Annotated in this window: 34 protein-coding genes and 1 riboswitch; of the genes, 12 read left to right on the forward strand and 22 right to left on the reverse strand. The window is 59.1% G+C overall.

Translation table 11 applies throughout. The features are described from left to right. Window positions 1–115: 115 nt before the first annotated feature. Window positions 116–1,147, forward strand: a complete 1,032-nt coding sequence (rsgA, locus tag VCA57_RS13810) for a small ribosomal subunit biogenesis GTPase RsgA (protein ID WP_411185612.1) — start codon at window positions 116–118, stop codon at window positions 1,145–1,147. A gap of 113 nt (window positions 1,148–1,260) precedes the next feature. On the opposite strand, the gene motB is transcribed toward rsgA, so the two are convergent. Together motB and motA are read right to left on the reverse strand one after the other, a co-directional pair. Beyond that, window positions 1,261–2,298, reverse strand: a complete 1,038-nt coding sequence (motB, locus tag VCA57_RS13815) for a flagellar motor protein MotB (RefSeq protein ID WP_411185613.1) — start codon at window positions 2,296–2,298, stop codon at window positions 1,261–1,263. Between the two features lie 8 nt (window positions 2,299–2,306). Then, window positions 2,307–3,158 (reverse strand): flagellar motor stator protein MotA, encoded by an 852-nt coding sequence (gene motA / locus VCA57_RS13820; protein WP_411185614.1) that lies wholly within the window; start codon window positions 3,156–3,158, stop codon window positions 2,307–2,309. A gap of 119 nt (window positions 3,159–3,277) precedes the next feature. Between motA and VCA57_RS13825 the strand changes: the two genes are divergently transcribed. The 5 genes from VCA57_RS13825 to VCA57_RS13845 all read left to right on the forward strand — a co-directional run bounded on the left by VCA57_RS13825 (window position 3,278) and on the right by VCA57_RS13845 (window position 10,716). Then, a complete protein-coding gene (locus tag VCA57_RS13825) occupies window positions 3,278–4,792 on the forward strand; it encodes an HDOD domain-containing protein (protein WP_411185616.1) in 1,515 nt (504 codons plus the stop codon). Window positions 4,793–4,837: 45 nt separating this feature from the next. Then, window positions 4,838–5,653, forward strand: coding sequence for a rhodanese-like domain-containing protein (locus VCA57_RS13830; protein ID WP_411185617.1), 816 nt, complete (start codon window positions 4,838–4,840; stop codon window positions 5,651–5,653). Between the two features lie 38 nt (window positions 5,654–5,691). Next, on the forward strand, window positions 5,692–6,552 hold the full coding sequence (asd, locus tag VCA57_RS13835) for an archaetidylserine decarboxylase (protein ID WP_411185618.1): 861 nt from the start codon (window positions 5,692–5,694) through the stop codon (window positions 6,550–6,552). Window positions 6,553–6,776: 224 nt separating this feature from the next. Next, window positions 6,777–8,582, forward strand: a complete 1,806-nt coding sequence (locus tag VCA57_RS13840) for a molecular chaperone (protein WP_411185620.1) — start codon at window positions 6,777–6,779, stop codon at window positions 8,580–8,582. A gap of 64 nt (window positions 8,583–8,646) precedes the next feature. After that, entirely contained in the window at window positions 8,647–10,716 is a 2,070-nt protein-coding gene (locus tag VCA57_RS13845; RefSeq protein WP_411185621.1) for an EAL domain-containing protein, read from the forward strand. Between the two features lie 77 nt (window positions 10,717–10,793). On the opposite strand, the gene serB is transcribed toward VCA57_RS13845, so the two are convergent. After that, window positions 10,794–12,008 (reverse strand): phosphoserine phosphatase SerB, encoded by a 1,215-nt coding sequence (serB, locus tag VCA57_RS13850; RefSeq protein ID WP_411185622.1) that lies wholly within the window; start codon window positions 12,006–12,008, stop codon window positions 10,794–10,796. Window positions 12,009–12,182: 174 nt separating this feature from the next. Between serB and VCA57_RS13855 the strand changes: the two genes are divergently transcribed. Beyond that, window positions 12,183–13,718: an AhpA/YtjB family protein gene (locus VCA57_RS13855; protein ID WP_411185623.1), complete on the forward strand. Its 1,536-nt coding sequence runs from the start codon at window positions 12,183–12,185 to the stop codon at window positions 13,716–13,718. 189 nt (window positions 13,719–13,907) lie between these two features. Here the strand turns inward: VCA57_RS13855 and VCA57_RS13860 are convergent, their stop codons facing one another. The 11 genes from VCA57_RS13860 to thiC form a co-directional block, all read right to left on the reverse strand. Beyond that, a complete protein-coding gene (locus VCA57_RS13860) occupies window positions 13,908–14,612 on the reverse strand; it encodes a membrane integrity-associated transporter subunit PqiC (protein ID WP_411185624.1) in 705 nt (234 codons plus the stop codon). 140 nt (window positions 14,613–14,752) lie between these two features. Next, window positions 14,753–17,011 (reverse strand): DNA topoisomerase IV subunit A, encoded by a 2,259-nt coding sequence (gene parC / locus VCA57_RS13865; RefSeq protein ID WP_411185625.1) that lies wholly within the window; start codon window positions 17,009–17,011, stop codon window positions 14,753–14,755. Window positions 17,012–17,018: 7 nt separating this feature from the next. Beyond that, on the reverse strand, window positions 17,019–17,573 hold the full coding sequence (locus tag VCA57_RS13870; RefSeq protein ID WP_411185626.1) for a TIGR02281 family clan AA aspartic protease: 555 nt from the start codon (window positions 17,571–17,573) through the stop codon (window positions 17,019–17,021). Then, window positions 17,570–18,550, reverse strand: coding sequence for an esterase-like activity of phytase family protein (locus VCA57_RS13875; protein ID WP_411185627.1), 981 nt, complete (start codon window positions 18,548–18,550; stop codon window positions 17,570–17,572). Before VCA57_RS13875 ends, VCA57_RS13870 begins: the two co-directional genes overlap by 4 nt. Next, window positions 18,550–20,454: a DNA topoisomerase IV subunit B gene (gene parE, locus VCA57_RS13880; protein ID WP_411185628.1), complete on the reverse strand. Its 1,905-nt coding sequence runs from the start codon at window positions 20,452–20,454 to the stop codon at window positions 18,550–18,552. The genes VCA57_RS13875 and parE overlap by 1 nt, the downstream gene beginning before the upstream one ends. A gap of 15 nt (window positions 20,455–20,469) precedes the next feature. Then, window positions 20,470–21,081: a YqiA/YcfP family alpha/beta fold hydrolase gene (locus VCA57_RS13885; RefSeq protein ID WP_411185629.1), complete on the reverse strand. Its 612-nt coding sequence runs from the start codon at window positions 21,079–21,081 to the stop codon at window positions 20,470–20,472. A gap of 66 nt (window positions 21,082–21,147) precedes the next feature. Continuing rightward, a complete protein-coding gene (gene cpdA, locus VCA57_RS13890; protein WP_411185630.1) occupies window positions 21,148–21,969 on the reverse strand; it encodes a 3',5'-cyclic-AMP phosphodiesterase in 822 nt (273 codons plus the stop codon). A 200-nt stretch (window positions 21,970–22,169) separates the two neighbouring features. Then, complete coding sequence (locus tag VCA57_RS13895; RefSeq protein WP_411185631.1) at window positions 22,170–22,637, reverse strand: DUF1249 domain-containing protein; 468 nt, start codon at window positions 22,635–22,637, stop codon at window positions 22,170–22,172. Then, window positions 22,628–23,230, reverse strand: coding sequence for an NUDIX domain-containing protein (locus VCA57_RS13900; RefSeq protein WP_411185632.1), 603 nt, complete (start codon window positions 23,228–23,230; stop codon window positions 22,628–22,630). The genes VCA57_RS13895 and VCA57_RS13900 overlap by 10 nt, the downstream gene beginning before the upstream one ends. A gap of 167 nt (window positions 23,231–23,397) precedes the next feature. Then, window positions 23,398–24,687 carry a putative hydroxymethylpyrimidine transporter CytX gene (gene cytX / locus VCA57_RS13905; RefSeq protein ID WP_411185633.1) on the reverse strand — a complete coding sequence of 430 codons (1,290 nt, stop codon included), beginning with the start codon at window positions 24,685–24,687 and terminating at the stop codon, window positions 23,398–23,400. Between the two features lie 76 nt (window positions 24,688–24,763). Beyond that, on the reverse strand, window positions 24,764–26,674 hold the full coding sequence (thiC, locus tag VCA57_RS13910) for a phosphomethylpyrimidine synthase ThiC (RefSeq protein ID WP_411185634.1): 1,911 nt from the start codon (window positions 26,672–26,674) through the stop codon (window positions 24,764–24,766). 92 nt (window positions 26,675–26,766) lie between these two features. Continuing rightward, window positions 26,767–26,873: riboswitch (TPP riboswitch) on the reverse strand. Window positions 26,874–27,089: 216 nt separating this feature from the next. Here thiC and VCA57_RS13915 point away from each other — a divergent pair. Continuing rightward, complete coding sequence (locus VCA57_RS13915) at window positions 27,090–28,529, forward strand: TolC family outer membrane protein (protein ID WP_411185635.1); 1,440 nt, start codon at window positions 27,090–27,092, stop codon at window positions 28,527–28,529. A gap of 72 nt (window positions 28,530–28,601) precedes the next feature. Here VCA57_RS13915 and waaA read toward each other — a convergent pair whose 3' ends face one another. Beyond that, window positions 28,602–29,888: a lipid IV(A) 3-deoxy-D-manno-octulosonic acid transferase gene (waaA, locus tag VCA57_RS13920; protein ID WP_411185636.1), complete on the reverse strand. Its 1,287-nt coding sequence runs from the start codon at window positions 29,886–29,888 to the stop codon at window positions 28,602–28,604. Between the two features lie 48 nt (window positions 29,889–29,936). Then, a complete protein-coding gene (locus VCA57_RS13925; protein WP_411185637.1) occupies window positions 29,937–30,821 on the reverse strand; it encodes a LysR family transcriptional regulator in 885 nt (294 codons plus the stop codon). A gap of 88 nt (window positions 30,822–30,909) precedes the next feature. Here VCA57_RS13925 and VCA57_RS13930 point away from each other — a divergent pair, with 88 nt between their 5' ends. From VCA57_RS13930 to VCA57_RS13945, 4 genes are all read left to right on the forward strand, one after another. After that, complete coding sequence (locus VCA57_RS13930; protein ID WP_411185638.1) at window positions 30,910–31,242, forward strand: DMT family transporter; 333 nt, start codon at window positions 30,910–30,912, stop codon at window positions 31,240–31,242. Window positions 31,243–31,558: 316 nt separating this feature from the next. Next, entirely contained in the window at window positions 31,559–32,731 is a 1,173-nt protein-coding gene (locus tag VCA57_RS13935; protein ID WP_411185639.1) for an NAD(P)/FAD-dependent oxidoreductase, read from the forward strand. Further along, window positions 32,731–33,546, forward strand: coding sequence for an aldo/keto reductase (locus VCA57_RS13940; RefSeq protein WP_411185640.1), 816 nt, complete (start codon window positions 32,731–32,733; stop codon window positions 33,544–33,546). Before VCA57_RS13935 ends, VCA57_RS13940 begins: the two co-directional genes overlap by 1 nt. A gap of 63 nt (window positions 33,547–33,609) precedes the next feature. After that, window positions 33,610–34,512: a metal ABC transporter ATPase gene (locus VCA57_RS13945; RefSeq protein ID WP_411185641.1), complete on the forward strand. Its 903-nt coding sequence runs from the start codon at window positions 33,610–33,612 to the stop codon at window positions 34,510–34,512. A 65-nt stretch (window positions 34,513–34,577) separates the two neighbouring features. On the opposite strand, the gene VCA57_RS13950 is transcribed toward VCA57_RS13945, so the two are convergent. From VCA57_RS13950 to msbA, 6 genes are all read right to left on the reverse strand, one after another. Further along, window positions 34,578–35,786, reverse strand: coding sequence for an acyl-CoA dehydrogenase family protein (locus VCA57_RS13950; protein WP_411185642.1), 1,209 nt, complete (start codon window positions 35,784–35,786; stop codon window positions 34,578–34,580). Window positions 35,787–35,799: 13 nt separating this feature from the next. Further along, window positions 35,800–37,083 carry an acyl-CoA dehydrogenase family protein gene (locus tag VCA57_RS13955; RefSeq protein WP_411185643.1) on the reverse strand — a complete coding sequence of 428 codons (1,284 nt, stop codon included), beginning with the start codon at window positions 37,081–37,083 and terminating at the stop codon, window positions 35,800–35,802. A gap of 110 nt (window positions 37,084–37,193) precedes the next feature. Beyond that, window positions 37,194–38,615: a bifunctional D-glycero-beta-D-manno-heptose-7-phosphate kinase/D-glycero-beta-D-manno-heptose 1-phosphate adenylyltransferase HldE gene (hldE, locus tag VCA57_RS13960; RefSeq protein WP_411185644.1), complete on the reverse strand. Its 1,422-nt coding sequence runs from the start codon at window positions 38,613–38,615 to the stop codon at window positions 37,194–37,196. A gap of 65 nt (window positions 38,616–38,680) precedes the next feature. Next, entirely contained in the window at window positions 38,681–40,081 is a 1,401-nt protein-coding gene (locus VCA57_RS13965; RefSeq protein ID WP_411185645.1) for a PIG-L deacetylase family protein, read from the reverse strand. Between the two features lie 2 nt (window positions 40,082–40,083). Continuing rightward, complete coding sequence (locus tag VCA57_RS13970) at window positions 40,084–40,980, reverse strand: GNAT family N-acetyltransferase (RefSeq protein ID WP_411185646.1); 897 nt, start codon at window positions 40,978–40,980, stop codon at window positions 40,084–40,086. Continuing rightward, window positions 40,980–42,800 (reverse strand): lipid A export permease/ATP-binding protein MsbA, encoded by a 1,821-nt coding sequence (gene msbA / locus VCA57_RS13975; protein WP_411185647.1) that lies wholly within the window; start codon window positions 42,798–42,800, stop codon window positions 40,980–40,982. Before msbA ends, VCA57_RS13970 begins: the two co-directional genes overlap by 1 nt. Window positions 42,801–43,158 lie beyond the last annotated feature (358 nt).

The following is a 43,158-nucleotide window of genomic DNA, read 5'->3' on the forward strand; positions in this document are numbered from 1 at the left end:
CCCCCTCAACAGCCCGACCGATAATGCGCCGCAGTTTAGCCGTGCCAGCAGTTCAATAGGCAGCCCGTGCTAGACTCGCGGCCGTTTATTGCGTAATTCAACTCTCGGAAGCCCCATGGCCAAACGCCAACTCAACCGCCGGCAAAACTGGCGTATCGAAAAAATCCAGGGCGAGCGCGCCGCCCGCGCCGCTAAACGCGAATCGCAGGCGGTACAGATCCTCGAAGGTGGCGACCTGGGCCCGGAACAAACCGGCCTGGTGATAGCCCACTTTGGCGTGCAGATCGAAGTTGAAGCACTGGATGGCGAACTGGCTGGCCAGGTATTCCGCTGCCACCTACGCGCCAACCTGCCGACCATGGTGACTGGCGACCAAGTGGTATGGCGCGCCGGCAACCAAGGCATTGGGGTAATCGTCGCGCAACTACCGCGCAGCACCGAACTCTGTCGACCGGATACTCGCGGCCTACTGAAGCCAGTAGCGGCCAACGTCGACCTGATCGTGATTGTCTTTGCCCCGCTGCCCGAACCCCATGCCAACCTGATCGACCGTTATTTGGTAGCCGCCGAGCACGCCGGCATCCGCCCGCTGCTGCTGCTGAACAAGACCGACCTGCTGGATGAGCAGAATGCCGTGGCACTCAACCGCATGCTCGGCGTTTACCGCGAGCTCGGTTATCCGCTGCTGGAAGTGTCTGCCCACGGCGGCGACGGCATGCAACAACTGCAACGGCAACTCGATGGCCATGTCAGCGTGTTTGTCGGCCAGTCCGGGGTAGGCAAATCGTCGCTGGTCAACAGCCTGCTACCGGAAGTTGACACCCGCGTCGGGCCGCTCTCCGAGCTGACCGGCAAAGGCACCCATACCACCACCACTGCGCGCCTGTTCCATTTCCCTGGCGGCGGCGAGCTGATCGACTCCCCAGGGATCCGTGAGTTCGGCCTGGTACACGTCAGTCGTAATGATGTCGAAGCCGGCTTTATCGAGTTTCACGACCTGATCGGCCAATGCCGCTTCCGCGACTGCAAACACGACCGTGAGCCGGGCTGTGCGCTGCTCAAAGCATTGGAAGATGGCCGCCTGCATCCGCAGCGCATGGCCAGTTACCGACATATCCTGGCCAGCCTGCCAGAGGCCGAGTACTGAAAAATCGCCGGGAGCGGTTTTTAACGTCGCGCCGCGACGGCCCTCAGGGTGGCCGCCAGGGATGGCAGGCCATAAAGATAAAAAGGCCGCAACAAGTGCGGCCTTTTTACATCTCACTCACGCGGCTGATCGAACTTCAGCACACCGTCTTCAAAGATATTCAGCCGCTCACGCAGCTGCCCATCAGGCAACGGGTCACCCGGTGCGGGGGCAGCAGGTGCAGCACTGGCCGGCGCAGCGCCAGCCTCGGCCGGAGGCGCGTCTGCTGCGGAATCGCTCTGCCCGCCCTCAATGGCACGCTGAGCCTTCTTGGTCAGTACCACGATGTCGATGCGCCGGTTAACCGGATTCAGCGGATTCTCGCGATCAAACAGTGCCGAGGACGCATAACCCACGACCCGCGCCACCTGCCCATCATCGTAACCACCGGCAACCAACACGCGCCGTGCGGCGTTGGCACGGTCAGCAGACAACTCCCAATTGCCATAACCACCACGCCCGACAAAAGGTGCGGCATCGGTATGACCACTGACGCTGATCTTGTTCGGCACCGCCGCAATGGTGTCGGTCATGGCCAGAAGAATATCCTCGAAATAAGGCTGCAAACGTGCGCTACCCGAGGCGAACATCGGCCGATTGGCAGCATCCATGATTTGGATACGCAGTCCGTCCTGGGTGATCTCGAAGAGAATCTGATCCTTGAAGTTTTGTAGCTGCGGATTTTCCTCGACCTTGTTCTGCAACTCTTGCAGCAACAACTCTAGGCGTTCGCGCTCAACCTCTTCGGCAACTGACTCTGCCTGCTGTTTATCTATCTCCCCCTGCGCCCCATCGGCAGGCTGAACATCATCAGCCGGAGCTTGCTCTTGCTGCTGATCGGGGTTGAGCGTCTTATCAGGGGCCGGCGTAGGCGTACCGCCTAGGTCAATCACATAGGGGCTGGCACTTTCAGAGAAGCCCACAGGGTCCTGAAAATAACCGGAAATGAGTTTTTTCTGTTCGGGCGTAGCTGTTGTCATCAGCCACATCACCATAAAAAACGCCATCATCGCCGTAGCGAAGTCAGCAAAGGCGATTTTCCAGGCGCCACCATGGTGGCCAGCGGCAATTTTCTTGACGCGCTTGACGATAATCGGCTGATTATTCTCCATGCTGCGCTTTAACTCCCACGCATGGCCTGTTCAAGCTCACTGAAGCTTGGCCGATGGGCGGGGTAAAGCACCTTGCGCGAGAATTCCACAGCTAGAGACGGCGGCATACCGGAGGCGGAGGCAACAAGACCTGCTTTGATGGCCTCGTAAACATTCACCTCTTCTTTCGCATCATGACCGAGCGAGGCCGCCAATGGGCCAAAGAACCCGTAGGACGCCAAGATCCCCAAAAAAGTACCAACCAGTGCGGTGCCCACTTTCTCACCGATTTCGGCGTTATCCGCCTCGGCAAGAATCGACATGGTAATAACGATCCCCAATACCGCCGCCACAATACCCATGGCTGGCAAGCCGTCAGCAATCCCGGCGACCGCATGACCGGGATGTTCAAGCTCCTCTTTGAGACTGGAAATTTCCATGTCAAACAACCCCTCCAGCTCATGGGGAGCCATGTTGCCAGAGGACATAATGCGCAGGTAATCGCAGATAAATGAGGTCATCCGCTGATCTTTGAGAATGCCAGGGTACTTGCTAAAAATCGGGCTAGCAGCGGGATCTTCAACATCAGCCTCAATGGCCATCATGCCTTCACGACGACTCTTGTTAAGAATCTCGTAAAGCAGCTTAAGCACGTCCAGATAATAGTGATGGGTAAAGCGCGAGCCAAACATGCTCAACGACTTCTTGAACACAGTCATGAAGGTACTGCCAGGGTTGGCCTGCAAGAACGCCCCTAGCGAAGCCCCGCCAATGGTCAAGACCTCATAGGGGTGGACCAACGCCATAAATTTGCCGCCAGAGAGGATAAATCCCCCGATAACGCCGGCGAACACAACAATAATGCCAATGATCTTTGCCATAGAAAGAGACTTGCCAGAGAGGTTAGAAAGAGGCCGTGCAAAACAACCCTTCTATTTATCGGAACTTTTGCGCGAGACTATAGCCAGTTAAGGTCAAAAGCCAGCTTGTCTCAACCCGAATGCATAAGCCCGCCAACTATCCGCGTACTCTAAAAGACTGGCTCAAGCAGCTGGACAGCCAGCTATTGCCTGCCTCTAGCGAAAGCCTGCAACCGCTGCGCAGGGCGTTGGCTGACAGCAACCGCTCCCGGCGTGAGCTGGCCGATCTCATGCAGAGCTGCCCAGCGCTCGCCCTCAGCGTGTTACGCGAAGCCAACAGCAAGAGCAGCGGACTCAGTGAGCAGACTGATAGCCTCGAAGCCGCCATCAGTCGCCTCGGCTTGAGCCGCACGGAAGCGCTACTCAATCGTCTACCTGCGCAGCCAGAACAAGAACTGCCTAAACCCTTCAGGCAAATATTGCTAATTAGCCAACACGCCAGCCAGCAAGCCAATGGCCTGTTCGCAAGTCGCCTGGCACGTCTCTGGCAGGAAGTGCACTGGGGCAGCCTGCTATTTCTTGCCCCGGTCTGGACCTTGCTAGCAGCTTATCCCGAATTATTCGTAGCCTGGGAACAGCGGGTTCTCGTTAAAGGCGAGCCGGCAAGTAAAGTGGAACAGGACCTTCTTGGTGTACCACTACTGAAACTGTGCCTGGCACTGAGTGAAAGCTGGCGATTACCCGAGTGGATAACCCAAGGCTATCGCCTACTGGTAAACGACCGCCGGCTACTGATTAAGGCGCTACATATTGCCCACAACAACGAACACCCACTGCAGCAGCAACAATGCCTGGACGCCGACAGCAACCTGCGGCGCTGGCTGACCCAACCGGCCAACAGCATTTTGCTGGCAAATTGCCTGGCAATTTCCGCCCACTACGCCTGGAACAGCCCGCATAGCCTACGCTGGCAAAAGCTCACAGGATTATTCCTGCAGCTACCCCTCGATGCCCTGCAACAACAACTGCACCAGCACGCCGTGAGTAGCGCCCGCCAAATGCTCCGCACAGACCTCTGGCACCCGGCCGAAGCCCTGATCTGGCCATGGCAAGCACGCCACTTGCAGGCCGCAGCCGAGCTGCCCAAACCAGTGGTTTTGAGTGAGTGGCGTCAACAGTGCGCGCAACTTCTGGCTCAGCCCAGCGCCTTTAGCAACGTACTGCAGTTAACCGCCTGCGCCAACCATGCTCTAGAAGCATGCGGCATGCAGCGCGTGCTGATTTTACTGGCTGATCGCAACCACACCCGCCTGATGACCCAACAGCAGACAGGCTTGGACAAGTCCGCCGCCAGCCTCAGCCTCGACCCGCAGCAGAGCCAGGTGCTACGCCGCCTGCTCAGCGCACCGGCACAACTGCGCCTGACCCCAAGCAACATTGCGCAGTTTTCCGCCATGCTGCCGGGTACGCTGAAAAGTCTGTTCCCTAGCGAACACCTGCTGATTCGCTCGATCGCCAGCAACAACCGTGTCGTTATGCTGATCTTCGCCGACCAGGGCGGCCAAACGCTGAGTGATGTCAGCGTGCAAGGCTTCGGTAAAACCGTGCAATGCATTGAGCGTGCGCTGGCCAGCTTTGCCACCCGTGGGCGGTAGGCTTTCCGCTACAATCCCCCCCTTTCCGGTAAAAAGAGGCCCGGCATGACCGCCTTCGCTGAGTTGCCCTTGCTGATCGAACCGTCCCAATTGGCTAATCGCCTGGATTCCCCAGAACTGATTTTGGTCGACCTGACCAGCCCGGCACGCTATGCCGCTGGGCACATCCCCGGCGCGCGATTTGTCGACCCCAAGCGCACGCAACTGGGCCAACCGCCCGCCCCGGGACTGCTCCCCGAGTGCGCACAGCTAGAGCAATTGTTTAGCGAGCTTGGCCATAACCCGAATGCTGTCTACGTGGTGTATGACGACGAAGGCGGCGGCTGGGCCGGGCGGTTTATCTGGCTGCTAGATGTGATTGGCCACTCGCGCTACCACTACCTAGATGGCGGCCTGCATGCTTGGCTGGCCGAGGAACTCGAACTCAGCACTGCCGCGCCGGAGATCCGCACCGCCAAGGTTTCGCTAAACCTGCAAGATACCCCAACCGCCAGCCGCGAATACCTGCAAAGCCGCCTCGGTGCAGCCGACTTGGCCGTTTGGGATGCTCGCTCGCCAAGTGAGTTCAACGGCGAGAAGGCGCTGGCACAAAAGGCCGGCCATGTACCGGGAGCAATCAATTTTGAATGGACCGCGGGCATGGACCCGACGCGCGCGCTGCGCATCCGCCTGGACCTGCAGACCCAGCTCAATAGCCTCGGCATTACTGCCGACAAAGAAATCATCACCCACTGCCAGACCCACCACCGCTCAGGCTTTACCTACCTGGCAGCCAAGATCCTCGGCTACCCGCGGGTAAAAGCCTACGCCGGCTCCTGGGGCGAGTGGGGCAACCACCCTGACACACCGGTCGAGCGCTGAGTATCCGCCAGACCACCTGCCACTTTTAAGGAAGCCCAATGAAAGATCGCCTGTTTATCCTCAGCCAGTACTTGCTGCCGCACCACCTGCTATCGCGCCTAATCGGCTGTGCCGCCGAATGCCGGGCTGGCTGGTTCAAGAATAGCCTGATCGGCTGGTTCGCCAAGCAATACCGGGTGAATATGAACGAAGCCCAGGTCGAAGACCTGACTGCTTTCGCTCACTTCAATGACTTCTTCACGCGCGCCCTGAAAGATGACGCACGCCCCCTCGATAGCACGCCAGGTGCAGTCCTCTGCCCAGCAGATGGCGCAGTCAGCCAGCTCGGCAAGATCGAACAAGGCCGGGTATTCCAAGCCAAGGGCCACAGTTTCAGCGTGATCGAACTACTGGGGGGTGACAGCGAGCGTGCAGCTGCATTCATGGGCGGCGATTTTGCCACCATCTACCTGTCACCGAAGGACTACCACCGCGTACACATGCCCCTGGCCGGCACCCTGAGAGAAATGGTCTACGTGCCAGGACGCCTGTTCTCAGTCAACCAAACCACGGCAGAGAATGTGCCGGAACTATTTGCCCGCAATGAGCGCGTAGTCTGCCTGTTCGACACCGAGCGCGGGCCAATGGCGGTAGTACTGGTCGGCGCCATGATCGTAGCCTCGATCGAAACCGTCTGGGCCGGCCTGGTGACCCCGCCAAAACGCACGTTAAAAACCTTCAAGTACGACGACGCAGCACGTGCCCCGATCAGCCTGGAAAAAGGCGCAGAACTGGGTCGCTTCAAGCTGGGCTCTACCGCCATCGTGCTGTTTGCTCCTGAGCAGGTGCAGTGGGCTACAGAGCTGACCGCCAATAGCCCGGTACGCATGGGTCAAGCAATCGGTAAACCTAATGCGTGAATAACATCAGCGGCACTTTAAGCACGAGCCTAAAAGTGCCGCTAAGTATCGACTCAAGGAACCTCTGTACGTAATAAGTCGTCACACGCCAAAGCCTTACTCCTGGTTAGTTTGCCGCTTCATCCTGGCACTCATGCCAAGGCCATAGCTGCGAGGCCTGCAAGATACTGCTAGAGTCGAAACATACTGCCTACCTTGCACCTGTGCTGGAGCCGCCGATTTAGATGGATAAACAGAATTCTCACTTGCTGCTGCGCGTCACCACGCCAGACAAGCAAAGCCTGTCATTCTGCGAAGCCACCCCCCGCGATTTGAAAAAATGGGTGGACGGCCTACCCAAAGCCAATATCGGTGAAACAGCACGCCAGCTTTACCAAGCACTGGTCGAACTCAACCAACTGCTCACGCCCTCGGAAAACCGCCTGCAGCTGCTAGAAATACTGCGCCCGGAGATTTTTTTCGTCTGCAAACAGCTGGAAAAACACTTCCTAAACCAGGCCATCGTTCTAGACGAGCGTCCGCGTAAAGTCGCCAACCTTTGTCAGGCCCTGCAAAACCATCTGGCAATTGGCTACAAGCTGATAGTCGCGCGCTTATCTACACAGGCCAGCCGCGAACGCAACCAGCTCCTCGCCGTAGCCCTGCAACGCGCGACACACAGCCTCTGCGGCCCACTGATCCGTGCTAGCCAGCTCTACTGCCCAGTGCCCGAAGGACTCTGGCTGGAGTTGCACCAGCTTTACCAAATTGCCCGCGCCCGCGACCTGCACAAGGTGCTTGTGCGCGACACCCAAGCCCGCCACACCCAAGGCCTGAGCACCGAGCAAAGTTACTTGGTAGCATTGCTACTCGGCTGCGCCCGCTGCAACCAGATGCGCCAAAGTGCAATCGCACGCCTGGCCGAAGTGCTTGAGCCCTGGAGCACGCTTACAACCTTACAAGCCGGTGATGAGCCCTCCAGCCTGTTCGCCGTAGCCCCCAAGATGGATGGCCCGCCGCGCTACATCTCGCTGTTCCAGCAAAGCGAATTACGTAATGCTGTCGGCATCGACCCAAGCCTGCTGGTTGATGCGATCAAAGAGCACCTGCTACTCCCGGCAGAGAGCCAGTCCCAGTCACGACTATTGGTGCCAGAAGGTTTCAGCCAAGACATGCTCCAACACCTATCGGCAGCCTGGGGCGATATCGCGGAACGCACCTTTCAGCGCAGCCAAGGTAAAGGCGCACTTACACTGTGTATCGGCATGAGTTCGCTGCACTACCACCTGGCCGACAAGCGCCCATTCAATGAAGTGCTGCAGCTTCCCGCCACGACGAACACCGCGGTATTCAAACCAGACACCGGCGCACCTGATGTATGGTCGAACGCATTCGACGTGAAAAAAAACAACCAATGGGAAAACGGCCTGCCTTTCGAGGAGATTCAATACAGCGCCCCAACCCAAGGAGCTGTAACAGCCGAACCTAGCACGACAGACAACTACCCGACCTACGAAGTAGCGATCGTTAACATCAGCCCTGGCGGCTATTGCCTGTCATGGCCAAAAGAGGTGCCCAGCCAACTGCAAGCAGGTGAGTTACTCGGCGTGCAAGGCCTGCCTAAACAGGGCTGGAGCGTTGCAGTGGTGCGCTGGATTCGCCAGGTTCGCGGCGGCGGCACCCAAATGGGCATAGAACTGATCGCGCCACATGCACAAGCCTGCGGCCTGCAACTGGTGCGTAAATCGGAACAAAGCAGTCAATACCTCCGCGCCCTGCTACTGCCAGAAATCAGTGCTATTTCCCGGCCTGCCAGCCTGATAACCGCCCGGCTACCCTTCCAAGAAGGTAACAAGGTCAGCATCAACCTCAATGGCAGCGAGCACCGCGCTGTGCTCAGCCGGCGACAAGCCAACACCGGCAGTTTCAACCAGTTTGAGTACCGCAGTGTTGAGCAGGCAGCAAGCAGTCATGGGGAACGCGTCACAGCGCCGAAAGGCCGCACACCGAGCGGGGAGGAAGACTTTGACTCCCTCTGGAAGTCGCTGTAGATTGCCGTCGCACGTCCTTTTGTCGCCTTTTCGCGCCCGTTCGGCGCAGACCTGATACCACACAATGGCCATTGAAAAAAAAACCATACGGCTACTGATTCTTGAAGACTCGCAGAACGAGGCCGAGCGCCTAGTCAGCTTGTTCCGCAACGCTGGCAGAGCGACTCGTGTGCATCGCCTAACCTCCAGCGACGACCTCAACGAGGCGCTGCAGCAAAGCTGGGATCTGCTGATCTGCGCACCGAGCAGCGAACAACTGACAACCAGCGAAGCGATTGGCGCGATCCGCCGCCAAGCCAAAGATATTCCGGTTATTCAACTACTCAGCGACAACGACTCCGACAGCGTCACCGAAGCGCTTATGCTCGGCGCCCAAGATGCCCTGCCGCAAGGTGAGGACGAACGTTTAGTATTGGTGGCCAAGCGCGAGCTGGCCAACCTGGAAGAGCGTCGCGCCCGCCGCGCATCAGAAGTGACCCTGCGCGAAACAGAGAAACGCTGCCAGTTGCTGCTTGATAGCTCCGTCGACGCCATTACCTACGTGCATGACGGCATGCACATCTACGCGAATCGCGCCTACCTTGAACTATTCGCCTACGAAGACGCCGAAGAGCTAGAAGGCATGCCGATGATCGACCTGATCGGCAGCAGCGACCAGTCCAGCTTCAAAGACTTTCTGAAGAACTATCAAAACGCGGAAGGTGGTACCGAACTCAACTGCACCGGGATCAAGGCGAGCGGGCAGAGTTTCCAAGCGCAGATGAGCTTCTCTCCGGCCACCTATGATGGCGAACCCTGCATCCAGGTGGTGATTCGTGCCGAAACAGGCAATGCCGAGTTGGAAGAAAAGCTGCGGGAAATCAGCAGCCAGGACCTGGTCACCGGCCTATTCAATCGCAGCCACTTCCTTGAGTTGATGGATAACGCTGCCGAGCGCGCAGTGAATGCCGGCCAGCCCTCAAGCTTGGCCTATATCCGCATCGACCACTATGCCAGTCTGCTCGCCGATATTGGCCTGGCGGGTATCGATATTCTGCTCGCCGACCTAGCCAATCTGCTGCGCGCTCACTTCAATGCCAACGCGCAACTGGCACGCTTTGGCGATGACGTATTTAGCGTGCTACAGCCAGGCGTCACCCCGGAAAGCACCCAAGAACTGCTGGCTAGCCTACTGAAAAAAGTCGAAGGCCACCTGTTCGACGTCAACGGCCGCACTGTACAAAGCACCTTGTCGATTGGCGTTGCCGGGCTCAACGAAAAAACTACTAAAGCCCAGGAAGTCGTCGACCGCGCGCATCGCTGCGCCGACGAACTGAGCGATGGCAATACCCTGAAGCTATTCAACCCAGCCGATGAGCTGGCCGCTGCGGCAAGCCGCGGCAACATCGTGGCAATGATTCAACAAGCGCTGGAAAACAACAGCTTCCGTTTGCTGTTTCAACCAATCATCAGCCTACGCGGTGACAACTTCGAGCATTACGAAGCCCTGCTACGCCTAATCAACCCTAATGGCGAAGAAATCCCGCCTAACGAATTGTTCAGTGCCGCCAAAGACGCCGGAATGGCCGAGAAAATTGATCGCTGGGTCATTCTCAACTCGATAAAACTGCTCGCCGACCACCGCAGCAAAGGCCACAACACCCGTCTTTTCGTCCATGTATCCAGTGCCAGCCTGCAGGATCAAACCTTGCTGCCATGGCTCAGCGTGGCACTAAAAGCCGCACGTCTGCCATCCGACTCACTGGTATTCCAGTTCAGCGAACCGGATGCCATCGCTTATCTGAAGCAGGCCAAGCTCATCACCCAGCGACTCAACGAACTGCACTGCAAAACCGCACTGACCCAGTTCGGCTGCTCGCTTAACCCCTTCAACACCCTCAAGCACCTGCATATCGATTTCGTCAAAGTCGACAGCTCGTTCTCTCAGGATCTAAGCACTGCGGAGAATCAGGAGTCGCTGAAAACCCTGCTGGCCAGCCTGCATGCTCAAGCCAAACTGACGATCGTACCTTTTGTCGAGAGCGCCAGCGTGCTCGCGACCCTCTGGCAGGCGGGTGTCAATTACATCCAAGGCCATTATCTGCAGGGACCTAGCCAGTCGATGGACTACGATTTCGCGGCCGACGACGAGTAACCTAGCGCAAAAGCCCTCCAGCAATGGCAGGCCACAAAAAAGCCGCCATCAGGCGGCTTTTTGTTTCTTACATCTTGTCACTCCAAACCGTCGCGATCGCGAAACCCCAACAGGTAAAGAATGCCATCCAGCCCCAGGGTCGAGATGGCCTGCTTGGCAGACTGCTTAACCAGCGGCTTGGCACGAAACGCCACGCCCAAACCGGCTATCGCCAGCATCGGCAGGTCATTGGCTCCATCGCCGACCGCAATCGTCTGCTCTAAACGCAACCCTTCCTTGGCCGCCAGCTCTCGTAGCAGGTCAGCTTTACGCTGCGCATCGACGATCGGCTCCACCGCCACACCAGTGACCAACCCATCGACAATCTGCAGCTCATTGGCGAAGACATAATCGATACCTAGCTTAGCCTGCAATTGCTTGGCAAAGTAGGTGAAGCCACCAGACAGGATTGCGGTCTTGTAACCTAAGCGACGCAGCTCACTGAACAGCGTTTCCGCGCCCTCAGTCAGGCTTAGCGAGGTGCCAATATCCGCCAACACGGTTTCCGGCAAGCCTTTGAGCAACGCCAGGCGCTCGCGGAAGCTGGCGGCAAAATCCAGCTCACCACGCATCGCACGCTCGGTAATTTCCGAGACCTGCTCACCAACGCCAGCAGCCTTGGCCAGCTCATCGATCACTTCTGCCTCGATCAGCGTCGAGTCCATGTCGAACACTGCCAGGCGACGGTTGCGACGGAATAACGAGTCGCGCTGGAAGGCGATATCGACATTCAACTCCTGGGCCACACTGAGGAACTCGGCGCGCAGGGCTGCAGGATCTGCCGGTTCACCGCGTACGGAGAACTCAATACAGCCCTTGCCTTGCTCAGCAGGCATATCCAGCGGCATGCGCCCAGAAAGACGATCGATATGGTCGATATTCAGGTCGTAGCGCGCGGTAATCGCACTGACGCGCTGCAACTGCTCAGCTGTCACCTTGCGCGTCAGTAGCGTGACAATGTGCCGGGCCTTGCCCTGGCCGCTCACCCACTGCTGATAATCCGCTTCAGACACAGGGGTAAAGCGCACCTGCTGGTCGAGCTTATATGCGGTAAAGAGGATGTCCTTGAGCACCGACGACGCGCGCTCGGTATCGGGGATCTCGACCAAAATCCCAAACGACAGGGTGTCATGGATCACCGCCTGGCCAATATCGAGGATATTCACCCCGCCCTGGGCCAGCACGCCCGTGATAGCGGCAGTCAAACCGGGGCGATCTTCGCCGGTGATATTGATCAGGACGATTTCGCGCAAAGCTCAGTCTCCAGGACAGCGTCAAGGGCAGCGGCCTGCTGAACAGGTCACAAGCCGTGGAAAAGGCACGCATTCTACCCATTTTCATAGGTAAACAGCCACGCACAGCGCTTTGCCCACTGCCGGTGCATCGCTATACTGCGCGCCAACTATAGTCGACATGAGCCGAGCTCTGTGAACCGGCCCAACCCCGTAAAGCCCGATAATTTCTTTCTCCTTATATTCCAGGCCCTGCGTCAAAGGCGCATCCCCCTGGCGTTGCGTATTGTCAGCCATAGCCTGCTACTAGTGGCCCTGGCCCTGGTGATCTATGGCTGGGTCATCGGCATGCAGTTCAAGCATGCGATGCAGCAGCAGGCTGAAGCCCTCGGCACCAGCCTCATCACCCAGACGGCAACCTCGGCAACCGAGCTGCTGGTGTCTAACGACATCCTCAGCCTCAACGTATTGCTGAATAACCTGGTAAAGAATCCGCTGGTAGCTCATGCAGCCATCTACAGCGTGGATAACCGCATCCTCGCCGAGGCAGGCTCACGCCCAAGCCAAAGCATGCTGGGGGAAACCGAGGGGCTGTATTCCACACCGATCACCTTCCAGGAGGTAATCGCCGGCCAGCTACGTATCAGCCTGGACATGCAACAGTTCCAGCAGCCGATGACCATTAGCCTGCAAAGCATGGGTATTCTCAGCCTGATCCTGCTGGCGCTGGCCCTATCACTGAGCATGCGCCTCGGCCGGCATATTTCCACACCCCTGCTACAGCTGCGGGTCTGGCTGCGCGACCCGGATGACCCCGCCCCCGGAGCTGGACGCCAAGATGAAATCGGCGACCTGGCGCGTCAACTGCAAGCCCGTCTGGTTCCAGAAAAGCCGACGGTGGAAGACGACGAGATCTATGACGAAGAGCCCGAAACGGCCTACGAGAGCGAGCATCTCGATGAATCCTTCGATAATGAGCCGGACTTCGCCGTACGTGATCTGCACGATGATCGCTTCGACGACTTGAACGCACTGGGTGAGTCCGACGAACCGCGGCCTGTCCAAACAGATGAGTACATCAATCGCGTGGAGGACGATCCCTTCTCCGAACTGCGCGACAACACCGTTCACGACACTGCGCCCGCGCCCGTCATTCAGCAGGCGCTGCCTAGTGCAGTGCTGGCGATTCAACTGGGCGCCCAGGAACAGCTGCGCCACCTACCGCGCACACGCCTAATGGAGTTGTTACAGCACTATCGCGACTGCCTAGAGCAGGCTGCGAGTCTGTATCAGGGGGAGTTACACACCCTCAGCGACGGCAGCAGCCTAATGCTGTTCCATCAATTGGACTGCGGAGAGGACTACCTGACCCACGCGATCTGTTGCGGCGAGCTGATGCGAGCTCTGGGCCATGCGCTACAAATCGAAGTGGCGGACAGCGGTATTACTCTGCAACTGCAACTTGGCCTGACCCTCGGCACCAACCTCCGCAACCTCAGCCAAGGCGATCTACTGCTGAGCGAAAGCGCGCAAAACGCTCTGGCCCTGTCGCAGCACAGCCGCAACCTGCTGCTGGTGGAACGCAGCATTGCCGACGACGCTCTGATTAGCCAGCGCGCGCGCATTCGCGCAATTGCCAGCCCGCAAGGGGCCTGCTGTGTTGAACGTTTACTGGAGCCCTACCCGTCGCTACTGGAACGCCAACTGGCACGCATGCACGAGAGTAACTGAACCAGTTGTTGCAGGGATTGTTGCGAACCAACCCAAGTCTGCGGCAGATTAATCTGCGCCAGAGCGACCCAAAGGGCGTACTGGTGCACAAGAACAATCTAATCACCCCATAGGCAAATAGCTGGCTACCTTAAGGCAACGTCATGCGGCGCTCACCCGCCCGGCACCCTGCCGCCAAGAACCCATAGCTTAAAAGCGGAAAACCTCACCCTCATTGCGACTCGGCTCGGCAACCGGGATACGCGGCACGACCGGCGGCGTAGGCTGCACCTGGGTCTGCTTGCGAGGCGCGGGAGCGACTGCGGCAACAGGCTTGCCATGGGTTTCGACAGCCTCAGCCAATTGCTCAGCCAACTGCTGAACCACAATGCTTTGCGCCCGTACTTGATCGACTATCGTGCCACTGTGCGGTTCTTCCAAGCGCACCAAACGCCCGTCGAGCAACTTGCCGTCCGCACCGGCCAGACGCCATTGCGCCTCCAGCACCGCAGGGCGACTGGGACCGGAATCCAGGCGGGTAATCGATAGGCCCAGGCGTACCTGCGGCACAAAGCCCGCTGTAGCCGGAGCCAGAACCAGGCGCTGGCTATCCAGCCGCGAGGCTAACTGACGCAGAAGTTGTTGATCGATTTCTTCAGCCAGGTTGCCAGCCCAACGCGCATCGTCAGAGGCAGTCAAACTGCCATCAGCCTGGCGCTGCAACATCACGTCGCGCTGTAGATAATCGGCAACTGCCACCGGTCCAATCAACACCGCAAGGCCTTTATCAGCCGCCGGTACGTGTATATCACCAGCGTCGAGCTGGTACAGCGGTAGTTGCTGATAACGGGTGCAGCCAGCCAGGCCTAACACGCCGACCAGCAGCAGAACTCCAGGGAAACGCAGTACAGTCATCGCTCTCATCCAGCCAGTAGTTTTACCAGCATGTATACAAAATAGGTGCCGGTAGGTCGCTTGCAGCGGCCCACCTTACGGCTGCGTATCATCCTTGAAAGCCACTCACGACTCCAGTACAAGGCCACAGTCCAACACGCTTACCCCTGAACCTCAACCAACAGGCTGTCGACACGCTGGAAGCCACGCGGCAACTTGTTACCACGACGACCGCGCTCGCCTTTGTAGTGCTCCAGGTCATCGGATTTGAGCGACAGCGTGCGTTTACCGGCCTGCAACACCAGGGTTGCGCCGACCGGCAGTACAGCCAGATCCGTCAGGTACTCCTCGCGCGAGGCGACCCGCTCACCCGGAATACCGATGATTTTATTCCCCTTGCCCTTGCCCAGCTGCGGCAAGTCCCGCACCGGGAACAACAGCAGACGACCTTCGGTGGTCACCGCTGCCAACCAGTCTTCCTCACGATTGCCCAGCGGCTTCGGCGGCACCACCTGGGCACCAGCCGGCAGGCTGAGCAAGGCCTTACCTGCCTTGTTCTTGGCCTGCAGGTCTTCACCTTTGACTACAAAGCCATAACCGGCATCCGAGGCAATCACATACAGCGCGCTGTCATCCGGCAACATCACACACTCGAACGTCGCGCCCGGCGGCGGAGTCAAGCGCCCGGTTAGCGGCTCACCCTGGCCACGGGCTGAGGGCAGCGAGTGCGCCGCCAGCGAATAGCTGCGCCCAGTAGAGTCGATAAACACCGCATATTGGTTCGAGCGCCCTGGCGCGGCCACTTTAAAGCCGTCACCGGCCTTGTACGACAGGCCAGTAGCGTCGATGTCGTGACCTTTGGCGCAGCGCACCCAGCCTTTTTCCGAGATCACCACCGTGACTGGCTCGGTCGGCATCAGCTCGGTTTCGCTCAGGGCCTTGGCTTCGCCACGGGCGACAATCGGCGAACGGCGGTCGTCGCCATAGGTTTCGGCATCCTTGATGATCTCGTCACGCACCAGTTTTTTCAGCTTGGCTTCGCTACCCAGCAGAGCAAGCAGCTTGGCGCGTTCCTTGGCCAGCTCGTCCTGCTCGCCACGGATCTTCATTTCCTCAAGACGAGCCAACTGGCGCAGGCGCGTATCAAGAATGTAATCCGCCTGAATATCGCTGAGGCCAAAGCGCTCCATCAATACCGGCTTGGGCTGGTCCTCGGTACGGATGATGTGGATCACTTCATCCAGGTTGAGGAACGCCGTCAGCAAACCTTCCAACAGGTGCAGGCGTTTCTCCACCTTGTCCAATCGGAATTGCAGGCGACGCCGCACGGTGTTGACGCGGTACTCCAGCCACTCGCGCAGGAGCTGCCGCAGGTTCTTCACCTGCGGCTTGCCGTCGAGACCGATAACATTGGTGTTAACCCGGTAGCTGGATTCCAGCTCGGTAGTGGCAAACAGGTGAGTCATCAACTCGTCAGCATTAACGCGGTTAGAGCGCGGAATAATGACAATGCGGCATGGGTGTTCGTGGTCAGACTCGTCGCGCAGGTCGGCCACCATTGGCAATTTCTTCGCCTGCATTTGCGCGGCGATCTGCTCAAGCACCTTGGCACCGGACACCTGATGCGGCAGCGCGGTGACCACGATGTCGCCGTCCTCGACGCGGTACACGGCGCGCATGCGCACCGAACCCTTACCTGTTTCGTAGATTTTCAGCAGGTCGGCACGCGGGGTGATGATTTCCGCTTCAGTTGGGTAGTCCGGGCCGAGCACGTGCTCGCAAAGCTGCTCGACCGTGGCATTCGGCTCGTCCAGCAGGCGAATGCAGGCCGACGCGACCTCGCGCAGGTTATGCGGCGGCACATCGGTGGCCATACCCACGGCGATACCAGTGGTGCCGTTGAGCAGAATGTTCGGCAGGCGCGCCGGCAGCGTTGCGGGCTCGTTCATGGTGCCGTCAAAGTTCGGCACCCAGTCCACGGTGCCCTGGCCCAGTTCGGTGAGCAGGACTTCCGAGTAACGCGACAAGCGCGCCTCGGTATAACGCATGGCGGCGAAGGACTTCGGATCATCCGGCGCGCCCCAGTTACCCTGACCATCGACCAATGTGTAGCGGTAGCTGAACGGCTGGGCCATCAGCACCATGGCCTCGTAGCACGCGGAATCGCCGTGCGGGTGGAACTTACCGAGTACGTCACCGACAGTACGCGCCGATTTTTTGTGTTTGGAGTCAGCGTCCAGGCCCAGCTCGCTCATGGCATAGACGATGCGCCGCTGTACGGGTTTGAGGCCGTCACCGATATGCGGCAACGCGCGGTCCATGATCACGTACATGGAGTAATTGAGATAAGCCTGCTCGGTAAAGTCGGCAAGGGAACGGCGCTCAACACCGTCCAGGCTCAAATCGAGGGGTTCGCTCATGCGTGCCTCATTGCAAAGTGGATTGTTGCGAAAGGGGTTGTTGCGAAGTTGTCTGGCGCAGCATCAAGGTGCCACCGCGCTGGGTAAATTCGAGTTGTTTCAGGGCGCTCATGCCCAGCAATACCTCATCGCCGCCCATACCGGGGGCAATCAAAGCCTCTACATCAGTCAGGACGATATCGCCCAGTTGCAAACGCTGCAGGCGGGTACGGTGCGCCGTGGCACGACCATTGGCGGTATTGATAGTGATCGCCGCGCCGGTCTGCAACCCCAGGCGCTGCGCCACCTCGATCGGCACCGCGACCTGAGTGGCACCGGTGTCGAGCAAGAAGGTCACCTCCTCGCCATTAATTTTACCGCCGGCCATGTAGTGACCTTGACGACTGCTCGCCAGGTGCACCTCCACATAGCCACTGCCATGCAGCGACTCGGGCGCACGATTGGGGTTGCGCTGGGCATCCTCCCAATCACCAAAGAACTTGGTCGCCAACAGCAATGCCGCGCCCCAGGCCAGTACTAGCATCACCCGCCCGGCACGTTTTCCCGCTGGCTGAGCACTCAAGGCTGACCGTCCCAACCGCCCTCAGGTGCGGCAAAACGCCAGACAATCGGCCGTGACTCACCATCAGCGCGGCTATAGCTGCCGTTATCGACGCCAATCCAGGCGCCGTCCTGATCCACCCACAGAGCCTCAGCCATACCGTAATCCGGCGGATAACGGCGCTCAGGCGTAAGTGCCTCGGCGGCAAATGACCAACATTGCTCGACCTGGCCACTGCTGAGATCGCGCCGGCAAATGCGATAGGCCTGGCGCTCAAGGGTGAAGAGTTTTTCGTTGTGGAAAGCCAAGCCTGAGAAGTCCCGCGGCTGCTCTCTACCACCCAACGCTTCAGGTCCAGACTCCGATCCGGCCTCACTAAACAACACACAGCCGCCCGTACAGCGCCAGACCGCTCGCTGCTTATGTGCCACCAGCAGGCCACGGCGCATGCGCTCAGCCGCCAGGTACAGGCGCTCACCAGCCGGATCGACCGCAATACCCTCAAACAGCGAGTTGAAATGCAGCAACATGCCACTGGCACGTGCCTGACGCAGCAAACTCTGAGGCAACTGCAGCCAGTTTGGCTCCCCGACAACAGGCAACTGCAACACAGCAGCCCGCCCCTCACTGACCAGATAACGATTACCGACGGCGTCGCAGCTTATCCCTTCGAAATCCAGCTCACCGCCGCGCACCAGGCCCGCGACCCAACTGCGCATGCGCAAGCCCCAGGGCAAGCGCATATCCGGCGCAGGCGGTGCAACAAAAGCCTCAGCGGTGGCTTGCCACTGCAGATCGTCCGTCTCTAGGCGGTAGAGTTGCTGATCATCGCGATCAGAAACCGCCCACAGCGCGCCATCGCACCACGCCAGACCAGACAAATTGCCGCCACTCATCCCTTCAACCGCGTGTTCATTGAGCAGCTTCAGTTCTTCTAGAGGCGCGGCAGCCAACACAGACGAGCAACACAGCAAGCAGGCGGCCAATAGCCGCTGCATCAGAGCAGCACCTCGGCCAGGTTTCCTTTCGACTCCAGCCAGGTTTTACGGTCACCGGCACGCTTCTTCGCCAGCAACATATCCATGATTTCCTGCGTGCCCGGGTAGTCTTCCAGGGTCAGCTGCACCAGCCGCCGCGTGTTCGGGTCCATGGTGGTTTCACGCAGTTGCGGTGGGTTCATCTCACCCAGACCTTTAAAGCGTGTGACCTGCGGCTTGCCGCGACGCTTCTCGGCCACCAGGCGTTCAAGAATGCCATCGCGCTCCGCCTCGTCCAGGGCGTAAAAAATCTCTTTAGCCAGGTCAATGCGATACAGCGGCGGCATCGCCACATAGACATGGCCGGCATCGACCAACGGACGGAAGTGACGCACGAACAACGCGCAAATCAATGTGGCGATGTGCAAGCCATCGGAGTCAGCGTCGGCCAGGATGCACACCTTGCCGTAACGCAGTTCGCTAAGGTCCGCAGAACCTGGGTCAACGCCAATGGCCACGGCGATGTTGTGCACCTCTTGGCTGGCCAACACTTCGCTGCCATCGACTTCCCAGGTGTTGAGGATTTTGCCGCGCAGCGGCAGGATCGCCTGGAATTCTTTGTCCCGAGCCTGCTTGGCCGAGCCACCAGCGGAGTCACCCTCCACCAGAAACAACTCGGAACGCATCGGGTCTTGGCCCGCGCAATCGGCCAGCTTGCCCGGCAGTGCCGGACCTTGGGTGATACGCTTGCGCTCTACCTTTTTACCGGCTTTGAGACGACGATTAGCGTTACTGATCGCCAGCTCAGCCAACTGCTGGCCCAGCTCAGGATGCGCGTTAAGCCACAGACTGAAGGCATCTTTGACCACACCGGAGACAAATGCAGCAGCCTCACGGGAGGACAGGCGCTCCTTGGTCTGCCCGGAAAACTGCGCATCCTGCATCTTCATCGATAAGACGAACGCGATGCGCTCCCAGATATCTTCCGGTGCCAGCTTGACGCCACGCGGCAGCAGGCTGCGGAACTCGCAGAACTCACGCATGGCATCCAGCAAGCCCTGCCGCAGACCATTGACGTGAGTGCCGCCCTGCGCGGTGGGAATCAGGTTGACGTAACTTTCCTGCACCGTATCGCCGCCTTCCGGCAGCCACAGCAAGGCCCAATCTACAGCCTCCTTGTTGCCTGCCAGGCTGCCGCAGAACGGCTCATTAGGTAGCCGCTCAAACTCGCTGACGGCATCGACCAGGTAGGAACGCAGGCCGTCTTCATACATCCACTCGACTTTCTCACCGCTGGCTTTGTCTTCAAAGCTGACAGACAGCCCCGGGCACAGCACCGCTTTGGCCTTGAGCACGTGCTTGAGCCGGCTGACCGAGAATTTGAAGGCGTCGAAATACTTGGCGTCCGGCCAAAAATGCACGCTGGTACCGGTATTGCGCTTGCCCACCGTACCAACCACAGCCAAGTCGCTGGACTTATAGCCGTCGGCAAAACTCATCTGGTACTCGTTACCGTCACGTTTGACGGTGACAATCACACTGGTCGACAACGCGTTGACTACCGAAATACCCACACCGTGCAAACCGCCAGAGAACTGGTAGTTCTTGTTGCTGAACTTGCCGCCGGCATGCAGCTTGGTAAGGATCAGCTCAACGCCTGGCACACCCTCTTCCGGGTGGATATCCACCGGCATGCCACGACCGTCATCGAGCACTTCCAGGGAGTTATCTTCGTGCAGGATCACCTGGATCGATTTGGCGTGACCAGCCAGTGCTTCGTCGACACTGTTGTCGATCACTTCCTGAGCCAGGTGATTGGGCCGGCTAGTATCGGTGTACATACCCGGGCGTTTGCGCACCGGGTCGAGGCCAGAGAGGACTTCAATGGCATCGGCGTTGTAAGAGCTAGAACCTTGCTGGGCCATGGGGTCTCTTGTTCGTCAATTGAGAGCGGAAAAGTCGATATCCTGCCACAGGTGGCGCGGAATACCGGCGAAAGCAAAAAGCATCGGCAAGCGCTCGACAAAGCCTTGAAAGCCGTGATCACCGCCGGCCTGAATACGCAGGGCGGCCTGACGGTAATAATGCGCCGCATCGCGGTAATCGAGGGTTTCGTCGGCAGTCTGCAACCACACCTGATAACGCGCGGGGTCCTGCAGAGACAGTACATCCAGCTCGGCCAGGGCCGTCACATGGTCGGCCGTCAACTCCCAGGTTTCGTCGCTGTAATAGTTCTTTTGCGGCCCCAGGTAACCGTCAAAGCGCAGATGCGGGCGCACGGCGGGGTTAATCAATAGTGCCGGCAGCCCATGACGCTCGGCTAAATGGGTCGCATAGTAGCCGCCCAACGAGCTGCCAACCAGTACGGGGCGACCAAGCTCGGCAATCAACGCCTCAAGTTGGCCAATCGCCTGACGCGGATGATGGTGCAGAGCCGGCACCCGTAACTGTTCGGCAAGGCCGAGTTGCGCCATGGCGCGCCGCAACTGGCTGGCCTTGAGCGATACCGGAGAGCTGTTAAGCCCGTGGATATAGAGAATGGATTGGGTCATGGGGCGGGAGGCTAACCGGTTGCGGCAGCCGGCTGCAACCGGTTAGCCACAGCGCTGCACAGTGCCTCAATAGCCTTTGATGGTGTAATCAATGTCGAACTTGATACCCGTCACACGCGACACCCCTGTTTCCAGGTGGCCATCATCGAACAGGCGCAGCCAGCGATAGCCGGGAGCAGTTTTATCGACCTGAAACTCTTCGCTACCCGGGGCGAACTGCACACAGGTTGACGGCGATGCCAGCAGACGGATCGGGCCGCGCTGCTGATCAAGCTCCTGATGAATATGCCCCCAGAGCACCGCCCGCACTTGACTGAAGCGCTCCAGCACAGCAAATAAGGCCTCGGGGTTGCGCAAGCCGATGGGCTCCATCCACTTACAACCGATGGACACTGGATGATGATGCAAACAGATCAAATGATGGCGTTCGGGCGCTTCACTCAGTGCGCGCTCCAATAGCGCCAACTGCTGATCACTGAGATAACCGGGCACGGCGCCAGGAATAGAGGAGTCAAGCAGGATCACACGCCAGTTGCCGAGATCAATCACGGGCTCCAGCAAGTCACTGCCTACACAGGCAGCCTGCATAGCGGGCACTTCATCATGGTTACCGGGAAACCAGCGAGCGGGCGCCGGGATAACAGCAGTCGTGTCACGAAAACGCCGGTAAGACTCGGCACTGCCGTCCTGTGAGAGGTCACCACTGGCCAGCACTAAATCGATCTGCGCCTGCTCCTGCAGCACACGTTCAATCACCTGCTGCAAACTGTCTTGGGTGTCCATACCCAATAGCTTGCCTGCTGCATCGGCAAACAGATGACTGTCGGATAACTGCACCAGCAGTACCGAACGATCAACAGCAGTGGTTTTAGTCGGCAAGCCCGGCAAGACCGTCTCCTTGAGCAGAATGCTTGGATTATGCTGGCAGCCCAGTTAACGGTAAACCCGCGAAAGGGGAATAGGTCACAGAACACTGGCAGTAAAACCAACACCAACCCTAAGACTGGCGCCCATTTCACTCACGCGACGCGATAAAACCAGAGGCAGAATCTTAGGTTAGCGCGTCAGCGCGAGGTCACTGCCGGCACTTAGCGAACCGGCGCGGGCTCGTGACCGCAGGCCAAGCAATGACTCAACCACTCACCAAGAAACAGGTTGAGCTGGGTCTTTTCGTCCGGCTGGTGCATGGCCTCATTGGGGTAGGGATAGCTGCCACGAAAGCGCCGCGCACGCTGCGCGCCAATGACCTCCGCCATGCGCGCATCGTGGTATACGCGCACTTCCATTTGCGGCACCGGCAACCAGTGCAGGCTGTGCTCCTGCCGCACTTCGATAGTCGAGGTGTAAGGGCAGGTCTCCAGCACCTCCAACGCCAATACACCGAGCTGCTGCTCGCCTTGGCTCAACGCTACCCGACGCGCCTGCTGATACGTGTCCGTGCCGCTCTCGCGCATCGTCGGCAACAATTGCATCAGGCGCGCATAGTTGGCCTCGCAAGCAGCTTGCAGCTCGACTAGATCGACCCGATAACGCTCGCGCAACAGATTCACAACCACAGCCCCCGCACTTCGGCGCGATTCAGCGCCAGCCACTGCAGCGCCATGATGCTTGCCGCATTGTCGATGCGCCCGTCCTTGACGGCATTCAGGGCATCTTGCAGAGGCCAGACATGCACACGAATGTCCTCACCCTCCTCCGCCAGGCCATACACACCGCCAGCGCCCTCACTGTCACAACGCCCGACATATAAATGCACGCGCTCGTCTGAACCACCGGGCGATGGGTAGTACTGGGTGACCGGCCATAATGAAGTCAGCGATAGATTGGCTTCCTCCAGCGCCTCACGGCGGGCCACTTCTTCCGGTTGCTCATCCTTGTCGATCAAACCGGCCACCAGCTCCAGCAGCCAGGGATTGGCACTTTTCTCCAGCGCACCGATGCGAAACTGCTCAATCAACACCACGCAATCGCGCTGCGGATCGTAGGGCAGCACACACACGGCGTCGTGCCGCACGAACAACTCGCGGCTCAGCTCAGGCCCCATACCGCCAGCAAACTGACGATGGCGCAAACGCAGGCGATCAAGCTTATAGAAGCCGCTGAAGCAGGCCTCGCGCTCGATCACTTGCACATCATCTTGAGCATTCATCGCACACTCCAAAAACGTGACTGACGCGACCGTCGACGGCATTGCCCGTCCGCGTATTCAGCACAGCTTACACGCTGTTTCAAGGTGCCTGGCAAGCCGCAATTACCTCTACCAAGCAAACAGCGGCGCAGCGCTGCCACACGGCGGCCACAGCAAAAGCCTAACGCTCAGCTGATCGCCGCCAGGCGTTTGCGGCTCAGCCCACCCAACAGTAACTGTAGCCCTGCTGCCAACAAAAACGCCGGCAGGGTGGCACCGATTTCCGGCGAGTAATGGCTGAGCAGGTGATACATCGCCGCGCCACTGCCCCATGCCAGCAAGGTGTCGCCACGCCAGGCACAAACAGGAGCAAGTTCAGCGCGGCGACGGCGCAGAATAAAGTGATCAACCAACACTACGCCAAACAGCGGCGCAAACACTGACCCGATCAACAACAAGAAATTCTCATACTCAGCCAGCGGTGCCAGCCAGGCAATCAGGGTGCACAACACGCCAATCGCCAGAGCCAATACTTCAACCCGTAGCGGCAGCACGATACCGGCAGACACCGCAGCAGAATGGATATCAGCGAAGGCGTTTTCCGACTCGTCGAGCAAAATTAGCAGCAGCGGGATGCCCAAGCCAGCACCGGCCAGCGCCAGCAGCAAGGCGTTGGCCTCAGCACCGCTAGCAAAGGCCAAGGTGTAGGCCACACCCAGGCTCATCAGCCAGACATTGCCGAGGAAGAAGCCCAACGCCGTACCACCAAACACCCGCACCGCGCTTTTGCCGAAGCGCGAGTAGTCGGCAATCAGCGGCAGCCAGGACAGCGGCATGGCAATCGCAATGTCAAAGCCCAGGGCAAATGGCATCGAGCCATCGCCGCCACGCGCCCAGATGCTGGCCAGATCGGCCTTGTCAAACAGGTTCCAGCTCAGCCACAGGCAGGCACCGAGCAGTAACCAGATACCCCACTTACGCAATATTTTGCGTACAAAGGTCAGCGGCCCGGTGACCGCCAGCAGGGTCGCAAGCGCACCAAAGAACAATGTCCACAGCAACGGATTATTCCAGCCAGTGCCTGTACCGAATGCACGCTCAGCCAAAACGCCGGCGGCATCGCGCATCACGATGATCTCGAATGCGCCCCAGCCGACCAGCTGCAGCACATTGAGCAGAGCCGGCAGCAACGCGCCCTTACTACCCAGGCTAAGCTTCAAAGCCGCCATGCTGGAGCGCCCGGTGTCGCTGCCGATGACGGCAACAGCGCCAAGCAACAGTACGCCGACGACCGTACCGCAAATAATCGCCAGTAGTGCGCCGCTCATGCCCAGCCCCGGTGCCAGCAAAGCCCCAAGTTGCAAGACCATCAAGCCAATGCCCAGGGAGAACCACAGCGAGAACATGTCCCGCGCGCCTAGCACGCGCTGATCACTGCCCACGCTCTGGTGCGGCGAGTAGGTGTTAGTCGTTATCACGATAAAAGCCACCTCAGAAAGTTAAAAACCACCCAAGGCGCAAACCCTGAGTGGTGTTTCGATCAAACCAGCGTTGTTAGACCTTGTGGTACAGCTCGCTGCCTTGCGACTTAAACTCGGCAGCCTTGGCCTGCATGCCCTGCTCTGCCTCATCCAGCTCCAACGCGGCGATGCGCTGCTCTTCGGCGTAGACGCGCACTTCCTGGGTGATCTTCATCGAGCAGAATTTCGGCCCGCACATCGAGCAGAAGTGCGCGACCTTCGCCGAGTCCTTCGGCAGGGTTTCATCGTGATACGAACGGGCGGTATCGGGGTCAAGGCCGAGGTTGAACTGGTCTTCCCAACGGAATTCGAAACGCGCCTTGGACAGGGCGTTGTCGCGGATCTGCGCGCCCGGATGGCCTTTGGCGAGGTCGGCTGCGTGGGCGGCGATCTTGTAGGTGATGATGCCGGTCTTCACATCATCCTTGTTCGGCAGGCCTAGGTGTTCCTTGGGAGTCACGTAGCACAGCATGGCGCAACCGAACCAGCCGATCATCGCCGCACCAATGCCCGAAGTGATGTGGTCGTAGCCCGGCGCGATGTCAGTGGTCAGCGGGCCGAGGGTGTAGAACGGTGCCTCATCGCAGCACTCCAACTGCTTGTCCATGTTCTCTTTGATCAACTGCATCGGCACGTGGCCGGGACCTTCGATCATGCACTGCACGTCGTGTTTCCAGGCGATCTTGGTCAACTCACCGAGGGTTTCCAGCTCGCCAAACTGCGCTTCATCGTTGGCGTCGGCAATCGAGCCCGGACGCAGGCCATCGCCCAGCGAGAAGCTGACGTCGTAGGCCTTCATGATTTCGCAGATGTCTTCAAAGTGGGTGTAAAGGAAGTTCTCTTTATGGTGCGCCAGGCACCACTTGGCCATGATAGAACCACCACGGGAGACGATGCCGGTAACCCGCTTGGCGGTCATCGGCACATAGCGCAGCAACACCCCGGCGTGGATGGTGAAGTAGTCCACACCCTGCTCGGCCTGCTCAATCAGGGTGTCGCGGAACAACTCCCAGGTCAGTTCTTCAGCCGCGCCGCCAACCTTCTCCAGCGCCTGATAGATAGGCACCGTACCGATTGGCACCGGCGAGTTACGGATGATCCACTCGCGGGTTTCGTGAATGTGCTTGCCGGTCGACAGATCCATAACCGTGTCCGAACCCCAGCGAATACCCCAGGTCAGCTTGGCTACTTCTTCTTCAATCGAAGAACCCAGTGCCGAGTTGCCGATATTGCCGTTGATCTTCACTAGGAAGTTACGGCCGATGATCATCGGTTCCAGTTCAGTGTGGTTGATGTTGGCCGGGATGATCGCGCGACCACGAGCGATCTCGTCACGCACGAATTCCGGGGTGATGACTTTCGGCACGCTGGCACCGAAGCTGTGGCCGGCGTGTTGCTGATCGAGCAGGCCAGCGGCGCGTGCCACTTCCAGCTTCATGTTCTCGCGGATGGCGACGTATTCCATCTCGGCGGTAATGATGCCTTGCCGGGCGTAATGCATCTGGCTGACGTTAGCCCCTGCCTTGGCGCGGCGCGGGTTATTCACGTGGGCAAAACGCAGCTTGGTCAACTCGGCATCAGCGAGGCGCTGCTGGCCGAAGTTGGAGCTCAGACCTGGCAACCGCTCAGTGTCGCCACGCGCCTCAATCCACGGCGAACGCACATCAGCCAAACCTTTGCGCACGTCGATCACCACGTTCGGATCGGTGTAGGGACCGGAGGTGTCGTAGACCATCACGGGAGCGTTGACCTCGCCACCGCTCTTTGTTTCAGAGAATGCAGTCGGCGTGATATCCAGGCTGATTTCCCGCATCGGCACCTGAATGTCCGGGCGCGATCCCTGCACATAGATTTTCTGCGAACGCGGGAAGGGTTGGATCGACTGCAGGTCAACCTGAGCGGACTCGCTCAGCAGCGGATTCAGACTTTGTTGTTGTGTGCTCATCGGCGGCTCTCCAGGGCTATATGTCGGAGCGAACCTGGACGGATGGGCGGCGAGAGGCGCACCTGGAGCGGCGCAGAGGCTTGCCAGAGAATAGGCGAGCACATCTTGTTCCCTACGCAGGCCTTAACCTGATCAGGTTCAACGGGATCCGGCAGTAGCCAATCTCAGCCCCTCAATTAGGGCACCCCGACAAGAACGCGGCCAGTCTAATCAACCCAGCCCAGTAAAACCAACCTAAGCGCCAAATAATCACAACCCACGCATCGGATCATGGCCCAAGAGCCTTATCCGCATGATTGTTGCAACCAAGCAACATAGCTTGTTGCAAACTACACTACGCCTGCCATAACGGCGCTTGACCCCCCAGGCACGGCCCCTTAGCCTTGCCGATTACCGCCAAATCCAGGATCACCTCATGTTGCGCAGACTCTCTCTGGCTCTCGCCGTGGCCGCCGCGTCCACCGGAATGGCCTGGGCCGAACAAGCCCCGCTGTCCACCAAAACCAACCTTGTCACGGTCTACCAGGAAGCTGCAGCGAACAACGCCGACCTCGCCGCCGCCCGCGCCGACTATCAAGCACGCAGTGAAGTGGTGCCCCAAGCCCGCGCCGGCCTGCTGCCGAACCTCTCGGCCGGGGCTAACCTGAGCGACACCCGCACCCAAATCGACTCGCCCGCTAACACCAGCTCACGCAGCGGCATGGTTTACCAAGCCAACCTCAGCCAGCCGCTGTTCCGCGCTGACCGCTGGTTCCAGCTGCAAGCAGCAGAGGCGAGCAACGAGCAAGCGGCGCTGGAATTGTCGGCCACTGAGCAAAACCTGATTCTGCAAAGCGCCGAGACTTACTTCGCGGTGCTGCGCGCGCAAGACAACCTGGCCTCGACCAAAGCCGAAGAAGCGGCATTCAAGCGTCAGCTGGATCAAGCCAACGAGCGCTTCGATGTTGGCCTGTCGGATAAAACCGATGTACTGGAAGCTCAGGCGGGTTTCGACACCGCCCGCGCCAACCGCATCATCGCCCAGCGCGAAGTTGAAGACGCCTTCCAGGCGCTGATCACCCTGACCAATCGCGACTTCAACTCCCTGGAAGGTATCGAGCACAGCCTGCCGATCCTTGCGCCAACACCGAATGACGCCAAGGCCTGGGTCGACACCGCGGCGGCGCAGAACCTCAATCTGCAAGCCAGCAACTATGCCGTTGAAGCCGCTGAAGAAACCCTGCGCCAGCGTAAAGCTGGCCACGCACCTACTCTGGATGCCGTAGCCAGCTACCAGAAAGGTGACAACGACAGCCTCGGCTTTAGCAACAGCGCGGCCAGTATCAACCGCTTCAGCGGCGACGTGGAGCAGCGCTCAATCGGTCTGCAGCTGAACATCCCGCTATACAGCGGCGGTCTAACCAGCTCCCAGGTACGCGAGTCGTATCAGCGCCTCAACCAGACCGAACAGCAGCGTGAAAGCCTGCGCCGCCAAGTGGTACAAAACACCCGCAACCTGCACCGCGCGGTGAACACCGACGTGGAAACGGTGCAAGCACGCAAGCAGTCGATCATCTCCAACCAGAGCGCCCTGGAAGCCACCGAAATCGGCTACCAAGTCGGCACCCGCAACATCGTTGACGTACTCGATGCTCAGCGTCAGCTCTACAGCTCGGTGCGCAACTACAACAACGCACGCTACGACTACATCCTCAACAATCTGCGTTTGAAGCAAGCGGCTGGCACCCTTAGCCCCGATGACCTAAATGCCCTGGAGCGTTATCTGAAGTCCGACTACAACCCGGATAAAGACTTCCTCCCGCCAGACCTGGCCAAAGCAGCCGAAGTTCAGTTGCGCAACAACACGCAGTACTGAGTTGAGTAAAACGAAAAGCCCCGCTGGTTTTGCCAGCGGGGCTTTTTATTTGACGCGACTATTCAGTACAAACTACTTGCCGAGCAATCGCCCCAACCCTGCCAGCAATCGTTCCAGCGCACCTTGATTAGCCTGCATCACCGCCAACCCGGCATCACGCATCGCCCGCACCGCTTCAGGCTCACGCCATAATTGCGCCACGCGCTGCGCCAGCGCGTCGGCATCCACCACTTCGCTCAGTGCACCGGCACTGCGCAACTGCGCGGCAATCTCCAGAAAATTGAACAGGTGCGGGCCGCTCAGCACCGGTTTGCCTAGGGCGGCAGGTTCCAGCAGGTTATGCCCGCCATTGGCCACCAAGCTGCCGCCGACAAAGGCGATATCGGCAAGGGCATAGAGAAACAGCAGCTCACCCATGGTGTCGCCAAGCAGCACCTGATCAGCGGCCTGCAGCGGCTCAGCGGTAGAGCGTCGCCGCGTGCTGAAGCCTTGTCGCAGACACAACTCGAACACCGCACTGAAACGCTCAGGGTGACGCGGCACCAGAATCAGCAAGGCATTGGGGGTTTGCTTGAGCAACTGACGATGGGCCGCCAGGACAATTTCATCCTCACCGGCGTGGGTGCTTGCAGCAATCCATACCGGACGCGACCCGGCGTGCCACTGCTCACGCAAGGCAGCGGCGCGTTTGAGCAAATCAGGATCAATCGTTAGATCGAACTTGATCGAACCAGTCACCTCTACGCACGCCTCCCGTGCACCAAGGCTTTTGAAGCGTTCGGCTTCTACTGCCGTCTGCACAGCAATCAGATCCAACTCGGCGAGCATCGGCGCGGTGAGTTTGGCAAAGCGCGCATAACCACGCGCCGAGCGCTCGGACAATCGCGCATTGGCCACCGTCACCGGGATGCCGCGCTTGGCGCATTGGTGAATATGGTTGGGCCACAACTCGGTTTCCATAATCACCGCGAGCTTGGGCTGCGCGCGAGCGAGAAAGCGCGCCGCCGCCCAAGGCAGGTCATATGGCAGGTAGCAATGTTGCACACGCCCGGCGTATTCGGCAGTGCCGAACATGGCCTGAATGCGCTCTGAGCCGGTCGGCGTCATGCAGGTCATGGTGATTGGCATATCCGGGTAGCGCTGCAGCAACTCGCGCACCAGTGGCGCGGCAGCGATGCTTTCACCCACCGACACGGCATGCAGCCAGATACCACCGGGCTTCAGCGGCGGCAGGCCTAGGGCAAAGCGCTCGCCGATGCGTTTGGCATAGGCCGGCGCCTGCCAGGCACGCCAGGCCAGCCGCCCGGCCACCAGCGGCAAGCCGAGATGAAACAATAGGGTATAGAGGCTTCTATTCATGGCGCGCAGCTTATGCACTTTGGCCAACATCGTCGAGTCACGCGCGCCTCAACCAATCGCCTGCAAATGCTCGGCGAAGCACTCAGCCAACCACAACGCCGCCGGCCCGAGCGCCTCATCACGCCGACAAACCAGCTCAACCACCAATGGCGGTGGGGTCCAGTCACTGCTCAACTCAACCAGTTGGCCTTGATAGGTTGGGTACTGTACGACATGGCGCGGCAGCCAGGCCCAGCCCAAATTGCGCATCAGCAGTTCAGCCATGGCGTAGAAGCTGTCGGCACGCCAAACCGAGGGGCTAAGCTGCTCACCGCCGGGGTAATGACTGTCCTGTGGAGCCATCAACAGCTGTCGATGGCGTGCCAGCTCACGCCGATCAACATGCGCGAAACCAGCCAATGCATGCCCAGCGCCACACACCGTAACCATCTCGATGGTGCCCAGGCGCTGACGTTCTAATGCATCGGGCATCTGCTCATGGTGAAACAGCAGGCCGAGGTCAGCACGATGTTCCAATAGCTTGCGTGCCACATCGCCCTGAGCGCCACTGGCCAGTTGTACCTCCAGCAGCGGGAATTGCTGGGCCAGCGCCTCAAGGCTGTCGAGTACCGGCTGATAGGGCATTGCCTCATCCTGAGCCAAGCGCAGGCACACTTCCTCACCACGCACGAGGCCAAGCGCCCGCCCCTCAAGACGCTGGCATTGGCGCAACACCTCTCGCGCCTCTTCCAGCAAGGCCGAGCCGGCATCGGTCAGGCGCGGCTGGCGGCCGCTGCTGCGCTCGAACAGGCGCACCCCGAGATCATCCTCCAGTTGTGCAATCGCATTACTCACCGCCGATTGCGCACGCTGCATCTGCCGCCCGACAGCAGAGAACGACTGCCCCTCAGCCACACTGACAAACAGGCGAATCTGCTCCAAGTTCCACTGCATTACCCATCTCCATACTAGATAGGTAATGACTTTATCCCATCCATCCACACACTAGAATGGCCGCCAGACCACTACGGAGGCCAGACCCATGGGCGGCTATCTCTACCTCGCTATTGCCATCACGGCTGAAGTTATCGCCACCACCTCGATGAAGGCCTTGGATGGTTTCAACAAACCTCTGCCGCTGTTACTGGTTGTGATCGGTTACGGCATATCGTTCTGGATGCTCAGCCTGGTGGTGAAGACCATCCCAGTTGGCGTCGCGTATGCGGTATGGGCCGGCCTGGGCATTGTGCTGGTGAGCATTGCGGCGGTGTTTCTCTACCAGCAGCGCCTGGACCTGCCAGCCATGCTCGGCATGGGGCTGATCGTCGCAGGGGTGGTGGTGATTCAGCTTTTCTCGCAAAGTGTCGGGCATTGAGAACCTGCCCAACGCCTGCTGCGCGTCGGCCCTACAGCGTTAAAAACAGGCTCGGCAAGCCGCTTGTGGCTAACGCGCTTCAGCGCGACCCGAAGGGCGAGTGAAACGAGTAATGCTCATTTACACCAGTAAACTCCGCTTGATTCGCTGCGCTCACCCTTCGGGCCAGCCTACGGCTGTTACTTCGTTTCACTGCATTTCTCGCCTGTTTTTGCCTTGCATGGCTCTAGCTCGCGAGGCGTTGAACAAGCTCCAAGGTAAGGTACTAGCGCAAGCGGGTTATACTGCGCGCCTGTTTTCCCGGTGAGACGCATGCATGTCCCAGGCATTAAGCACTGATGTTTTGATCGTCGGCGGCGGTATCGCTGGTCTTTGGCTGAATGCGCGCCTGCGCCGCCAGGGCTTTGCCACCGTTCTGGTGGAGAACGCCAGCCTCGGCGGCGGACAGAGCGTGAAATCTCAGGGCATCATCCATGGCGGGGCCAAATACGCCCTGCACGGCGCGCTGACTGGCGCATCCGAAGCCATCGCCGATATGCCACGGCGCTGGCGTGAAGCTCTGGATGGCAACGGCGAGCTGGACCTTACTGGTGTGCGTTTGTTGTCCGATGCCCACTACTTATGGTCGCCCGGCAGCTTGGCCGGCAATATCACCAGTTTCTTTGCCAGCAAGGCGGTACGTGGCCGGGTTGACCAGGTCAAAGGCGAGCAACTGCCACCGGCCCTGCAACACCCGAAATTCAAGGGCAAGGTCTACCGCCTGGCCGAGCTGGTACTGGATGTGCCGAGCCTGATCAGCCGCCTCAGCGAGCTGGCCGGTGATGGCCTGCTGGCTGCCGAACGCATCGAACCGCTGCGAGAAAATGGCGCGCTGGCTGGCCTGGTAGTCGATGGTCGCGAGATTCGTGCGCAGCGCATCATTCTTAGCGCCGGCCGTGGTAATGCCGAGTTGCTGAGCGCCCTAAGCATCAAGCAACCCGCACAACAACTGCGCCCGCTGCATATGGTGCTGGTCAAGGGGCCAACCCTGAAGCCGCTGTATGCCCACTGCCTGGGCAGCGGTCCCAAGCCTCGCGTGACTGTTACCACACACCCGGCGGCCGACGGCCAGTGGGTCTGGTACTTGGGCGGCGACCTAGCCGAAGCCGATGGCGTCGCACGCGATGAAGCCAGCCAGATCAAAGCGGCGCAGAAAGAACTCAGCGACTTGCTGCCATGGGTTGACCTCTCCGCAGCGCAATGGGCCACGCTGCGGGTGGAGCGCGCCGAGCCGGCGCAGTCCGGCCTGGTACGCCCGGACAACGCCTTCTTGCATGAGCAAGGCAACCTGTTGGTGGGCTGGCCGACCAAGCTGGCTTTGGCACCAGACTTTGCTGATCGCGTACTGGCAGTCCTCAGCCGTGACGGTATCCAACCCACCCAGCAAGCACCACTGCCGTCGTTACCGCGCCCCGCCGTTGCCGCGCCCGCCTGGGAGGAGTTGTTCTGATGCAGCCATTGCACAGCCTGCACAACCTGCATCGCCCGCTGGGCGCAACCGGACTGCTGGTTTCGCCGCTGGGGCTGGGCACGGTTAAGCTGGGCCGTGATCAGGGGGTGAAGTATCCCAACGGCTTCACCATTCCCGATGACGCCGTCGTCCGCGAACTGCTGGCCCAGGCTCATGATCTGGGCATCAATCTGATCGACACCGCACCGGCCTACGGCAGCAGCGAAACCCGCCTCGGCCCGTTACTGCGTGGCCAGCGCCAGCAGTGGGTGATTGTCAGCAAAGTGGGCGAGGAATACGAAGACGGCCAGTCGCGCTTCGACTTCAGCCCCGCACACACACGCTTCTCCGTGGAGCGCAGCCTCAAACGCCTGGAAACCGATTTTATCGACCTGGTATTGGTCCACTCAGACGGTAACGATGTGGCGAATCTGCGTGATAGCGGCGTTTACGAAACGCTGGCTGAGCTCAAGCGCGAGGGCAAGATTCGCGGCTTCGGCCTCTCCGGAAAAACCGTCGAAGGCGGCCTGCTGGCACTGCAGACAGGCGACTGCGCGATGGTCACCTACAACCTCAATGAACAAAGCGAGCAGGCCGTACTCGACTACGCAGCCCTGCACGGCAAAGGCATTTTGATCAAAAAGGCCCTGGCCAGCGGACACGCCTGCATGGCAAATGAAGACCCAGTACGCGCCAGCTTCGAGCTAATCTTCCGCCACCCGGCGGCCACCAGCGCCATCATCGGCACCATCAACCCGCAACATCTGGCACATAACGTAGCCAGTGCAGCCGCAGTAATTAAGGGTATTGTCTAAGCGTTTACGCGCAACCCACTATGCCAAGCTCTCAGGCCTTACTCATGCTCGCGAGGAGTTGCAATGCCGCGCACCCTGATCCGTAAAGACCCCAGCAGCTTCAAGACCCTGCAGCTGTTTGTCGACGCCAGCCCGGAAGGGCTGACGTATCAAGGCACAGGCATGCCGCTGAACTTCACCCAGATGCTGGAGAAACGTAAGCCGGTGAGTGTGCCGGACAGCCAACGTTTTGCCGTAGAGCTGGCCAATCTGGGGGTTTCGGTGCGCTTGACCCTCAATTGGCAGGGCCGCGAATACTGGGTGCTGGTGCGCCAGCGCCGCGCGGATCGCGGCGATGTGGTGCTCAAGCTGATCTCAGGCTACGTACCGGCCCATGAACTCAACCTGCCCTTGCTCACCGCAATTCAGGAAGTAGCCGAAGAGTGCCTGCTGGAAACCCCCGAAGGCTGGCTGGGCGGACGCTTTGGCGACACCTGGCTGCCGACGCCTTACCAAAAGAGCCTGCACTACCGGGAAAGCACGCATTTCAGCCTCAGCTCGCTATCGGGTGCGGCGCGCCCGGTGCAATGCGGTAGCCTCAAGCTACTCGAACGCCCGCGTGCTTATGTGCACCTGCCGACTGCCTCGCTGCAACTGGTCTATGACTTACGCCTGGACCTGCCCAAGGACACGCAGCAGCTCAGCCTGCTGCATGTCGATGAACACCTGGAGAACGGCCAACTGATCGCGCGCCTCAACCGCACTCGGCCCGACCTGTTTCTTATCCCGCTGGCGCAGGGCCGCCCGACCACCGAGCTGCTGACCCTGAAACAAGGCCAACTGCTGCCGGCCAGCACGCGCGGCCTATGGCTGGCGGAAAGCTTTGCCCCCCAGGACGGTTGGTTGGTAAGCGACGAGCGTATCCGCTGGAAGGATTGGCTGGCACTGCAGAGCAGCACTGCGCAGGCACAAAAAAGCCCCACCTAAGCAGGGCAAAAAGAGATTGCTTCAAAGGCACACCGGATGAGCAGCCCTCACCCGGTGCAAAGCCACTACTTCAATTCGCTGGAACTCTTGCCCAGCAAGCGCCGCGCGACGATCAGTAGCTGGATCTGCTGAGTGCCTTCGAAGATGTCGAGAATCTTCGAGTCGCGCGCCCATTTCTCCAGCAGCTCATCCTCGCCATAACCCAACGCCCCGGCCAACTCGACACACTTGAGCGTCACCTCGTTGGCCACACGCCCGGCTTTGGCCTTGGCGATTGACGCTTCCTTGGAGTTGGGTAGCTTGTTGTCGGCCATCCACGCGGCTTTCAGGGTCAGCAGGCGGGCGGCTTCCCATTCAGCTTCCAGGCGATACAGGGTGGCCTCGGCGTGGCTAACGCTGAGCAGCGGCGTGCGGTAGTCCAGCTTGCAAACCTTCTTTAGCAGCTCGCGGGTACGATCCAGCGAGGCCTTGGCTACGCCGACCGCCATACCTGCCACCAGCGGCCGGGTGTTGTCGAAGGTTTCCATCACCCCGGCAAAGCCCTTCTGCACATCGATCTCGGGATTACCCAGCAGGTTGGCCACCGGCACCCGGCAGTCGCTAAAGCTGATCGCTGCAGTATCCGAGGCTTTGATGCCAAGCTTCTTCTCCAGCCGCGTCACCGCCATACCGGGCGTACCGTGCTCGACCACAAAAGACTTAATCGCCGCACGCCCCAGGCTTTTGTCCAAGGTGGCCCAGACCACCACCGAGTCGGCACGCTCGCCGGAGGTGACATAGATTTTCTCGCCATTGAGCACGTAGTGATCGCCATCCCTGATCGCCGTGGTGCGAATCGCCGCCGAGTCAGAGCCACAACCCGGTTCGGTAATCGCCATGGCCGCCCAGGTGCCAGCGAAGCGCGCCAACTGTTCGTCATTGGCCACAGCGGCAATCGCCGCGTTACCCAGGCCTTGGCGCGGCATGGCCAAGAGCAGGCCAACATCGCCCCAGCACAGCTCCATCACCCCGAGCAAAGCGGACATATTGCCGCCGTTCTTGATGCCCTCCTGCTGCTCACGGGCCGCGCCACGCTTGCTCGCCGAGGTGGCACCAATGGCATCCGGCGAGCCGGCATTCATGCCATCAAGCAGCGCCGCGAGTAGGTCCAGCTCCTTGGGATAGGCGTGCTCAGCTTTGTCGTACTTGCGCGAAATTGGGCGAAAGTAATTCTCGGCTACTTGGTGGGCCTGATTGACCAGGCCACGAAATTTCTTGGGCGTTTCCAGATTCATAATGATGCGCCCCTTAGAGCTGTAGGCCGCCGGCCATAATTGCCAGCGCACGCAAATCGCGATACCAGCGCTCGGCTGGATGTTCTTTGGTAAAGCCGTGACCGCCGAGCAGTTGTACAGCGTCGGTGCCGATCTTCATGGCCTTTTCACTGCACAGCAGACGTGCCAGATAGGCTTCACGGCGGAACGACAAACCTTGCTCGGCGCGGGCGCAGGCGCGCCAAACCATCAAGCGCATGGCATCGATCTCCACGGCGATGTCCGCGACCATAAAAGCCACGCCTTGGCGATGGCTGATCGGCTCGCCAAAGGCCACCCGCTCATTGCAATACGGCACCACATAATCCAACGCCGCCTGTGCCGTGCCAACGGCCAGCGCGCACCAAGCCAGCCCGGCATAGTCAAGAAAGCTCTGGTAGTTGAAATCCGTAGCGGCGAGACGCGCCTCTTGCGGCACCTTGACGTTGTTCAGACGCACGCGTGCGGTGCTGCCAGCTTTCAAGCCCATGGCCGGTTGCGGGCTACGCTGCAAGCCCTTGGCACCGGCCTCGACAATAAACAGCGCCGGGCCATCTGCCGCCTGCGCTGCGATGATCAACTGGCTGGCATCCATACCGCGTAGCACCAGGCACTTTTCACCACTGAGGACGTAGTGCTTGCCGCGCTTGCGCGCCCGGGTTGCGAGTTTCTGCGGATCAAACAGCGGCGTCGGCTCATTGACCGCGATGGCCATGACCGGTGCCGGCTCAGCATCGACAAATGCCGGCAGCCAACGCGCCTGTTGCGCGGCATTGCCCCAGCGACGAATACAGTTAGCCGCTGACAACGGCACCAACAACGCCGCCGCCAAGGACAGATCGCCCTTGCCCAACGCTTCGGCGATCAGGGCATTGCTCAGCGTTGTACGCTCCCCCGCCATACCGCCCTGAGCCTCGCTCACGGCGTAGTGGGTCAAGCCCAACTCATGAGCCTGGTTGAGCAGTGCGGCGGGCAGCGCCGCCTGCTCATCGGCGTCATGGGCCAGCGGGCGCAGCACTTCGCTGGCGAAGGCTTCGAGCATCTCCACCAACATCTGCTGCTCATCGGACAGCGACAGATCGAATAAAGCGTCGGGATCGACCGGGCGCGGCAATTTAGCGACTTTGCCCGCACGCTGCGCGGCGGCACGAAAGCTCGCGCGGCTGCCGGTGTAGATAAATTTCTCGAAGGGTTTACGCAGTTTAAAACGGTCTGGCCAGTCAGCCTGGGCGACTCGATTAAGCACTGCCAGGGCACGGCCCTGTACGTCGGAAGTCATGGCATCTCGCTCCACACGGGGGATGCCGATGATCATGCGCGTGGTCGCGCCAAGCGCCTATGACCGCGCCGCCGCCAGCGACTGGCAAAACAGCCAGTCGCCTTGGGGGTTTATTTGCTGCGGATCTTCTCAACGATGGCGGTGGTCGAGCTGTTTTCCACCAGCCCCAGCACCCGAACTTCGCCGCCATAAGCGGTGACGATATCGGCCCCGACCACCTGCTCGATGCCGTAGTCGCCGCCCTTGACCAACACATCCGGCTTAACCACGCGCAGCAGGTTTTCCGGGGTGTCTTCGCTGAAGCTTACGACCCAATCCACGGCACCCAAGCCGGCGAGCACCGCCATGCGCCGATCCACCGCATTGATCGGGCGCCCCGGGCCTTTCAAGCGACTGACCGATGCGTCATCGTTGACCGCCAGCACCAGACGGTTGCCCTGAGCGCGCGCCTGTTCCAGATAGGTCACGTGGCCGGCATGCAGGATGTCAAAGCAACCATTGGTGAAGACAATCGTCTCGCCATGGGCGCGGGCATCTTCAATGGCCAGCAACAACTGATCAAGGCTCAGCACGCCACGCTCGGAACCGGCCTCGCGCTGGATTGCGCGACGCAGTTCAGGCGCGCTGATGGCGGCCGTGCCGAGCTTCCCCACTACGATGCCTGCCGCCAGGTTGGCCAGGGCAACAGCCTGCGGCAGCTCCTCGCCGGCAGCCAGGCTGGCAGCCAGAGTGGAAATCACCGTATCGCCGGCACCAGTTACATCAAACACTTCGCGGGCACGCGCCGGCAGATGCAGCGCTGGATGCTCGGGCCGCAGCAGAGTCATCCCGTGCTCGCCACGGGTGACCAGCAACGCGCCCAACTCCAGCTCCGCCATCAAAGCCGCGCCCTTAGTCACCAACTCGGCCTCATCAGCACAATGCCCGACAATCATCTCGAACTCGTGCAGATTCGGCGTAATCAGGCTGGCACCGCGATAAATCGAAAAATCCTTGCCCTTGGGATCGGCCAGCACAGCAATGCCTTTGCTACGCGCCAACTGCACCAGGGTTTGATGGTTCTGCAGAGCACCCTTGCCGTAATCAGACAAGACCAGCACTTTGATACCAGCCAATTGCGACTCGACGCTGGCGGCCAAGGCCGCACTGTCGGTACGGAATTGCTCTTCGAAGTCCATGCGCAGCAGTTGCTGATGGCGGCTCATGACACGCAATTTGACGATGGTGGGCTGATCTTTGATGCACTGAAACAGGGTTTTAACCCCGACCGCCTGCAGGCTGTTGCTCAGGCTATCAGCGGCCTCATCCTGACCGGTTACACCGATCAATACCGCAGGCGCACCGAGGGCGGCGATGTTCAACGCCACGTTGGCGGCCCCGCCTGGACGGTCTTCGATCTGCTCGACCTTGACCACCGGCACCGGCGCTTCCGGCGAAATCCGCGAAGTACCACCATGCCAATAACGATCAAGCATGACGTCGCCCACCACCAGAACAGCGGCTTGGTCGAAACGCGGCATGGATACTTTCATAAACACTCCAGAAGCGGCTAAAGCAGATCGCCGCAGATCATAACATTTGCAGGTAAATACTCCGGCTAGTCGCCGAGCGTACGCACCCAGAACAATTCATGTCGACGCACCGCTTTGCGAAAGAACTCATCCTCCCCAGTCGCCGGCCAACGGCGGCCCGCCAGCACGCGCTGGATCAATCGGCGAATGCGCCGCTTGAGCGGCAATGCGCCTTGTAAGTCATGCTGCATGGCCAAGGCCATGGCCTTATCCAGCTGTTGCGCAGCATCCAACGTGGGGCTCCACAAACCATCAGCCGGTAGCGCTTCAATGGCTGGCGGCAGGGCAATGCCGAACCCTGCCGGGCCCATTGGCCAGCGGTCGTTGTCATGCAAGTGGTTGGCGTACAGCAAGAGGGTTTTCGGCTTCCAGGCGCTCAACTCGATAGCCTCCAGAAGTGCCTGGGTGCTGGCGACATGGTCGCTATGCGGGTCCAGCTGCGGATGCGGAGTGACTACGATCTCAGGCTGAAAATGCTCAAGGCTTGCCACCAAGTCGGCGAGCAGATTACGCCAGCTGGGTACGCCATCAACATCACCCGGCAGAGGGATTGCATTGGCAGCACGCACGCTGCGAGTATCGCTCTCAGCCGACTCACGCGAGCCCACGGCCAACTCAGGCTGCGTCTGCATCGCAGGGAGCTGCAGGCAGTAATAGCCCAGTTGCAAACACTGACTTTGCGGCACACCGCCCCACAGCGGCACGGCCAGGCTGTCCCAGCTACGCAGGCGCCCTTTGAGCCGCGCGGCGGTCGCCTGATTCAAACCCAGCACCTGATAGGCTTCAGCCTCAATCTCACCCTGAGTCAGAGTCACAATGCTGACATCGCATGTCCGGCTATACAGACCAAACGCTGCCAGTTCGGCGTCGTCGGCATGCGGCGCAATCACCATCAGGCGCTGCTCGGCGTAATCCGGATTACGCAAGGCATATAGCGTCATCTGCGGATCAATGCGGCAAAAACGACCACGCAGCTCCAGCTTGCCAGTGGCTAACAGCGCGCCCTGCCCAGACAGATTCAGGTAGCGACGACCATTCACGCCGCGCTCAAAATCCTGCCGATCCTCGCCAATCAGCACATAAGGATCCAACCAGCGCCCCAGCCAGCCGGCCTTGAGCTGTACTTGCAGCAGCAAGGTGTCGGCACTAGCAATATCGCCATCGACGAACAGATGTCCAGCCTCGATGCGCCCAGCTAAAGCCTGCACATCAGGAGCAAAAACATAGTTGTAATCATCGTTAGGGGCGTAGAACAGGTGATCGGCAAACCAGGCCTCATGCGCAACCCAGCCCACCAGCAAGAGCAAGGGCAACCACCACCAAGCGACAAAAACGCCCATCAGCAGTAATGCAGCCAGAGCCAGCAGCAGTGCGATACGTTTTTGTCGTCGATGGCGTTTGAGAAGCGCCTGCTTACGTCGAGGCATAGTCAAACCTGATAGACCGGCACGCGGTTGCACCAACGGTCTTTGTATTCGCGATCAGCTCGGCCAAAGGAATAGCGCAGCGGTTTACCCAACGCCCGAGCTTCAGTCCAGGCTGTTTGGGTATTAATAAAGCTAAGCACGCTGCCAGGGCTGAACTCGCGGTTTTGTGGGTCAACACCACCGTTGATGTATTCCACACTGACCCACTGCGGTGCCTCGACGCGGTAGAGCACTTGAATCGCCACGGGCTGATCATTCAGATAGATCAGCGAGCCGGTCATAAACTCGCGCAGCAAGGCGAAGACCTCAGCAAGATGCTCCTTGCCGGTAGCCTCAAACCCCCAACGACGCTGGAACAGATCCGCGTAGATCAACGCCTGCTCAGCGGAGCTCAACTCAAGCATCGGCCGAATAACCCCGCCAGCCTCTTCTAGCAGGCGCTGTTCGCGGCGCTGGTTGTAGCGGAATTTCTTGCTGTACTCCTCAGGCTCGCGGGCCAGGGCCAGGCCTTCTGGCTGTTCGCGCAATGTAACGATGCGCTCGGCGTTTAACGGCGACAGATAACGCACGCGATGCCTAAGCGGCACTTGGGTTGTCGCAGCGATTGGCAAAATGATCTCGGCATTACCTAAATCAAACAGGCCACGCTTGCCCTGCTGTTTAAGCACATCCTTAGCCAACGCCAAATACCGCCCCCATGCTGGCAAGGCCGCGCGCAATTCGCCCTGCTCGAACCAACCCAGGTAACGCACCGGCAAACCAGCAAGCCCTGCTAAGCGCTCAACAACCTGCGGATGAGTAGCAACACTGCCACCAAAACGTTGCCAGGCCTTGGCATAAGTGGCGGCATCAATCGGCGTCCAGCCACGCTCACGCCAGACGCGTAAATGGTTGAACATCAGGTATTTCGCTCTAGCGAAAAAACACCATCGCCATCGACAAAATCCCGTTCATGCAGACGTGCGTAGTAACCGTTCTGCGCAAGAAGTTCGACATGCGTACCACGCTCGACGATGCGCCCCTGGTCCATTACAAGAATCAGGTCTGCCTTCTCAATTGTGGATAGACGGTGGGCGATCACCAGGGTAGTGCGCCCCTTCATCACTTCATCCAGCGCCGCCTGAATATGTCGCTCCGACTCAGTATCTAAAGCAGAGGTAGCCTCGTCTAGAATCAATAAAGGGGAGTTTTTCAGCAGCGCTCGAGCAATTGCCAATCGCTGCCGCTGTCCACCAGACAAGAGAACCCCATTTTCACCGACCAGTGTGCCGTAACCTTGCGGCATACTCTCAATAAACTCGGAAGCATAAGCTGCCTCCGCAGCTTGGCGCACGTCATCAAGCGGCGCGCCCTGCAAATCACCATAGGCAATGTTGTTGGCCACCGTATCGTTGAACAGCGTCACGTGCTGAGTGACTAGGGCGATATGACGGCGCAGGTTCAACAGCTTGTAGTCTTCAACATCCAGACCATCGAGCAAAATCTGCCCCTGACCATGGTGATAAAAACGCGGAATCAGATTAGCCAAGGTCGACTTGCCACTACCTGAGCGCCCTACTAGAGCAACCATTTGCCCTGGTTCAGCAACAAAACTGATGTCGCTTAGTACCGGCTTTTCGCTGCTATCGTATTGAAAGCTCAGATTGCTCACCTCCAACCGCCCGCTAACCCGCTCACGCTCCTGAGTTCCTAGATCCACCTCGGGCGTTTCATCTAGCTGTTCGAAAATACTTTCCGCGCCAGCCAACCCTTTCTGGACGGTCGAACTCACCTCAGACAGCTGGCGAATCGGTTTAGGCAGCAGGCCGGCAAGAGTGATGTAGGCCACCAGATCCCCTGCCGAAGCGTCACCACGCATAAATAGAACCAAGAACATCAGCACTGCCATGGCGCTATAGATCACCAATTGCAACATCGGCGTATAAACCGCCGAGGTTTTGGTCATGCGTAGTTGTTTTTCCGTGTTACCGCTACTGGCCTCGAGAAAACGCTCCTGCTCGTAGGCTTCGCCACCAAAACTGCGTACCACGCGATATCCTTGAATAGTTTCCGAGGCCACATGGGTAACATCCCCCATAGCTACCTGAATTTTCTTACTCTGTTTGCGAAACTTTTTGCTGGCGCTAGTCACCATTAAGCCGATAACCGGAAGAATGGCAACCATCACCAATGTCAACTTCCAGTTCATCCACAATAAAGTGGCAAACAGGAAGATCACTGTCATGCCCTCCCGAATGACAACTTTGATTGCATCCGTGGCAGCGCCAGTGACCATCGTCACGTTGAAGGTAATACGCGAGATCAAGTGACCGGAGTTATGGCTATCAAAATAGCGATTAGGCAGCGTCAGCAAATTATTGAACAATGCAACACGCAGATCATGGACTAATCCCAAAGACACCTTGGCCAGGAAGTAATTACCCAGGTAGGAGCCTACTCCCTGCCAAAATGCGATCAGCACAATCAGCAGCGGTACAGCCTGCACCAATTGAAGATCCCGCAAATAAGGTACGCTTGGAAACAAGGTAGCATCAGGGTTGGAAAGACCGTCGACAAAATATTTGAGGATGTACCCAAGCATCGGCTGAGTTGATGCAAAGATTAGAAAGCCTAGAATACTCAGCGCAAAAAAACCTAGGTAAGGACGAATATAAGAGAGTAAGCGCAGGTAGATTTTCAGGCTCGATGACGAGTCCTGGCTTGCAGCTTTTCCACTCATAATTCCATCCACACTCAGTAAAAACGGAATATTAACATAGCCCACCTAACCTGCGATTAACTGCCACCCACGACATGCTAGCGAGCTAAAACTTTACGGCTAACGCACTCGCGCGGCATCACGCTCTGCCAACGCCCCAGCCCTGCTAACTTGTTGTGGCTCAATGATTCTGGACACCCCGATAGGGCGTTAAGCTTCGCCCAGCAATGAGGCATTTAGGATGCTCTGAAGTAGCCCTGTATTTCCGGTCGACTTCAGCCCTTGCTGATTTTTAAAACGGCAACTGACCAAAAAACGATCAGTATCTCGCATATTTCAGTGTTTTTAGCCGCTGCGAACGCTTCGCAGCGGCTATTCC

Origin of the sequence: Pseudomonas sp., assembly GCF_046581935.1 — a bacterium.
Classification (GTDB): domain Bacteria; phylum Pseudomonadota; class Gammaproteobacteria; order Pseudomonadales; family Pseudomonadaceae; genus Aquipseudomonas.

Bases quoted from the DNA above. Each gene is read 5' to 3' on its own strand.
- rsgA (WP_411185612.1), top strand. From the start codon at position 116: ATGGCCAAACGCCAACTCAACCGCCGGCAAAACTGGCGTATCGAAAAA.
- motB (WP_411185613.1), bottom strand. From the start codon at position 2,298: ATGGAGAATAATCAGCCGATTATCGTCAAGCGCGTCAAGAAAATTGCC.
- motA (WP_411185614.1), bottom strand. From the start codon at position 3,158: ATGGCAAAGATCATTGGCATTATTGTTGTGTTCGCCGGCGTTATCGGG.
- VCA57_RS13825 (WP_411185616.1), top strand. From the start codon at position 3,278: ATGCATAAGCCCGCCAACTATCCGCGTACTCTAAAAGACTGGCTCAAG.
- VCA57_RS13830 (WP_411185617.1), top strand. From the start codon at position 4,838: ATGACCGCCTTCGCTGAGTTGCCCTTGCTGATCGAACCGTCCCAATTG.
- asd (WP_411185618.1), top strand. From the start codon at position 5,692: ATGAAAGATCGCCTGTTTATCCTCAGCCAGTACTTGCTGCCGCACCAC.
- VCA57_RS13840 (WP_411185620.1), top strand. From the start codon at position 6,777: ATGGATAAACAGAATTCTCACTTGCTGCTGCGCGTCACCACGCCAGAC.
- VCA57_RS13845 (WP_411185621.1), top strand. From the start codon at position 8,647: ATGGCCATTGAAAAAAAAACCATACGGCTACTGATTCTTGAAGACTCG.
- VCA57_RS13860 (WP_411185624.1), bottom strand. From the start codon at position 14,612: ATGACTGTACTGCGTTTCCCTGGAGTTCTGCTGCTGGTCGGCGTGTTA.
- parC (WP_411185625.1), bottom strand. From the start codon at position 17,011: ATGAGCGAACCCCTCGATTTGAGCCTGGACGGTGTTGAGCGCCGTTCC.
- VCA57_RS13875 (WP_411185627.1), bottom strand. From the start codon at position 18,550: ATGCAGCGGCTATTGGCCGCCTGCTTGCTGTGTTGCTCGTCTGTGTTG.
- parE (WP_411185628.1), bottom strand. From the start codon at position 20,454: ATGGCCCAGCAAGGTTCTAGCTCTTACAACGCCGATGCCATTGAAGTC.
- VCA57_RS13885 (WP_411185629.1), bottom strand. From the start codon at position 21,081: ATGACCCAATCCATTCTCTATATCCACGGGCTTAACAGCTCTCCGGTA.
- VCA57_RS13900 (WP_411185632.1), bottom strand. From the start codon at position 23,230: ATGAATGCTCAAGATGATGTGCAAGTGATCGAGCGCGAGGCCTGCTTC.
- thiC (WP_411185634.1), bottom strand. From the start codon at position 26,674: ATGAGCACACAACAACAAAGTCTGAATCCGCTGCTGAGCGAGTCCGCT.
- VCA57_RS13915 (WP_411185635.1), top strand. From the start codon at position 27,090: ATGTTGCGCAGACTCTCTCTGGCTCTCGCCGTGGCCGCCGCGTCCACC.
- waaA (WP_411185636.1), bottom strand. From the start codon at position 29,888: ATGAATAGAAGCCTCTATACCCTATTGTTTCATCTCGGCTTGCCGCTG.
- VCA57_RS13925 (WP_411185637.1), bottom strand. From the start codon at position 30,821: ATGCAGTGGAACTTGGAGCAGATTCGCCTGTTTGTCAGTGTGGCTGAG.
- VCA57_RS13930 (WP_411185638.1), top strand. From the start codon at position 30,910: ATGGGCGGCTATCTCTACCTCGCTATTGCCATCACGGCTGAAGTTATC.
- VCA57_RS13935 (WP_411185639.1), top strand. From the start codon at position 31,559: ATGTCCCAGGCATTAAGCACTGATGTTTTGATCGTCGGCGGCGGTATC.
- VCA57_RS13940 (WP_411185640.1), top strand. From the start codon at position 32,731: ATGCAGCCATTGCACAGCCTGCACAACCTGCATCGCCCGCTGGGCGCA.
- VCA57_RS13945 (WP_411185641.1), top strand. From the start codon at position 33,610: ATGCCGCGCACCCTGATCCGTAAAGACCCCAGCAGCTTCAAGACCCTG.
- VCA57_RS13950 (WP_411185642.1), bottom strand. From the start codon at position 35,786: ATGAATCTGGAAACGCCCAAGAAATTTCGTGGCCTGGTCAATCAGGCC.
- VCA57_RS13955 (WP_411185643.1), bottom strand. From the start codon at position 37,083: ATGACTTCCGACGTACAGGGCCGTGCCCTGGCAGTGCTTAATCGAGTC.
- hldE (WP_411185644.1), bottom strand. From the start codon at position 38,615: ATGAAAGTATCCATGCCGCGTTTCGACCAAGCCGCTGTTCTGGTGGTG.
- VCA57_RS13965 (WP_411185645.1), bottom strand. From the start codon at position 40,081: ATGCCTCGACGTAAGCAGGCGCTTCTCAAACGCCATCGACGACAAAAA.
- VCA57_RS13970 (WP_411185646.1), bottom strand. From the start codon at position 40,980: ATGTTCAACCATTTACGCGTCTGGCGTGAGCGTGGCTGGACGCCGATT.
- msbA (WP_411185647.1), bottom strand. From the start codon at position 42,800: ATGAGTGGAAAAGCTGCAAGCCAGGACTCGTCATCGAGCCTGAAAATC.